At 60.0% G+C, this 57,671-nt stretch carries 50 protein-coding genes and 1 pseudogene (2 of these 51 cut by a window edge); 27 read left to right on the forward strand and 24 right to left on the reverse strand.

Annotation, left to right across the window (positions count from 1 at the left end):
• On the forward strand, positions 1 to 204 hold the 3' portion of the coding sequence (locus tag N7568_RS04935) for an ANTAR domain-containing response regulator (protein WP_261608783.1). 534 nt of this gene lie to the left of the window's left edge; 204 of the gene's 738 nt are visible here — the last part of the coding sequence; its start codon lies beyond the left edge, outside the window; it ends in the stop codon at positions 202 to 204.
• A gap of 5 nt (positions 205 to 209) precedes the next feature.
• Here N7568_RS04935 and N7568_RS04940 read toward each other — a convergent pair whose 3' ends face one another.
• The 5 genes from N7568_RS04940 to phnD are packed head-to-tail and all read right to left on the reverse strand — an operon-like array spanning position 210 to position 4,134.
• A complete protein-coding gene (locus N7568_RS04940; protein ID WP_261608784.1) occupies positions 210 to 827 on the reverse strand; it encodes a TetR/AcrR family transcriptional regulator in 618 nt (205 codons plus the stop codon).
• Positions 820 to 1,587 (reverse strand): tyrosine-protein phosphatase, encoded by a 768-nt coding sequence (locus tag N7568_RS04945; RefSeq protein WP_261608785.1) that lies wholly within the window; start codon positions 1,585 to 1,587, stop codon positions 820 to 822. Before N7568_RS04945 ends, N7568_RS04940 begins: the two co-directional genes overlap by 8 nt.
• A gap of 9 nt (positions 1,588 to 1,596) precedes the next feature.
• Positions 1,597 to 2,460 carry a phosphonate ABC transporter, permease protein PhnE gene (gene phnE / locus N7568_RS04950; protein ID WP_261608786.1) on the reverse strand — a complete coding sequence of 288 codons (864 nt, stop codon included), beginning with the start codon at positions 2,458 to 2,460 and terminating at the stop codon, positions 1,597 to 1,599.
• A complete protein-coding gene (gene phnC / locus N7568_RS04955; RefSeq protein ID WP_261608787.1) occupies positions 2,429 to 3,238 on the reverse strand; it encodes a phosphonate ABC transporter ATP-binding protein in 810 nt (269 codons plus the stop codon). Before phnC ends, phnE begins: the two co-directional genes overlap by 32 nt.
• On the reverse strand, positions 3,235 to 4,134 hold the full coding sequence (gene phnD, locus N7568_RS04960) for a phosphate/phosphite/phosphonate ABC transporter substrate-binding protein (RefSeq protein ID WP_261608788.1): 900 nt from the start codon (positions 4,132 to 4,134) through the stop codon (positions 3,235 to 3,237). Before phnD ends, phnC begins: the two co-directional genes overlap by 4 nt.
• A gap of 191 nt (positions 4,135 to 4,325) precedes the next feature.
• Here phnD and N7568_RS04965 point away from each other — a divergent pair, with 191 nt between their 5' ends.
• Positions 4,326 to 5,690 (forward strand): MFS transporter, encoded by a 1,365-nt coding sequence (locus N7568_RS04965; protein ID WP_261608789.1) that lies wholly within the window; start codon positions 4,326 to 4,328, stop codon positions 5,688 to 5,690.
• Here the strand turns inward: N7568_RS04965 and N7568_RS04970 are convergent.
• On the reverse strand, positions 5,687 to 6,142 hold the full coding sequence (locus N7568_RS04970; RefSeq protein ID WP_261608790.1) for an anthrone oxygenase family protein: 456 nt from the start codon (positions 6,140 to 6,142) through the stop codon (positions 5,687 to 5,689). The two genes, N7568_RS04965 and N7568_RS04970, sit on opposite strands and share 4 nt — an antisense overlap.
• Positions 6,143 to 6,222: 80 nt before the next feature.
• On the opposite strand from N7568_RS04970, the gene N7568_RS04975 reads away from it, so the two are divergent.
• From N7568_RS04975 to N7568_RS04990, 4 genes are all read left to right on the forward strand, one after another.
• Positions 6,223 to 7,215, forward strand: a complete 993-nt coding sequence (locus N7568_RS04975; RefSeq protein ID WP_261608791.1) for an AraC family transcriptional regulator — start codon at positions 6,223 to 6,225, stop codon at positions 7,213 to 7,215.
• Positions 7,216 to 7,345: 130 nt separating this feature from the next.
• A complete protein-coding gene (locus N7568_RS04980; protein ID WP_261608792.1) occupies positions 7,346 to 8,341 on the forward strand; it encodes an NADP-dependent oxidoreductase in 996 nt (331 codons plus the stop codon).
• A gap of 32 nt (positions 8,342 to 8,373) precedes the next feature.
• A complete protein-coding gene (locus tag N7568_RS04985; protein WP_261608793.1) occupies positions 8,374 to 9,219 on the forward strand; it encodes an alpha/beta fold hydrolase in 846 nt (281 codons plus the stop codon).
• A 28-nt stretch (positions 9,220 to 9,247) separates the two neighbouring features.
• Positions 9,248 to 9,850, forward strand: a complete 603-nt coding sequence (locus N7568_RS04990; RefSeq protein WP_261608794.1) for a TetR/AcrR family transcriptional regulator — start codon at positions 9,248 to 9,250, stop codon at positions 9,848 to 9,850.
• A 20-nt stretch (positions 9,851 to 9,870) separates the two neighbouring features.
• Here N7568_RS04990 and N7568_RS04995 read toward each other — a convergent pair whose 3' ends face one another.
• From N7568_RS04995 to N7568_RS05010, 4 genes are all read right to left on the reverse strand, one after another.
• Positions 9,871 to 11,058, reverse strand: coding sequence for a TerC family protein (locus N7568_RS04995; protein ID WP_261608795.1), 1,188 nt, complete (start codon positions 11,056 to 11,058; stop codon positions 9,871 to 9,873).
• 123 nt (positions 11,059 to 11,181) lie between these two features.
• A complete protein-coding gene (locus tag N7568_RS05000) occupies positions 11,182 to 12,252 on the reverse strand; it encodes a hypothetical protein (RefSeq protein WP_261608796.1) in 1,071 nt (356 codons plus the stop codon).
• A gap of 342 nt (positions 12,253 to 12,594) precedes the next feature.
• Positions 12,595 to 12,867 carry a PLD nuclease N-terminal domain-containing protein gene (locus N7568_RS05005; RefSeq protein ID WP_261608797.1) on the reverse strand — a complete coding sequence of 91 codons (273 nt, stop codon included), beginning with the start codon at positions 12,865 to 12,867 and terminating at the stop codon, positions 12,595 to 12,597.
• 76 nt (positions 12,868 to 12,943) lie between these two features.
• Positions 12,944 to 13,813, reverse strand: coding sequence for an FG-GAP-like repeat-containing protein (locus tag N7568_RS05010; protein ID WP_261608798.1), 870 nt, complete (start codon positions 13,811 to 13,813; stop codon positions 12,944 to 12,946).
• Between the two features lie 281 nt (positions 13,814 to 14,094).
• On the opposite strand from N7568_RS05010, the gene N7568_RS05015 reads away from it, so the two are divergent.
• Positions 14,095 to 16,992, forward strand: coding sequence for an NPCBM/NEW2 domain-containing protein (locus N7568_RS05015; RefSeq protein WP_261608799.1), 2,898 nt, complete (start codon positions 14,095 to 14,097; stop codon positions 16,990 to 16,992).
• A gap of 343 nt (positions 16,993 to 17,335) precedes the next feature.
• Entirely contained in the window at positions 17,336 to 17,698 is a 363-nt protein-coding gene (locus N7568_RS05020; protein ID WP_261608800.1) for a hypothetical protein, read from the forward strand.
• A gap of 320 nt (positions 17,699 to 18,018) precedes the next feature.
• Here the strand turns inward: N7568_RS05020 and N7568_RS05025 are convergent, their stop codons facing one another.
• Together N7568_RS05025 and N7568_RS05030 are read right to left on the reverse strand one after the other, a co-directional pair.
• Positions 18,019 to 18,612: a hypothetical protein gene (locus tag N7568_RS05025; RefSeq protein WP_261608801.1), complete on the reverse strand. Its 594-nt coding sequence runs from the start codon at positions 18,610 to 18,612 to the stop codon at positions 18,019 to 18,021.
• Between the two features lie 31 nt (positions 18,613 to 18,643).
• On the reverse strand, positions 18,644 to 19,147 hold the full coding sequence (locus tag N7568_RS05030) for a MarR family winged helix-turn-helix transcriptional regulator (protein ID WP_261608802.1): 504 nt from the start codon (positions 19,145 to 19,147) through the stop codon (positions 18,644 to 18,646).
• An 87-nt stretch (positions 19,148 to 19,234) separates the two neighbouring features.
• Here N7568_RS05030 and N7568_RS05035 point away from each other — a divergent pair, with 87 nt between their 5' ends.
• Both N7568_RS05035 and N7568_RS05040 read left to right on the forward strand, forming a co-directional pair.
• The gene (locus N7568_RS05035) at positions 19,235 to 20,149 is read left to right on the forward strand and encodes an EamA family transporter (protein WP_261608803.1); all 915 of its coding nucleotides are present in this window, start codon (positions 19,235 to 19,237) and stop codon (positions 20,147 to 20,149) included.
• Positions 20,150 to 20,535: 386 nt separating this feature from the next.
• Positions 20,536 to 20,877 carry a hypothetical protein gene (locus N7568_RS05040; RefSeq protein ID WP_439898959.1) on the forward strand — a complete coding sequence of 114 codons (342 nt, stop codon included), beginning with the start codon at positions 20,536 to 20,538 and terminating at the stop codon, positions 20,875 to 20,877.
• 336 nt (positions 20,878 to 21,213) lie between these two features.
• Here N7568_RS05040 and N7568_RS28655 read toward each other — a convergent pair.
• Together N7568_RS28655 and N7568_RS05045 are read right to left on the reverse strand one after the other, a co-directional pair.
• A pseudogene (locus N7568_RS28655) lies at positions 21,214 to 21,578 on the reverse strand (IS481 family transposase); the annotation flags it as partial.
• Positions 21,579 to 21,955: 377 nt separating this feature from the next.
• Positions 21,956 to 24,730, reverse strand: coding sequence for an SIR2 family protein (locus N7568_RS05045; protein ID WP_261608805.1), 2,775 nt, complete (start codon positions 24,728 to 24,730; stop codon positions 21,956 to 21,958).
• 223 nt (positions 24,731 to 24,953) lie between these two features.
• Here N7568_RS05045 and N7568_RS05050 point away from each other — a divergent pair, with 223 nt between their 5' ends.
• Together N7568_RS05050 and N7568_RS05055 are read left to right on the forward strand one after the other, a co-directional pair.
• Positions 24,954 to 28,109 carry a DUF3427 domain-containing protein gene (locus tag N7568_RS05050; RefSeq protein WP_261608806.1) on the forward strand — a complete coding sequence of 1,052 codons (3,156 nt, stop codon included), beginning with the start codon at positions 24,954 to 24,956 and terminating at the stop codon, positions 28,107 to 28,109.
• Positions 28,110 to 28,538: 429 nt separating this feature from the next.
• Complete coding sequence (locus N7568_RS05055) at positions 28,539 to 31,280, forward strand: N-6 DNA methylase (RefSeq protein WP_261608807.1); 2,742 nt, start codon at positions 28,539 to 28,541, stop codon at positions 31,278 to 31,280.
• A 59-nt stretch (positions 31,281 to 31,339) separates the two neighbouring features.
• Here the strand turns inward: N7568_RS05055 and N7568_RS05060 are convergent, their stop codons facing one another.
• On the reverse strand, positions 31,340 to 31,915 hold the full coding sequence (locus N7568_RS05060; protein ID WP_306422593.1) for a recombinase family protein: 576 nt from the start codon (positions 31,913 to 31,915) through the stop codon (positions 31,340 to 31,342).
• A 550-nt stretch (positions 31,916 to 32,465) separates the two neighbouring features.
• Between N7568_RS05060 and N7568_RS05065 the strand changes: the two genes are divergently transcribed.
• The 4 genes from N7568_RS05065 to N7568_RS05080 all read left to right on the forward strand — a co-directional run bounded on the left by N7568_RS05065 (position 32,466) and on the right by N7568_RS05080 (position 35,795).
• Positions 32,466 to 32,888, forward strand: coding sequence for a hypothetical protein (locus N7568_RS05065; protein WP_261608808.1), 423 nt, complete (start codon positions 32,466 to 32,468; stop codon positions 32,886 to 32,888).
• Between the two features lie 152 nt (positions 32,889 to 33,040).
• Complete coding sequence (locus N7568_RS05070) at positions 33,041 to 33,814, forward strand: DUF4145 domain-containing protein (protein WP_261608809.1); 774 nt, start codon at positions 33,041 to 33,043, stop codon at positions 33,812 to 33,814.
• A gap of 101 nt (positions 33,815 to 33,915) precedes the next feature.
• The gene (locus tag N7568_RS05075) at positions 33,916 to 34,518 is read left to right on the forward strand and encodes a hypothetical protein (RefSeq protein WP_261608810.1); all 603 of its coding nucleotides are present in this window, start codon (positions 33,916 to 33,918) and stop codon (positions 34,516 to 34,518) included.
• Between the two features lie 239 nt (positions 34,519 to 34,757).
• Positions 34,758 to 35,795 (forward strand): DUF4917 family protein, encoded by a 1,038-nt coding sequence (locus tag N7568_RS05080; RefSeq protein ID WP_261608811.1) that lies wholly within the window; start codon positions 34,758 to 34,760, stop codon positions 35,793 to 35,795.
• A 293-nt stretch (positions 35,796 to 36,088) separates the two neighbouring features.
• Here the strand turns inward: N7568_RS05080 and N7568_RS05085 are convergent, their stop codons facing one another.
• Complete coding sequence (locus N7568_RS05085; protein ID WP_261608812.1) at positions 36,089 to 37,342, reverse strand: ATP-binding protein; 1,254 nt, start codon at positions 37,340 to 37,342, stop codon at positions 36,089 to 36,091.
• Positions 37,343 to 37,563: 221 nt separating this feature from the next.
• Here N7568_RS05085 and N7568_RS05090 point away from each other — a divergent pair, with 221 nt between their 5' ends.
• A complete protein-coding gene (locus N7568_RS05090) occupies positions 37,564 to 38,031 on the forward strand; it encodes a hypothetical protein (protein WP_261608813.1) in 468 nt (155 codons plus the stop codon).
• A 187-nt stretch (positions 38,032 to 38,218) separates the two neighbouring features.
• On the opposite strand, the gene N7568_RS05095 is transcribed toward N7568_RS05090, so the two are convergent.
• On the reverse strand, positions 38,219 to 38,968 hold the full coding sequence (locus N7568_RS05095) for a hypothetical protein (RefSeq protein ID WP_261608814.1): 750 nt from the start codon (positions 38,966 to 38,968) through the stop codon (positions 38,219 to 38,221).
• A gap of 301 nt (positions 38,969 to 39,269) precedes the next feature.
• Here N7568_RS05095 and N7568_RS25935 point away from each other — a divergent pair, with 301 nt between their 5' ends.
• Positions 39,270 to 39,470: an HNH endonuclease gene (locus tag N7568_RS25935; RefSeq protein ID WP_368736507.1), complete on the forward strand. Its 201-nt coding sequence runs from the start codon at positions 39,270 to 39,272 to the stop codon at positions 39,468 to 39,470.
• Between the two features lie 251 nt (positions 39,471 to 39,721).
• On the opposite strand, the gene N7568_RS05100 is transcribed toward N7568_RS25935, so the two are convergent.
• Positions 39,722 to 40,768: an HNH endonuclease gene (locus N7568_RS05100; RefSeq protein ID WP_261608815.1), complete on the reverse strand. Its 1,047-nt coding sequence runs from the start codon at positions 40,766 to 40,768 to the stop codon at positions 39,722 to 39,724.
• A gap of 465 nt (positions 40,769 to 41,233) precedes the next feature.
• On the opposite strand from N7568_RS05100, the gene N7568_RS05105 reads away from it, so the two are divergent.
• The 3 genes from N7568_RS05105 (at position 41,234) to N7568_RS05115 (ending at position 43,740) form a co-directional block, all read left to right on the forward strand.
• Complete coding sequence (locus tag N7568_RS05105; protein ID WP_261608816.1) at positions 41,234 to 42,625, forward strand: APC family permease; 1,392 nt, start codon at positions 41,234 to 41,236, stop codon at positions 42,623 to 42,625.
• Between the two features lie 118 nt (positions 42,626 to 42,743).
• Positions 42,744 to 42,944, forward strand: a complete 201-nt coding sequence (locus tag N7568_RS05110) for a hypothetical protein (RefSeq protein ID WP_261608817.1) — start codon at positions 42,744 to 42,746, stop codon at positions 42,942 to 42,944.
• Between the two features lie 166 nt (positions 42,945 to 43,110).
• On the forward strand, positions 43,111 to 43,740 hold the full coding sequence (locus N7568_RS05115) for a dihydrofolate reductase family protein (protein WP_261608818.1): 630 nt from the start codon (positions 43,111 to 43,113) through the stop codon (positions 43,738 to 43,740).
• Positions 43,741 to 43,745: 5 nt separating this feature from the next.
• Here the strand turns inward: N7568_RS05115 and N7568_RS05120 are convergent, their stop codons facing one another.
• A complete protein-coding gene (locus N7568_RS05120) occupies positions 43,746 to 44,990 on the reverse strand; it encodes a flavin-containing monooxygenase (RefSeq protein WP_261608819.1) in 1,245 nt (414 codons plus the stop codon).
• Between the two features lie 173 nt (positions 44,991 to 45,163).
• Here N7568_RS05120 and N7568_RS05125 point away from each other — a divergent pair, with 173 nt between their 5' ends.
• Positions 45,164 to 45,370 carry a hypothetical protein gene (locus N7568_RS05125; RefSeq protein WP_261608820.1) on the forward strand — a complete coding sequence of 69 codons (207 nt, stop codon included), beginning with the start codon at positions 45,164 to 45,166 and terminating at the stop codon, positions 45,368 to 45,370.
• 301 nt (positions 45,371 to 45,671) lie between these two features.
• Positions 45,672 to 45,875 (forward strand): transcription antiterminator/RNA stability regulator CspE, encoded by a 204-nt coding sequence (gene cspE / locus N7568_RS05130; RefSeq protein WP_011773907.1) that lies wholly within the window; start codon positions 45,672 to 45,674, stop codon positions 45,873 to 45,875.
• A 73-nt stretch (positions 45,876 to 45,948) separates the two neighbouring features.
• Here cspE and N7568_RS05135 read toward each other — a convergent pair whose 3' ends face one another.
• Positions 45,949 to 46,890 (reverse strand): hypothetical protein, encoded by a 942-nt coding sequence (locus N7568_RS05135; RefSeq protein ID WP_261608821.1) that lies wholly within the window; start codon positions 46,888 to 46,890, stop codon positions 45,949 to 45,951.
• A complete protein-coding gene (locus tag N7568_RS05140; RefSeq protein WP_261608822.1) occupies positions 46,887 to 47,510 on the reverse strand; it encodes an ABC transporter ATP-binding protein in 624 nt (207 codons plus the stop codon). The genes N7568_RS05135 and N7568_RS05140 overlap by 4 nt, the downstream gene beginning before the upstream one ends.
• Positions 47,511 to 47,997: 487 nt before the next feature.
• On the opposite strand from N7568_RS05140, the gene N7568_RS05145 reads away from it, so the two are divergent.
• A complete protein-coding gene (locus tag N7568_RS05145; protein WP_261608823.1) occupies positions 47,998 to 50,556 on the forward strand; it encodes a LuxR C-terminal-related transcriptional regulator in 2,559 nt (852 codons plus the stop codon).
• A gap of 80 nt (positions 50,557 to 50,636) precedes the next feature.
• Positions 50,637 to 51,896: an APC family permease gene (locus N7568_RS05150; protein WP_261608824.1), complete on the forward strand. Its 1,260-nt coding sequence runs from the start codon at positions 50,637 to 50,639 to the stop codon at positions 51,894 to 51,896.
• A 235-nt stretch (positions 51,897 to 52,131) separates the two neighbouring features.
• Here N7568_RS05150 and N7568_RS05155 read toward each other — a convergent pair whose 3' ends face one another.
• Positions 52,132 to 52,545: a hypothetical protein gene (locus tag N7568_RS05155; RefSeq protein WP_261608825.1), complete on the reverse strand. Its 414-nt coding sequence runs from the start codon at positions 52,543 to 52,545 to the stop codon at positions 52,132 to 52,134.
• Between the two features lie 117 nt (positions 52,546 to 52,662).
• On the opposite strand from N7568_RS05155, the gene N7568_RS05160 reads away from it, so the two are divergent.
• On the forward strand, positions 52,663 to 53,349 hold the full coding sequence (locus N7568_RS05160; protein ID WP_261608826.1) for a uridine kinase: 687 nt from the start codon (positions 52,663 to 52,665) through the stop codon (positions 53,347 to 53,349).
• 15 nt (positions 53,350 to 53,364) lie between these two features.
• Here the strand turns inward: N7568_RS05160 and N7568_RS05165 are convergent, their stop codons facing one another.
• Together N7568_RS05165 and N7568_RS05170 are read right to left on the reverse strand one after the other, a co-directional pair.
• Complete coding sequence (locus N7568_RS05165; protein ID WP_261608827.1) at positions 53,365 to 54,759, reverse strand: UDP-glucose dehydrogenase family protein; 1,395 nt, start codon at positions 54,757 to 54,759, stop codon at positions 53,365 to 53,367.
• Complete coding sequence (locus N7568_RS05170; RefSeq protein ID WP_261608828.1) at positions 54,756 to 55,922, reverse strand: glycosyltransferase family 4 protein; 1,167 nt, start codon at positions 55,920 to 55,922, stop codon at positions 54,756 to 54,758. The genes N7568_RS05165 and N7568_RS05170 overlap by 4 nt, the downstream gene beginning before the upstream one ends.
• A 137-nt stretch (positions 55,923 to 56,059) precedes the next feature.
• Here N7568_RS05170 and N7568_RS05175 point away from each other — a divergent pair, with 137 nt between their 5' ends.
• On the forward strand, positions 56,060 to 57,671 hold the 5' portion of the coding sequence (locus N7568_RS05175; RefSeq protein ID WP_261608829.1) for an FG-GAP-like repeat-containing protein. It continues 290 nt past the right edge of the window; 1,612 of the gene's 1,902 nt are visible here — the first part of the coding sequence; its start codon is at positions 56,060 to 56,062; its stop codon lies beyond the right edge, outside the window.

A 57,671-nucleotide genomic window follows, 5' to 3' on the forward strand; every position in this document is an offset into this window, starting at 1 on the left:
GACCTCGCGGCGGCCATGCAGTCCCGCACCGTCATCGACCTCGCCGTCGGAGCGATCATGGCGCAGAACAAATGCAGCCAAGAAGAGGCCTTCACCATCCTTCGCACGGCCTCCAGCAACCGCAACATCAAGCTGCGGCACCTCGCCACGTCCATCATCGCTGCCGTCTCGTCGGGGAAGGTCACCACGCACTTCGAGGAGTAGCGCGCTTACCGCCGCAGCGCACCGTCCCACACCAGCTTCACGGCGTTCCGCACACGCTCCCGGGTTTCAGCGATGGACGCGGCATCTGTACCCGCGGGCCGCACCACGAACTGGTAGTAATACAGGCCGTTGATGAGGTCGATCATCGACTCGACATCCACGTCCGGGGAGAGCTCGCCGGACGTGATGCCGTGCCTGATCTCCGCGGCAATGGGTTCACGCCGCCGGGACACGTGCCGGTTCCAGGACAGGGCACGGAGTTCGTCGTTCTCCAGGCCCATGGCCACACGCTTTTTCACCAGCGCACCCACCTTGCCGTCGACGTCGATCGCGGCTTCCTCGTACGAGGCGAGGATCGTCTCCAGTGTGGTGTCCTTGCGTCGGAAGCCAATGCTCGACCGAACGCTGTCCAGGGCGGCGGCGATCAGTTCTTCACGGCTGCTCCACCGCCGGTACAGTGCAGCCCGGCTCACGCCTGAGCGCTCGGTAATCGCCGAGACCGTCACGTCACGAGTGTCCCGCTCCAGCAACAGTTCCACTGTGGAGGAGAGGACGGTGGATTCCAGTGCGGTGTCGCGCGGCCTGCCTGGTCGACGGTCGGCAACAACGGCGGTGTCAGGCATCGGCAATCACCAGGCGCTCACGCAGTTGGGCAATGGTCGCGTCTGAAAGTCCGGCACTCCGGACAGGTTCCAGCACACTGCCGTGCCGCTCGATCAGCACGTTCTGCATGGCTTCCATGGACTCCACATGGGCGCCCATCATCGCTCCCATGCCCTTGATGGCTTCCTCGTCCAGAACGCGGTCCGGCATGAGCCCGCCCATGATGGCCCGGAGCCGAGGGAACAACTGCGGGAGTCGGGTGGCCGTCACTGCGTAGTCAGCGGAGATGGTTTCAGGAGTTGCCCCCAAGGCGGAAAGCACGACGGCGGCGAACACTCCCGTACGGTCCTTACCGGCCGCGCAGTGGAAGACGGTGGCACCGTCGGCCATCGCCACCAGGGTTACCCCGAGGGCGAGCTGGCGGGCCTGGGTTTCGAGCAGGTTGGCGTACCAGGCGCCCACATGTGCAGGAGTAGTGGCAGAGGTCATCATCTCGTGGCTGATGTCCTCCGGCGATGAAACCGATGCTGTCAATGCGAGGTGGTGGTAGCTCACGCCGGGAACGGTCAACGGTCCCCGCCCGGTGAAGAGTGCTTCCTCCGGTGAGCGAAGATCGATCACCGACGTGACGCCGTCGTCGATCATTTGCTGGGCGAAAGCCGCCGGCATCACCGAGACATCATCGCTGCGCAGCAGCACGCCGGGACGGGTTGTGCCGCCGGAAACGGGCAGGCCACCAAGGTCGCGCAGGTTGACGGGAGAGAGATCCAAAGTTTCCACAGGAGAGTCCTAGCTGAGTTTGGCGCGGATGAAGGCGCTGACCCGGTCGATGATGGTGACCAGCACGACGATGCTGATGATGATGGCGCAGAGGTGTCCGTAATCGTACATGCGCATTGCGGTAGTAAGCTCCAAGCCGATGCCGCCGGCGCCCACCAAACCGAGGATCGTGGCGCCGCGGACGTTGCCTTCGAAGAGGAGCAACGTATAGCTGACCAGCAGCGGTGCGGCCTGGGGAAGGACGGCATAGCTGATGATCTGGCGCTTGTTGGCACCCACGGCGGTCAGTGCTTCCACCGGCCCGGGTTGCACGGATTCCATGGCTTCGGCGTAGACCTTGCCGATCGAGCCAACCGAGCCCAGCACGATCGCGAGGATGCCGGCGAACGGGCCCAACCCAACAGCTGAGACGAACATCAGCGCGAAGATGAGCTCAGGGACGGAGCGCAGCACGTTCAGCACAGCCCGGCAGGACGTGTAGACCCAGCGCGGGGCGATGTTGCTGGCCGCGCCGAAGCTCAACAGCAGCGATGCCAGGGCGCCCAGGACCGTGCCCACCAAGGCCATCTGCAGGGTCTCAACGAGCAGCTTGATGATGATGCCGAACTTGTCGAACGTTGGCGGGAACAGGCGGCCCAGGAAGTTGCCCATGTTGGGGATACCGCTGAGAAGCTTTTCCGGGTTGAACCCGGCGCCCATACCGGCCCAAACAAGGACGACGGCGACAATCACCCAGAGCGCGGCGCCACGTGGTGTGGGGAGGCCGAAGGGACGGGAAAGCCGGAGTCGGTCAGCTTCCGGGAGGGTGGTGTTGATGGTCTTGGAGGCTTCTGCGGGGGCTTCAGTTTTCGAGGAGCTCAGTGTCTGTTCCATAAATCTGGTGCACCTCCTTTTCGGTGATGGTGGTGGCGGGGCCGGCGAAGACGAGCTCGCCGGAGTGAAGCCCCAGGACACGGTCGGCGTAGCGGCGGGCAAGGCCCACTACGTGGAGGCTGACGATCACGGGGATCTTTTCCTCACGGGCAATGTCGCGGAGCAGGCCGAGGATGTTGCCGGCGAGGCGGGGGTCCAGGGAAGCGACGGGTTCGTCGGCCAGGATCAGCCGCGGCTGCTGCATCAGCGCGCGGGCAATCGCTACGCGCTGCTGCTCACCGCCACTCAGGCTCCGGCACGGCTGCTTGGCCTTGTGCGCAAGGCCTACCCGGTCCAGCAGCTCCAGCGCCATGGTCCGCTGGGCCCTGCTGAATGTGCCCAGCATGTTCACAGCCCCGGCCGAGTGGAGCCCGCCGGTCAGCACGTTGGTGAGGGCGGTCAGCCGCGGCACCAGGTTGAAGTGCTGGAAGACATATCCGACGTCGGATCGCAGCTCCCGCAGGCCGGTGGCGTTCTGTTGGGCTACTGGGCGGCCAGCTACGTCCAGCGCGTCAGCAGTGAAGGGTGCGATTCCCGTGAGGGTCTTCATGAGGGTCGACTTGCCTGAGCCGGAGTGGCCCAGCAGTGCAACGACCTCGCCCGGATACACGTCCAGGTCGATCCCGGCCAGGGCAACCTGCTCGTCGTATTGGACCCGCAAGCGACGCGCGCGGACGGTGGGCGACCCGGCAGGGGCGAGTGCCGCCGTCGTGCTTTCCGCCTGAGTCATGAGGCTCATCGGAGGTCCTGGAGGTCCACGCCGATGGACTCCGCCACGTCCACCAGCGGAGCGTACGTGCTGAATTCCGGGTCAGCCGTGGGTTCGCCGGTGATCCCGAACGTCTTGGCGACCTTCTCATTGCCGGCCATGAGCGCGGGCAGCTTGGCCTTGAGGGCTTCGCGGGCCTCGTTGTCCAGGTCCTTTCGGACCACGATGGAGATGCCGACGGGAATGGGGTCCGACTTGGCGATGATGGTGACCTCGTCCTCCTTGATGACACCCTTCTGGACGAACGTGGGGTACAGCTGGCGGGCAGTGCAGGCGACGTCCACGTTCCCGTTGGCGAGGGCCAGGACGGCGGAATCGTGGGAGCCGGCGAAGGTGCTCTTGTAATCGGTGCCGTCCGTGAGGCCCGCCTTGGCCAGGAGCGACTTGGGCATGAAGTAGCCGGTGGTGGATCCGGGATCGATGAAGGCCACCTGCTTGCCCTTCACATCGGCGGCGGACTGGATGCCGCTGTCCTTCCTGGCCAGGCAGAAGCTGGCTGGTTCCGTACTGGCGGGCCATACCAGGAGCGGGTCAACGCTCTCGGTCTTGTAGGCGAGGGCCGCGGAGAACTGGCTGAGGACTGCAACGTCCACGGATCCGTTCCGGACGGCTTCCACGACTCCGAGGTAATCGGCCGGCTGGAGGTTGGTGATGGTCCGTCCGGAGGCGTCGCCCACCATGGTGGCGAGGTCGGCCATGATGGCTTGCTCGTCGGGATCGTCGGTGCCCGGGGGAGTGGCGAAGACGAGCTCTGTTTTTGTGCTGTTGGCGCCGGCTGCGTTGGCGTCTCCGGAGCAGCCTGCGAGGGCGCCGATGGCCAGGAGGCCGATGAACGAAGTTGCGATGATGCCTGCACGAGCGTGCATGGTGGTGCCTTCCGTCATGTGTTGGGGGTGACGGAATTACGAAACCAGCAGTATCTGAATCGGAATTACGAGACTGCCGTACTTGAAATGGCGCGGAGGTTAACTGTTAGCGCTCGCCGCTGCTCGCCCGAAAAGTCCGCCCTGTGACCCTGTTTCGTGACCCGAGGCAACAATGGAGCAGACTGGGTTGGGTGACCGCCAACAAACCCCGCCCCGGACTCGCGATCGCTGCGCTGAGCCTCGGGACGGCGCTGAATCCGCTGAACTCGTCCATGATCGCCGTTGCGTTGGTGGTCCTGAGAGAGCACTTTGAGCTCGACGTCGCCACGGTCACCTGGGTCATTACCTCGTTCTACCTAGCCTCGGCCGCCGGGCAACCGCTCATGGGCCGGCTCGCTGACCGTTTTGGCCCACGCCGCCTGTTCATGTTCGGTATGGCCTTGGTCGCGGTTACTTGCGCGATTGCGCCCTTCCTGCCCAACTTCGCATTGGTCTGCGTGGCCCGTGCGCTCATGGCCGTTGGGACCGCGACGGCGTACCCGTCCGCCGTCGTGATGGTCACCGAGCTGAGCCGGTTGTCTGACGTGCCGTCCACGCGGCCGTTGGGCCGGATCCAGATGGCGAACACCTCTGCCGCTGCCGTCGGCCCGGTGGTGGGCGGGCTGTTGGTGAGCCTGGTTGGCTGGCAGGCGCTCTTTGCGATCAACGTGCCCATCGCTTTGCTCGCCATGATCGTGGTCTACAAGGTAGCGCCCGTCGATTCCGGGCGCGAGACCGGCAGGCTTGGCCAGCTGATCCGCGACTCCGACATCCCCGGCATCCTCGCCTTCGTCACCTCGCTGATGCTGGCCATGATGGCGCTGCTCAACGTCATGCCCGGATACCGCTGGTATTTGCTTGGCGCCGCCACGGTGATCGGCGCGCTCTTCGCCTGGCGCGAGCTGCGCTTCCAGCCGCCTTTCCTGGACCTTCGCCTGCTGGGCCGGAACCGGCCGCTGCTGCTGGTCTACCTGCTGTTCGTTGTGTTCAGCGGGGTCTACTACTTTGCGTTCTTCGGCCTTCCGCAGTTGCTGCAGGAAGCGGGACATTACGACGCCGGTGTGGTGGGCCTGTTGATGCTGCCCCTTGCGGCGTTGTCGGTTGTGGTGACGCCACTGACGGTGCGGTTCATTGAGCGGTTCGGCGTGCGTCCCGTCCTCATCGCCGGTGTGCTGATTCTTACTGTTGCGGCCGGAACGCTGGGGTTCCTGACCATGACTTTGTGGGCGCCGCTGGTGTTCGTGCTGACCGCGTTGATGGGCGTGCCGTATGGCGTGGTGAGCACCGCGTCCAACCAAGGGCTATACGTTTCTGCAAGGCCCGAGGAAAGGGGAGTGGCGGCCGGCATCTTCCAAACCTGCCGCTACCTCGGCGCTATCACGGCCACGGTGTTGATCGGCGTGCTCTACGGCCCGGGCGTGAACCAGGCCAACTGGGGGATCATGGTCCTGGTGATGCTGGGGCTCAGTGCCGTGGTGCTGGTGCTGGCTGTCATGTGGCGGAAGCCCGCGGTTTAGGGATTCAGCGGGATCAGCAGCGCCGCCGCGCCTGCGATCGACAGGGCGGCGCGCAGGTGGTTGGCCGGAACCCAGCCCCGCAGGAACTGGTTCCAATCCTGGCTGGAGCCTTGGGCCAAGCGGTTGTTGAGCGGCACGTTGATCGCCATGGTGGAGAGGAATCCGGCCAGGCAGGCCACAGCGCCTGCCACCCGGAGCGGCGGCTGGCTTCCGGGATCGACGACGGCGGCAATCACCACGCCAGCGGAGGCGGCGGCCGAGCCGAAGAACAGGATCATGAACGGCGGCGTTACCGCCTTCTGGTTGATGGCGTCCATAGCGGCAACCGCGTCGCTTGCCGGCCGCATCCGGAGTGCGGGCATCACGAGTGCGGAGAAGGCGAAGTAGAAACCGCCCACCAGGGCCGAACCCGTTCCTGCTGCTACGGGAAGCCAAGTGCTCAAAGTTGTCATGCCTCAAGCCTGCCCTCGCCGGAGTGGACGATGAATAGTCAAGGATCCACTTTTCATACGCAGACGTCTAAGCTGACCGCATGGATCCTCTATCGCAGTTCCTCACTGGCCCACGGGCGCAGGCGGCATTTGCCCTCCGCGTGGTGATGGATCCACCCTTCGCCATTGACGTCCAGGACCAGGCCGCCCTGACCGTGATCGTCGTGGTGCGCGGGGAAGCATGGATCACTGCGGACGGCGCTGAACCTCAACTCCTCCGGCAGGGTCAGGCGGCGACAGTCCGTGGGCCGGAACCCTATATCGTTGCTGATGTTCCCGACAGGGAAGCCACCGTGGTTATCGATGCAGACCAGTCCTGCCGCACCCCCAGCGGCGAAAAGTTGGAGCTCACGTTTTCCCGGGGTGTGCTGACGTGGGGCAACAGTGCCCTCGGCCAAACAGTCCTGCTCATCGGCACGTACCAGTCGCCGGCGGCTGTGGGCCAGTTGGTCACGTCAGTGCTGCCCAGGCTGGCGGTCTTCGGAGAGGAAGACCTCGACGGCGGCCTGCTGGGAATGCTGGAACGGGAACTCACCCAGCAACGGCCGGGACAGGAAAGTGCGCTGGACAGGCTGCTGGATCTTCTCCTGCTGGACCTTGTGCGCGCCTGCGTGGACCGGGGAGACGCGCCTCAGGGTACGTGGGCAAACGCGTCCCGCGAACCCGTGGTTGCGCAGGCCCTCGAACTCCTGCACCAGGAGCCGGCCGCGCCGTGGACCGTGGCCGGGTTGGCGCTAGGGTGCCACGTCTCAAGGGCCACCTTGGCCGCCCGCTTCCGTGCCGCCGTCGGGCAGTCACCCATGGCGTACCTCAGCGCCTGGCGACTGGCGCTGGCTGCCGACAGGTTAGCCTCCAGCAATGCGACTACGGCGGTCATCGCGGAGGAGGTTGGCTACAGCAATGCCTTCACGTTCAGTGCTGCGTTTTCGCGGGAGTACGGCGTCAGCCCGAGCGGCTACCGGCGGTCCGCGCAGGCGGCAACCGGCCGAACGGAAGGCGCCGGTAAATCATCTTCAGCGGACCGGCGCCGGTGAGCGTCTTGAAAGCTGCCGCCGAGAACCGCGACTGACTTCAGATGGGGGATCTGTGGACTAAACATTGACTAAATAACTGAGTGCACTCATAATTGAGTTAAGTCAGTAAATTAGTCATTGGAGAACCCCCATGAAAGCCTTCGTCCTCAACCAGTACAAGGAACCCCTGCAGCAGGTCGACGTCCCGGAGCCGGTGCTCGGCGACCACGATGTGCTGGTTGAGGTTCACGCGGCCGGCCTGAACCAGCTGGACGAGAAGATCCGGTTGGGGGAGTTCAAGCAGATCCTCCCGTACAAGCTGCCGCAGGTTCTTGGCCATGATGTTGCCGGCGTGGTCCTGAAGGTGGGGCCGAAGGTGCGCTCCTTCACGCCCGGCGACGAGGTCTTTGCGCGCCCTGGCAAAGACAGCATCGGCACGTTCGCGGAGCGCATCGCCGTCGCCGACGAAGACCTGGCCATCAAACCGGCCACCGTCAGCATGGAGGAAGCGGGCTCACTTCCGCTGGTGGCTTTGACGGCGTGGCAGGCGCTGGTGGAGCGCGGGAACGTCGGTCCCGGCCAGAAGGTTTTCATCCATGCCGGCGCCGGGGGAGTGGGCTCCATTGCCATCCAGCTGGCCAAGTACTTGGGTGCAACGGTAGCCACCACGGTCAGCGCAGGGAACAAGGACTTTGCCCGTGAGCTCGGCGCTGACGTAGTGATTGACTACCGCACCGAGGACTTCGTGGAGATCCTCCACGACTACGACCTCGTCCTGGACAGCCTTGGCGGCGAGAACCTGGAGCGGTCCTTGAAGGTCTTGAAGAAGGGTGGCAAAGCCATCGGCATCGCTGGGCCGCCGGATGCCGGCTTCGCCCGACAGCTGGGTGGAAACCCTGTACTGCTGGGTGTGACTACCCTGCTGAGCTCGGGTATCCGCCGCAAGGCCCGCCGCCTTGGCGTCACCTACGAGTTCCTTTTCATGCGCGCCGATGGCGGCCAGCTGAAGGAAATTGCTGCGCTCATCGACGACGGCCACATCAAGCCGGTACTGGGACGCGTGGTGCCGTTCGATCAGACAGCCGATGTCCTTGCTTCCCTGGAAAAGGGCGGCGTCCGCGGCAAGACCGTCGTCAGCCATCTCTAACCACAATCCAACACCCCGACAGGACAAACATCATGAGCAGTGAACAGCAGTCGTATGTGCAGGTGCCGGCGAAGACAGTGACAGCCGGTGGTGTCACGTACGCGTACCGGGAGATGGGGCTCAAGGGCGGGGTTCCGGTGGTCTTCCTGATTCACCTCGCCGGGACCATGGACAACTGGGATCCGCACATCATCGATCCCATCGCTGCGAAGCACCACGTCATCACCTTCAGCAACCGTGGCGTGGGTGCGTCCACGGGAAGCGTTCCGGACAGCATCGAAAGCATGGCCGACGATGCCGCTGCTTTCATCCAGGCCCTCGGCTATCCGCAGGTGAATCTCTTCGGATTCTCCCTTGGCGGCATGATCGCCCAGGCGCTGGTCCTTAAGCACCCGGGGCTTGTTCGCAAGATGGTACTCGCCGGCACGGGCCCTGCCGGTGGGGAAGGCATCCAGAACATCATCGGAATCACGTACTACGACGTTCTTAGGGGCACCCTCACCCGGCAGGATCCCAAGGAGTTCCTCTTCTTCAACAGGAACGCCGCCGGTAAGCTCGCCGCCCGGGCCTTCATCGACCGACTCAAGAAACGCACCACCAACCGCGAGGCACCCTTCAAGCTCGCTGCATTCCAGACGCAACTGAAAGCCATCCGCCGGTGGGGACTGTCGCCGTCGGCCGATCTTGGGGGCATCACCCAACCGACGCTGATCGCCAACGGCGACAACGACCGCATGGTGCCCTCAGTGCTTTCGAACGACATGCACCAGCGGATTCCGGGCAGCGAACTGGTCATCTACCCCGACTCCGGGCACGGTGGCATCTTCCAGTTCCATGACAGGTTTGTCCCGGTAGCCCTTGAATTCCTGGGGCGCTGAATGGTCGGTCCGCTGATACGGTAGCTGAATGCAGCCTGCGCCCCAGACCCTTGGCCGACGTGAGCGGAATAAGCAGGAAAAGCTTGACCGCATCACGGCGGCTGCCCGTGAACTCTTCACCCAGTACGGAGTGGATGAGGTCACCACCCAGCAAGTAGCTGAAAAGGCCGACGTCGGTTCGGGAACCTTGTTCCTGTACGCCAAGACCAAGGCGGAGCTGCTTCTGTTGGTGCACAACGTCAAATACGCCCAAGCGCTCGACGCGGGAGTCGAAGCGGCCGCCGCTGAAGTATCGGTCCTTGACGCGGTGATGGCCATCATCCGTCCCATCGTCGAGTGCAACCGCGTCCAGATCGAGAACGGCCGGACGTACCTGAAGGAGATCGTCTTCGGGGATCCGGCGGAGCCGCACCACGCAGAAGCGCTGTCGCTGACCATACGCACCGAAGAAGCCATTGCCGAAGTCCTGGGCCGTGACGAGCAATTGCTTGCCCGCGACCCCGCCAAGCTGGCACGGATCGTCACTGCGATCATGTTTATCAGCATGACGTCCTCGGCCACTATGGAACTGACAGACGCCCAGGTTGGCGACGAGATCCGGGACCAGATCAGCGTGCTCCTGGGCGCCTGACTTCTTGGCTTTGGCGGACCTTAGCGGTTGAGGAACGCCTCGTGCTGGCGGTGGGCTTCGGTCACTTGCTCGCGGATCTTGTCCACGTCCTTGGCCTTATTCCGATACTTGAGCGGCATCTGGACGATCTGCGCCTCTTCCGCCGTCAGTGCGCGGTAAATGCGTTCGCGCTCGTTGGCGTCAGCGGTGTAGTCGAGGTCCAGGTAGTCCACGGCGTGGCGGCGGGCGTTGTTGATGGCCGTCTGGGCCTTGCCCGCTGGGCTGATCAGTGAGAGCACCACGGTGACGATCAGGACGCCGATGATCACGCTCAAGGAGAGGCCGGTGGTGATCTCGATGACGTTGACGTGCTCGCCGTCGTTGATGAACGGCAGGTTGTTCTCGTGCAGGGCGTGGAGGATCAGCTTGACGCCAATGAACGCGAGGATCGCTGCCAGGCCGTAGGAAAGGTAGATGAGGCGATCCAACAGGCCGTCGATCAGGAAGTAGAGCTGGCGCAGGCCCATCAGCGAGAACGCCGTCGCGGTGAAGACGATGAAGACGTTCTGAGTGAGGCCGAAGATCGCCGGGATCGAGTCGAGCGCGAACAGGATGTCCGTGCCGCCGATAGCCACCATCACCAGCAGCATCGGAGTCAGGGCACGCTTGCCGTTGACCATGGTGAAGAGCTTGTCGCCGTCGTACTTATCCGTAGTGTGGAAGAGCTTCTTGGCGAGCCGGATGATGAAGTTGTTCGCCTGGCCGTCCCCGTGGTCGCCGGGCTTGAGCAGGTTGCCTGCCGTCAGCAGCAGGATGAGTCCGAAGATGTAGAACACCCACGCGAACGAGTTGATCAGCGCTGCGCCCAGGAAGATGAAGCCGGTGCGGGCGATCAGCGAGAACACGATGCCGAAGAGCAGGACCTTCTGCTGATCCTCACGCGGCACCCGGAAGCTCGCCATGATGATCAGGAACACGAACAGGTTGTCGACCGAGAGGGCCTTCTCCGTGATGTAGCCGGCGAAGTACTCGGACCCCATTTGGCCGCCGCCGAATATCAGGACCAATACTCCGAACAGCACGGCCAGGCCCACGTAAATGGAGGACCAGATGGCCGCTTCCTTGAGTGAGGGGACGTGGGCCTTCCGGATGTGGAAGAAGTAGTCGAAGGCCAAGAGCGCCAGAATGACGACGATGGTGATGCCCCAGATGAGGGGAGAGACGGTCATATGATCCTGCTTTCGTGAGGCGCGCGAGTGGTGTTGCTCACCGAGGGTCAAACTCTTGGAATCAAATTTACCGGGAGTGGTGGGGCGGGTGGTAACCGAATGGCAGGATCTTTATTCAATGGGCTAGCCCTGGAGCGTCCACTCGTCCTGGTTATGCGGCCTGAGCCAATGTTGGCGGGGCTCCCCGGATTCACGGACGACGTCGTTGAGCCAGAACGTGGTGTCGGGGTTCCAACCGGCGATGACACTCGCCGTTCCTTCGGCCGGGTCCACTTCAAGTGCGTGGCCTGCCAAGTGAAGGTATCCAGCGACGGTGAGGTGGACAGCGTCCCATCGTGAGCTTGCCTTTTCCCAGTCAGGGATGACCCAGCGTCCGTCCCGGCCCGTCGTGCGGAACCAGTCGTGTCTGCGGGATGCGGTGACATTCAATGGGAATTCCCGGCATAGCTGGATCCAATCCGCAGCTGTCCCGATCTCCAGGATCTGTCCAGTTCCGGCGACTGGGATGGCGGTGGCGTTCTCCCACCCCAACGAGTCCTCCACCAGATCCAGGCCCTGGGGAATCTGCCCGGTGGACTGCATGAGGTTGTGGGGTATTGACCACCACTCGCCACCCACGTTGGCCCTGATGTCTGCACGGCGTTCCCGCGCAGCACGGACCTCCCCGGCCCGTTGGTTGCGCGCCCACTCTGCCAGTTTCTGTCGGGGATTGCCGGAGAGCGGCGCCGGGTCTTCCGCTGAACGCCAATCGATGCTCCACTGCCTCACCTCAGCCTCACGGGTCCAGGATTCTGCGGCGGGTGTCCGAAGAACCCCGTTTGCTACGTGGGCTAGCGCACTCCTTATCTCGGACACGGCGGCAAGAACGTCCTCGCCGTCGGGCTCCTGCCAATACCGGGCGGTATCAACGGCCCGCTCCAAAGCCTTCTGAACCAGCTCGTTGGTGATGCCCTTGAGATCCAAAGACGTGATCAATGCTGCGAGCTCATTCACAGTCGGCTCTGGCGGGGGAGGCGGCGCCTCCCCCGAGGGAGACATGGTCAACATCCTCCGCGACCTGCCCGCCCCAGGATCGAGGTCGTATCCGAGGTGGAAGACGGCGATACGGATGTCCTGGTCCATTTCCATCGCCAGTTCAAGGCACAGGCGACGCCCACGAGGCCCATTTAGCAATTGCTCGATGTGCGGCTCCATGTCCTCATCCTTGCAGCTGTGAATCCTCGGTGCAGGAGCACGACGTCGGAACCCGCCTTGAGTGCCTGCAGCTTGGTTGACGCTTGAGCAAGCTTTCAATGGGGTTACTGTGTGTCCAAACCCCAGGTTGTGAGACTGCCGCCGGGATCAGGCCCGAAGCAGTCTTGTAAATGAACTCATTCTCGACCCTGAGGACAATGCCGCCCTGTGTGTGGATGCTGAACGCATAATCGACCATGCAACAGACGATCTCGTCAGCCCCGGAAGTTGTGGGCCAAGTCCAAAGCACGCGGAGATCTCCCATTTATTTTTCGTTCCTATTCACGTTTGCAGCCCCAGCGCTCAGAGCGTCTTCCGCAAACGCGTGCCACTACCCAAACCAGCCAGCCGAGGCTTCGCGTAAAGCCACACCACAACACCGAACAGCGGCACAACGAAGAACAGCAGCACCCACATGATCCGGTGTGTTTGATCGAGGCGGTCCTGCCGTAGGACATCGAAGATTGCCCAAATGTTCGCTCCCATGACGAACACTGCAGACAGTCCCGCCAGCAAGGCCAGAACCCATTCCCAAGCTCCCACGTCGTCCCCCTCGAACCAGCCGGTTCGGTCCAAACTAGCACTCTCGCTGCAAACGTACGACGGCGGAGCCCGCCTTGCGTGCGGCCCCTTGGCTGACGCTTCGGTCGAGTCAGACCAGCGCGGTCATGATGTTCCAGCCCTCTCCGATCTTCTTCCTGGGCTCCAGGAAGCGGCTGCCGACACCGGGGTAGAGCCACAAATCGCCGTTGGTGTCGCGGGCAATGATCTGGGAATAGCCGGGGTAGTTTCTGTCGAATTGTCCGGTGGCGATGATGGTCGTCATGGTGTTCCAACCTTCGCCTACCTGCATCCGGGGCAGCCACCCGCCCTTGCCGTCACCGGGGTACAGCCAGAGCCGTCCGTTGGTGTCGCGCGCCATGACGTCCCGCTTGCCGTCCTCGTTGAAATCACCGCGACCGATCAGGGCAGTCATCACGTTCCAGCCGACGCCTATTTGGCTCCGGGGTTTCCAGCCTCCTTGGTGGTCGCCCGGATACAACCAAAGCCGGCCCTCCACATCGCGGGCAATGACGTCGGCGCAGTAGTCGCCGTCGAAGTCGCCAGGGCCCATGATGGCGGTCATCGCGTTCCAGCCAACGCCGACCTTGGTGCGTGGTTTGAGGTACCCGTAGCCGCCGGGGTAGAGCCACAAGTCGCCGTTGATATCGCGGGCAAGGAGGTCGTCGTTGAATTCACTCTGGAACTTCCCCGCACCGATGATCGCCGTCATCACATTCCAGCCCTCGCCCATTTTGGAGCGGGGTTTCTTCCAGCCACCGCGACCATCGCCGGGGTAGACCCAGAGGTCGCCTGCCGCGTCGCGGGCCAGGACGTCGTCGTCAAAGCCCGTGTTGATGTTGACGTAGTCCCAGTTGTTCGCAGGCACGCTGAAGGCACGCACAGTGTGTTGATTCGCCTGCGCCGGAACCGCGATCGGCCCCAGGAGCAGAGCCGCGGCCGCTGCCAGAACCGTTCCCACGAAAAGTGGGGGCCTCCGGGTTCCGGGCGTTTTCCGGCATGGATTCGTGGTCGATTCTGATCGGAACATCACTGTTACCCCCATTAGCAACAAAGCCATCAATCGATTCACCGGAGCTTAGTCCTATTGGGTGGCTTTTGTTAGGGGTGGCCGGGGGCCAGGGAGTTTCCGGCAAGCGGGTGACGCCGCAGTCCGCATGTTCATACCTGTGCATTTGGTTGCCACAAACGCACACCCCGCAAGAAACTCCTTGAGGAAACACACTCAATGAGGAGCCCCACTTGCACCCACAACCCATGGCCAGGCGTCTGGCAGCAATCGCCGCATCAGCGGCACTAACAGCAGCAGCGCTGGCAACCGGAATCGCAGCCAGCCCAAGCGCAACCGCCGCTGAACTACCACCCCCGCCCACCGGCGTCGTGTATGCCAGCGACGTTCCGTGGGCCAGCATGAGCAACGGTTGGGGACCGGCTGAACTGGACATGAGCAACGGAGGCCAGGCGCTGGGCGACGCCAACCGGAGGCCGCTGACCATCGGCGGCACTGTCTATCCCAAGGGCATTGGCACGCACGCGGTGTCGTCCATTTCCTACAACCTGGGCGGCCAATGCCGGCAGTTCCTGGCGCAGGTTGGCGTGGACGATACCCAAGGAGACCGCGGCCGCGTGGACTTCAAAGTCCTGGTGGACGGGGTGGAGCGGTTCGCGGGGGAGCGGAAAGGGACGGACGGTGCCCTGCCCGTCAACGTGAATCTGCTGGGCGGCACCACTCTGCAGCTCAAGGTGGAGACCGGCCCGGAAGGGAACGGCAACGACCACGCCGATTGGGCCGACGCCAAAATCAACTGCTCGGACGCCTACCTCGCAGCACCGCTCCGCGTCGAGGGCTCAGCCGGGACCAACCTCAACGGGCTGGTCCCCGGGACGCCAGCGACCGTCGTCGTGCGTGACCTTAAGCCGCTGAGTCCGGTCAGCCTGACCTTGCGCGGTGCCAACGTGGCCGACGCCGTTGCTGACGCCACCGGCGCGGCGACCATCACCTTTGTGGTGCCTACTGGAGCCGCGGGCGGGACTGCTGAACTGGTCGCCACCGGTACTGGGCCGTTCGATGTGGCCACCACGGGCAGGATCGGCGCGTTCGTTGTGCAGATCAGCGATGCGAAGTTCTACGTGGATTGCTCGGCCCCTGCTCCAGGTAATGGCAGCCAGGCAAACCCGTTCAACTCGATCGGCCAGGTGAACGGCCGCGGCGCGTTCAACGCCGGCGAGTCGATCCTTTTCCGGGCCGGCACTGACTGCACCGGCGCCCTCACGCCGGCTGGCACCGGCGTCGCAAACCATCCCATCACGCTCTCCTCCTACGGCGAGGGCGATAAGCCGACCATCAACGGCAACGGCGCGGTGGCAGCAATCCAGATCACCAACGCCAGCCACTGGACCGTCAGCGGATTGCGTGTGGTGAACCCGTCGGACACTCCGGTGCGCAGGGTCGGGATCCTCTTCGAGAACAGCGGAACGGCGCAGACTGCCGGAATTGTGGTGACGGGCAACCATGTGGAAGATGTGGCGGGCTGGCGCAACAAGGCCACGAACGGCGCTGGCTTTGCGCAGTCGGCCGGCATCATGGTGCGCACCTGGGGCAAGGGGTCCGTGGACGGCATCACCATCACCGACAACGAGGTCAACGACACCGCCGGTGGCGGCGTCAAGATCTCCGCGCCCGACACCACCGAGCGTTACAACACCAAGGTGTACGTTGCCCGGAACGAGATCCATGACGTGGGCGGCGACGCGATCGTGATCCATAACTCTGACGCGCCTCTGATCGAGCACAACAGGGGGCTCAACCTCGGCCAAGGCGCACACCCCTATGAGGGCGGCAACTTCGCGGGCATGTGGCCGTACAACTCCAAGAACCCGGTGTTCCAGTTCAACGTGGTGGGCAACAGCACCACCTCCACGTACGACTCCACCGCCTGGGACTGCGACATGAAGATCGTGGGAACCTGCCTGTTCCAGTACAACTACTCGTACGGGAACGCAGGCGGCTTCTACCTCAACTGCGTGTCCAACTGCGGCGGCGGCGCGACGGCGGCGAACGTGGTTCTGCGCTACAACATCGCCCAGGACGATTGCCGTCTGGGCGGCAGCAGCACCGGCACCGGCAAGCACTACATCTACAACAACACCTTCTACTGCCCGTCGCGTGTGTTTTTGGATGACATGACCGGCCCACGCGAGGTGCGGAACAACTTGTTTGTGGCCCCGGGTGGTTCGTTGAAGGCCGCGTCGGCTGTGTACTCGAACAACGCGTACTTTGGCGGGATCTTGCCGCCGGCTGGGGAGACTGGTTCGGTGCTGGGTGATCCTTTGTTGGTTGCGGGTGGTTCGGGGCAGACCACGTTGGACGTTCCCGGGTACCGGCTTGCTGGCGGGTCGCCGCTGCTGGGTGCCGGCACTGTAGTAGCCGACGACGGCGGCAGGGACTTCTTCGGCAACCCCACCACAGGTGCAGGTTCGGTTGGGGCACCGAACATCGGGGCCTACCAGGGGCCGGGTGCTGCCGTTGCTCCTTTGCCTTTTGCATCTTTGGTGAATCAAACCTCCGTGGCGAATACGGCCAACCCTCGGAACGGGGCCGTTAGTTCTGATCGGCGGACGTTCTCCGCGGAGGCGTTGGCTGCTGCCGGGCTTGTTTCCGGGGAGTCGTATTCTGCGTTTGGAGTGTCCTCCGTATGGCATCCGACGGCTGTGGGAACGCCTGACACTGTGAAGGCTGCGGGTCAGGAAGTAGCTCTTTCCGGCCGCGGGCGGACTCTGCTGGTGACGGGTTTCTCCACCGGCAACGTGTCCTCCGGGGTGGCGACGATTCACTTCACCAATGGGCAGAAACGCGACGTGGTGCTGTCGCTGCCGAACTGGCGCACCGGGGTTGCTTCGGATACCTCCGTGGTGGTGGCGTCCTCGGCCTATCACCAGCGGCACACGCAGGCTTACATCGGTGGGCCGTCGACGGTGGTGCGGGTTGATGAGCCGGCACGTATCTTTGCCACGAAGATCGACGTTCCACCCGCTTTTGAAGTGTCCAGCGTGACGTTGCCGCAGGGGAGTGCGCTGGTGAATGAGGGGCTGAACATTATGGGTATTGCCGTAGGAAATGTTCCGCCGGGGCTGAAGTAGGTTCCTGGTTGGTTGAAGGCCGAGTGTGGGATCCGCTGGAGGGGGCGGGTCCTACACTTGTTTAATCGTGGGGTGCTGGTGACGGTGGTGCCCGGAAGAGGCCATCAAGGATCCCTCGCGAACCCCTAGACGCGGCTAGCCGCCACTCATTTTGGGCTTTTCGCCACTTAGTTTCACTCTGGCAGCACCTAGTTCGGAGCGCTTCGCCACCTAGACGGGAAATGGCGGGTGCACGATGTGCGGGTCAACGAAGGCCGTTCTTCACTAGGAGCAAGCATGATGTCGGAGCACGCAAGCAGACATTTCGTGGCCTTCCGGCGCAAGCAGCTGGTGAAAATGGCCAATGAGTAAGGCCAAACAGTTCTCGCTGTGCCTGTCCTTGATTTTCGGCGCGGGCATTTCATCCGTGGGTCTGGTCCCTCCGCCGCTCGTATACCTTGTTGGCCTCCTTCTCATGTCTCTCCTCGTCGTTGCCACCACGTATTACGGGCGTTGGCGATGGGTTCCACTCGGGGTGGGGTCCGCACGCGCGGCCGCTTTGGGCTTGGGAAGCGTGGCGGCGATGAGTGCGGCATTAATTCTCAGGGGAGGCGAATGGAGTTTTGTTCTCATTCCCTTACTCAGCCTCGCAGGGACCGTTGGCATGTTCCACTGGCTCACCAGACACGGGCGCTTCGTGAGCTCAAAGGGAACGGACCTCGCCTGAGTGTGAGGTCCGGTTCAGACTGCCTTCGTCATTAATGTGCCCGCCGATGACGCGGCGCCCAATCGAAAGAGGGAATGATGAGCAAGGTTCCGCATCCACTGCAAGTTGCTGGGTTCTTCGCAATGGCCATCATCTTTGCGACCTGGCAGCCGTTTGTTTGGTGGCGAGGCATTGGGGTCGCCGTCATGCTTGTTTCCGGGCTGTATGGCTCGTACCTGTTATGGCGGAGCAAGCGCAAAGAGTCCAGCCAGGAGTCTAGCGAGCGTGAGTGACCGGGAAGATGACGATGGCCTGTGGACTAACGTCTGCAGGCCATTTCTTTAGTGGTCGGTGTTTTCGGCGGGGCGAAGGCGATTCTGCAAATCAGGGTCACCCGAGCCGGCCACGAAGCCGAAGTCGTAACCCCCATCATTGCGTCCGGGCTTGCGCTCCAGCTTCAGAAACGAAGTGGGCGTGATTAAGGCCTTCGCGATCCCGCTTTCACTGTCGAAGGTAAAGGAACCAAAGATGGTTGCGTCCTGTCGGTGCCTCAACAAGAGAGTTGTGTCCGGGCCATTCACTTCGCAAGAGACCGGGTGATACTCATCCATTGGGCGACCCCAGATGGGCAGCGCCAGTGGGAACGCGAGCTTCACGGATTCAGGAAAGGAAAAGGGGATCCGCTCAATAGTCAGACTGTAAGGCTCATCGACGCCGTCCGTCTGAATAGTGAGTGTGCGGTGGTCGAAGGTTTGGGTGCTCATGTCTATGAGGCGCGTGGCAGACCAAGTGAAGGCTCTCGGATTCACCGAGATTGCGTACCTCTCTACGTGGTTGCCGGTTTGGCACAACGCCATGGCGTCATAGGAGGTTCCGTCACCGGCACCCAAGGCTTTGCCGATTGCGATCGCCAGCTGCTCAGAGGAAGTGTCCACGCCTCATCCTCGCACGGGTGACGCTACTCGCTTAGGAGGGGTCGCCGTCGTCGTTGGTTAGCAGGAACTTGCGCAGAAGGTTCGCCAGCTGTGTCCGCTCAGTCTTGGACAGGCCGTCGAGCATCTTCTGCTGGTTCTCTACGTGGTGCTCCACCACGTCATCCACCAGGGCGAGTCCCTCTGGCGTGAGGCTGATGAGGAGTTGCCGGCGGTTCTCGGGGTTGGTCTCGCGATGAACCAGGCCGCGGTTTACTAGTCGGTCCACGCGGTTGGTCATGGCCGCTGAACCGATCATGGTGAGGCTGGCGAGTCGCCCCGGTGTTAGCGGCGCTTCGGCAGCCGACCGGCGCAGTGTTGCCAGGACGTCGAACTCCCACGGTTCCAGCCCGAACTGGTTCATGAATTTCTGAACGTCCAGTGAAGCGAGGCGACTCGCCCTGTTGAGCCGGCCCAGAACGCCCATGGAGCTGACGTCCACGTCGGGTCGCTCTTTGTTCCACTGCTCAAGAATCATGTCCACTGCGTCGCGGTCCATCGTCCTCCAATGCTTGACCTCAAACAGTACAGCACCTACATTGTCTTACATCAAATAGTTCGATGTCGAAATGTATGGAAGTGAAACATGAGTTCATCTGCAGCGGTAGCCAGCAGGGCGGGAGTTGGGCCGACCAAGGCGTCCCCTCGCGACCTCTTTATCACCGCCCTTGCCCCGATGGTCTGGGGTTCCACCTACCTTGTGACCACCGAGTTCCTCCCCGCCGATCGGCCACTCCTGGCAGCAACCGTGCGGGCCCTGCCAGCGGGTATCGTGCTCATGTTGGTCACCCGAACGTGGCCGCGGGGGAGCTGGTGGTTCAAGGTCGCAGCGCTGGGCGCGCTCAACATCGGACTGTTCTTCTTCCTGCTGTTTTTCACCGCGTATCAACTTCCGGGTGGGCTCGCAGCGCTGGTCATGTCCATCCAGCCCTTGTTTGTTCTCTTCCTCGGCGTGCTGTTGCTGGGGGAGAGGATCCGCAAGGCGCACATCATTGCCTGCGCGGTTGGAGCCGCGGGTGTCGGACTGCTCGTCCTGCGATCCGACGCGACGCTGACTTTTGTGGGTGTGCTCGCCGGGATGGCCGCGGCGCTGAGCATGGCGGCCGGCATAGTCCTCACCAAACGTTGGGGAAGGCCCGACGGCGTGGGGCTGCTTGGGTTTACCGGCCTGCAGTTAGCGATGGGTGGAGTCATGCTGCTGCCCGTGACGCTGGTTGTTGAAGGGCTGCCGGGAGCGGCTAATTTGCCTAACCTTGCGGGCTTTGCGTATTTGAGCGTGATCGGTGCTCTTGCTGCGTATGCGGTGTGGTTCCGGGGGATTCAACGGCTGCCGACGATGGTGGTGTCATTCCTGGGATTCCTGAGCCCGCTTGTGGCTACGGCGCTGGGGTTCGTGTTCCTGGGGGAGTCGTTGTCGGGGTGGCAGCTTGTGGGTGCGGTGCTGGTGCTCGGGGCGGTGTTTCTGGTGCAGCGGCCGGGGGCTGTTGTTGACGGAAAGTGACGTCAAAGAGGGAAGAGCTCAGCTGACGGGCGTGCAATTCTGACTCTTGTCCCGCAGGTGCCTTGAAGGAGGCTCGAATTTCAACGTCGCTGAAAATGCATGCGGTGTTGGATGGCAGTCCTAAAGCCGTATTCGGCAACCAGCGTTCATCGGTTGTCATAAATCGGGATTAAAACCTCACCGAGGTCCGCCTCCCCGTTGCTCTTTCCGCAGAACAGATCGAGGAGATCCTAAATCTCGCCTATGGTCAGCCTCGGACGTTTGCAGTCTTGGCCGTCCTCCTCCCTCATATCAACACCCGCAACGTCCATCATGTCGATCACGTGTATCCGCAAGCTCTGCTCTCAAGGAAGGAGTTGAGAGCGTCAGGATTTGAGAGGGACGATGTGGACCGTCTCCAAGGACTGCGGGATCTCCTCGCCAATCTTCAGCTTCTTGAGATGTCCGTGAATATTTCCAAGTCGGCTACGGTGCCAGCCACGTGGGCGGCATCGTTGTATCCCACTCCTGACCAATACACAGCGTACCTTGAGCGCAATGAGATTCCTTGGCTGCCTATGTCTCCGGATGAGTTTAGTGGGTTCTTCATTGATCGGCGCAAAGCGCTAGCATTGCGGATCCTGCGGCTTTTCGGGGTCGACGCTGCCCCAGACAACGAGAATGTAAGCTTGCCTGCCTCTGTTCCGGAGAAGATCGACGATGAACTTGCCGTCACAGGGGACGCCTGAAACTGCAAAGGCGGTGCCGGTCAATGCCCGGTCTGGCCGCACCAGCAGCGGCCTTTCTTGTTCTTCTGGAAGACGAGGACTCGTCCCTCTCTAGGAGAATGATGTCTTCGTAAGTCACCGTGGGTCAGTGAAGCAACGCCGGCCGCCCTCCGGAAGTAGTGTCTTGGCGTATGTGGAAGTCCGATTGGAATCTCGAATTCAGTGAGAAACCACTACTGAATCTGCTGGACTCCGAGGTCAGGCAAGGATCAGATCAGCCCATTCGGCGGCCAAAATCCGGTTGAAACGCTCGATCATGCCGTTGGGCCACGGGCAGTGAGGTATAAAGAACCGCTATTGCGCGCCGAACCGTGCTGCGGCGGCTCTGAAGTCTGTGGATTTCCTGTAGGCAGAGGCGTTGTCGGTGATGTTGCGTTCGATTTTCCCAAGGCCGGCCTTGAAGAACTCTCCGGCTCGAACGATGGAACCGGCGGCCGTTTCGCCCTTTCGTCCGGGTGGACTTCGGCGTAGACCAGGCGGCTGTGGTCATCGATCCGATGTCCCGCCCACGGAACTTTTTCGAGCGGCCATGGTCCCGTCAGCCCCCGCCCGTAGGGAGTCTCCTGAGTTTTTACGTCCACATGGGTCAACTCGCCAGGGTACTGGCGTTCAGAGCGGACCGCCGTTGCCCGCGTGGCCCGGATGAGCGGCCCGGTAACCGGGCCGGTCCGCAGTGAGCTCCGTCCTCGCCGCGATCATCGCACCCCCGCTATGTGCTGGTCGTGATCTGGGTCCCGTGAGGTTGACTGGATCTGTCGAGAAGATCGGACTCACCCAACGCGCGAAACTGATTCACCCGGTGGTGGGCGCCTTGCCGGGAAGCATCGAGTTCTTTCGCTACCTAGGCGACCTGCTGCTGAACACCAATGATCTTTTAACGAGAAGAGATCTACCATGAATGGTCCAGCAGGCATTTTGCGTGGCAAATGACACCTCCATAACCATGAAGATGTCAGATACCTCCACAAAGCCCGGGGGGTCCTGCTCACTTCAGGACCCAAGTCACCAACGTCATTGCCAAGAACAGCTAACTCCCTGTCTATTGCGATGTGACCAAAGGCAATACTGCACTTGTTGAGTACGTGGCACCATAGCCTGATTTTCTTACAGCCACTGTGACGGTCAAGCGTGAGCCAATATCTGATTCGCGAACAACATATTCGTCGCTGGTCGCTTCATCGATCCTGTCACCATTCCGCTTCCACTGAAAGCTCTGTTCGTGATCAGGTGAAGGGGTCAGTGCCTTTGCCTTCAACCGTGCCCCCACAACGGGACGACCGAAAATCAAGGGCTTTTCCGAAATCGCCTCAATCGATTGTCCTTGACTTAAGGTACGGAAAGTGGTCAAGAGTCTGTCAAGCCGCGACTTAGTGTCTTCGCTAGTCGAAGCTATAAGAACAAGATCTAAATGAACTTTTGTCCAGTCCGATTCGATCTTATCTCTCACAGGTGGCACGGCATCATCCGTCCTCGAGGCAATCGCATCGAGAACGCGGAGGGAATACCGCAGGTATGCCATCCATGTCACAACATTATTGGGGTCACTGATAGCAGCCTCATTAAAAGCTGAGAAGGCATCTTCATAATATTTCTGCCCAGCAACCAGATCATTTGCTATATTCTGTGCGGCGCGAGCCAGTAGAACTGTGCCGAGAGTGGTGTTGGAATATGTGTCATTTGTTATAGACACTGCGCGTCTTGCAAAAGATTCAGCACGGGCTGACGCAGCGGGGTCCTTCCAGCCTGCCTCTCGGTTGGCGATTGCGCGTTGCTCCCAGAATCGTCCGCTCCAGTCGCCGAATGTTGATTCCAACGATCCATACCAGTTGTCCAAGGCTTGGTCGGGAAAGATTGCTGATAAATATTTATAGCTCATCATAGATCCGACGAGCGTATCGGGCGCATTTCTTTCTCTATTACTCTTTTGACTTATTCGCGGTCGAAGTCTGGTGATTCCTTGGGCGAGAACTGCCAGGGCTTTCTTGCTGCCAAGATGGTTAATGAGGGGCTCGAGCGCAAGCCACCTTTGTCTTGATCCTATCTGGTGACCGTCTGCGGTGAACAAAGCTCCAAGGCTTGTCGATCCATGGAGACGCCGAAGGATCTCCTCTGGGCGTGTGGCGGTCATGCGTCCTACGTCGACAACGCTAATGCGGCGGGCAAGCCTAAACGCCATGGAGCAGAAGAATGCAATCTCAACGTCAGTTTCGGATGTAAGGGCTCTAACGGCCTCCCCTACACGGCGACCGAATCCGGGGGCTTGCTCCAGCCCGGCCATTTGGGAGAATATTTCCTGATTTCTGAAGTAACTAATTTGACGCTGCTTCCCGCCTTTCTCCTTCGAAAGCGGCTCGAGCTGACCGAGACGAGCTGCTTCTTGAAGCCTAGCAACGAGGCTTGATGCATCATTCACTGTAAGGCGGCGAGATATTGTGCGAATGATGCCACCGGAGAGGAGTGAACCTGGGATATGTCCAATGATTTTATCAGTGTTTTCTGTAAGGTCAACGGCCAAACATGAAACAGACATTTTGGCTGACTTTGAGGCACTAATAATCTCGGCAACATCCTTTGCGAAGTCTGCAACCCCGTCAAACACAAGTAGAACAGCTTTCCCATCCGAGGCATATTGGAGAATTGCTTCTTGATCAGGGAGTTCATCGGCGGTGAAGAGGAAGACCCGCCAGTGGGCTCGCCGGAACGCAAAAGCAATTTGTAATAACCCCGTGCTCCGACCAGAGAGGCGGTCTCCTACGTAGATCATGATGCTGCTGGAGTTGGTCGAGAGGAATTTTCCGACCTGATTGCAGCCTGTCCGGCTCCAATCCATCAGTGCGGGCACTCCCTGGACAACATCAGACCATCGGGGGTCGTCCCCGCCCAGGTAGTCATGGGAAACTGGTACTTTTCCTGGCGAATCAATTTTGAGCTCGCGGAATTGTCGGCTGAGGCGAAGGGCGTACTCTTCTGGGCTCGTCGGCGCTTCTTGGAGATTCATGCCAGTGAGTTCTGCCCATACATCTAGGAAGTCCTCGGCTGTGGCCCGAACCGGGATAAGACGCCACGACCTAAGGTCTTCTTCCAATCCAGGTGATATGTCGGGGCTCACATAGAAACTCGGAGCATCGTGTTCCGGGCGGCGGCGGAGAATCGCTTCAAGATCGGGTTCGTCTCGGAGTCTTGCACCTACTACTACAAATGGGTTAACGCCATATTGGTCACGAAATACTAGAGGCCACGTTGCGCGTGAGATTGTGGACTCATAGTATTCCGTAAGTGAAAATACCAAGTCTCGTGCTCTAATATCATGCACATGACCATGAAGATGTATTACTTTTAGTGATTTGCTATCGGTTACTACACCATCCCACGAGCAGCTCTCTAACGGTCTTGATGCTTCCGTCTTGATTGAATTGTAAGAGCTTTCAAATGCATCATCAATATTTAGGGTCCAAACCTTCTCCCATGGAAAGCGAGCGTATTGTTTCATCCACGCCGGTGGGATGGCATCCGAGAAACGAGATCTCAGCCACCTGTACACCGCATCGTTCCCGTGCTTGACAACTGCTCGGTCGTAAATCCTCCACAATAGGTCGCCGTCTTCTAGATGCACGCCGAAGACGTCGGCGAGCTCTTCAGCGAGCTGCTGGCCTCCCGGTAGGCCTCTCCCGTCCGCAGAGGTTGTGCCAAAACTCACCCCGGCTCCCAGCAGTAGGTGGTATCGGCTGCTTCTTGCTGCCAATCTGAGCGCAGCCAGTTCGGACTCGGTGAGTTTCGTGCTCATAACGGTGCTGTTCTCCCTTGACGAATCCATGCCCAGACTGTGTTCTCGTATTTAATAACACGTCTGCTTAGACATGCAGCCTAATATCAAACGCGTCGGGCACCTGGGCTACGATGACTGACTCCTGTATGATGACTGACTCCTGTATGTTGTCAGGGCGGCGTCGAAGTCATACAAACTACATGGCAGGTTGACGGCTCCGATTGATGGCGTAAGTTATCGCTTTCCCGTCAGTACCGAATACCCTGGCCCAGTGGATACATTCATTGGGGGGACCGCCGGAACCAGCCTTCCGGAAGGGCTGTACGAACTTCTTCACACAACCGAAGTCGCAGCCAATCTCGAACTGGTGCCGGAGCTCCAAGCCTCAGTGACCAGCGTCGACGAGAACGACACACCGGACATACTCTCCCGTCACGTCGCCGATGCCGTTCGAAACGCGCTTGCGGACGCGAAGCCCGAAGATCGGGTTGCCCTGGCCAACCGCTTGCTCGCCGAGATCCAAACGAACAATCAGATCACTCCGGGCCCCCGGCAATTGCTCTCGTTGCATCGACCTGATGCATTGAAAAGACGACAGCTTCGACGCCCCAGCACCAAGCTCAGTGATTCGGCACTTCTCACAAATAACAGGGACGAGCCGAATCTGGCCGCCGAGCTCCGAACGGAAATTGAGTCAGCCAACACCGTCGATCTCCTCTGCGCGTTCGTGCGGTGGACCGGTCTCCGGCTTCTTGAACCAGCGCTGGAACAACTTCGTGAGCGTGGTGTGAAATTCAGAGTCATCACCACTACGTATATGGGCGCCACTGAACGTCGGGCCATTGATGAACTAGTACGCCGCTACGACGCCGAAGTAAAAATCAGCTACGAAACCCAAGCCACCCGGCTCCACGCAAAGGCCTGGCTGTTCCGGCGGAACACGGGCTTTGACACTGCGTACGTGGGCAGCTCCAATCTCAGCCAGGCAGCGCTTCTGGATGGCCTTGAATGGAATGTGCGACTTAGTTCTGTGGCGACGCCGGACCTGCTCAAGAAGTTCGAGGTTACGTTCGATAGTTACTGGGAACAACGGGCATTTCAGAGTTACGATCCCGATCGTGACGGCGACAAGCTCGACGCCGCCCTTGAACGCAATGGCGGCAAGCGAACCTCTGCGCCGGATGCTGTCACGGGTCTCGAAATTGTCCCTTTCCTTCATCAAGAGGAAATGCTTGAGGACCTCGAAGCCGAGCGTTCCAAAGGATTTAACAGGAATCTCCTAGTGGCCGCCACCGGCACCGGAAAAACGGTCATAGCAGCTCTCGACTACAAGCGGCTCTCTGAAGCGGCAGGAAGGCCCTTGATGCTGCTTTTCGTTGCACATCGACAGGAGATCCTGAAACAGTCGCTTCGCGCGTACCGGAACGTACTGCAGAATGGCGCGTTTGGAGAACTCTACGTTGGTGACCACAAGCCAAAGTACTGGAACCATGTCTTCGCCTCAGTGCAGTCGCTTGCGTCGCGTGGCGTGCAGACGCTTGAGCCCGATCAATTCGACATAGTGGTCATTGATGAGTTCCACCACGCCATGGCGCCCACGTATCGCCAACTCCTCGATCATTTGAAACCTCAGCAGTTCGTCGGGCTAACTGCTACTCCAGAACGCGGCGACGGCGGCAACGTCGCCAATGAGTACTTCGGTGGTCGCACTGCAAGCGAGCTTCGTCTTTGGGATGCCTTGGACGCTGACCTCCTTGTACCATTCCACTACTTCGGCGTCTCTGACGACGTAGATCTAAGCCAACTGGAATGGAAACGCGGTAACTACGAAACCGCCCAATTGGATCGTTTGTACACGGGCAATGATGCCCGGGCCGCTAAGGTCATCCGCGAGCTCCGAGACAAAGTCACTGGGACCGAACACATGCGCGCCCTGGGCTTCTGCGTTTCGGTCCAGCACGCCCACTACATGGCAACTGTGTTTAATTCGGCCGGTATTGCATCAGTAGCCGTGGACGGTGGCACTGATGAGGCCGAAAGAGCACGCGCCCTTGACCAGCTTCGAAACCGGGAGATCAACTGCATTTTTGCCGTGGATCTGTTCAATGAAGGACTGGATATCCCGCAGGTGGACACGATTTTGATGTTGCGGCCCACGCAGAGCGCAACGATCTTCTTACAACAACTTGGACGTGGCTTACGCCGAGCAGATGACAAAGCTGTTCTAACCGTTCTGGATTTCATTGGTCAACAGCACCGTGAATTCCGGTTTGATCTTCGTTATCGGGCTCTGACGGGGTACGGGAGGACGGAATTGAAGAAAGCAGTGGAGGACGAGTTTCCGTTCCTGCCGTCGGGCTCACAGATCGTGCTCGATCGGGTGGCGCAGAAAGTGGTCCTGGACAACATAAAGATGCAACTGCGTTTCAACCGCGCACAGTTGGTTCGTGACATAGCCTCATATGCGGAAACCGAGTTGGCCGCGTATTTACGAGAATCGGGCAGCGACCTGAAGTCCATCTACCGGTCAACCCGCGATTCATGGACGAGCTACCTCCGGCAAGCGCAATTGATTGATGGCTTCTCGGGTCTTGAAGCCGCGCTTAAGGGAGCACATCACCACCGTTCGGATACGGAAGAGAAGAGACTCCTGGGACGCATGGCAGCTCTCATTCACGTTGATGATCCAGAGCGAGCAGAGGCCTACACCATGCTTGTGCGAGCGGATGCGCCCCGCTACGTGGACCTGGGACCACGGGAACAGACATTCGCGCGTATGTTGTTCTACACGCTTTGGGACGACGGTGGCGATTTCAAAACGTACGACGACGGTTTTGACCACCTGCGCAGCTACCCGTTCGTGTGCAGCGAGATCAGGCAGATTGTCAGCCTGGGAGCTGCGGCATCGAGACACGCTGCTAAGGGTCTCGGTGCCGGGCTCCAACACATTCCGCTTCTTTCCCATGCAACATACAGACGCGAGGAGGTTCTCGCCGCGCTTGGATATGGTTCGATCGAACGCGGGAAGAATGTGCAACATCGCGAGGGGGTCGCATGGTGTCCAGATACGGCGACTGACGCCTTCTTTGTCACGCTTAACAAGGACGACAAGAAACACTCCGCGACCACCATGTACAGGGACTACGCCATCAGCCCGGACCTGTTCCATTGGGAATCGCAGAACAACACGTCGCGCTCCAGCCCGGTTGGTAGGCGCTACTTGAACCGAAAAGCCAACGGCTCGCGAATCCTGCTGTTTACCCGAGAGGCCGCTGAGGATGAAACTGGTTTAACGGTTCCTTACACATGTCTAGGGCAGGTGGACTACGTCCAGCATTCGGGGGAGAAGCCGATTGCGATCACGTGGAAGCTGCATCGCGCGATGCCGGCCGACGTGTTCGCGACTGCTGCGGCCGTGGCTCACTGACATGGTAAGCCGTAGAGCTCTGGAATTTTCGAAAACTGGCTGTGAGCCAGAGTGCCCGATCTTGCGACTTATAATCGTGAGGTCGGGAGATCGAGCCTCCCCACCGCTACATAGCAAGACCCCTGAAATCCTTGTGATTTCAGGGGTCTTCTGCTTCTCCGAGAAAAAATCTTGACAAAGCAGGCTACCTAGCATTCTCGCAGATTCCATCCACTTCGCCCGAACATGGCTACAAAATGGCTACAGCCCGGACCCGTTCGAGGACGCAGGGGCAATCAGCTGAACGGTGCTTGGGCGGGGCGTTTTCGCAGGCCTCAGCATGAGTGCTTGAATTGGGTCCGGGGTAGGCAGGCGGCGGCCCTTGGGGACCACCCCAGTCGGAATATGACAGCGCGAACCTTGGTCGCGCAGCGAAAGGCAGTAACCTTCATGGCCAACGAGGAACTACAGCAACGTGAGTACCTGTCCACTGGATCGTTGAAGGGCGATTCATTCGGACGCTACGAGTCCCTAAACCTAGGCGCGACCAACCTGACTGCCTTGGTAGCCGCCGGACTCGTGGAGCAGTTGCCAGCAGAGTTCCGGTTCGCGTGTTCGGTGTACAAGCGGCCAGCAAGGGTGGCCAGCCTTAAGCCAGACCAGATCATTATGGAGAGGATTGGTTCCGATGTCCGTGTTGTGGCCGTCCACGAACACAAGCCTGATGGAGCGTTCACCGGAAAGACTGGGCTGACCAAGCTGCTGGGTGCGCAAGAACAGGCCCTGGTCTCAGCTGACGCTCTTGGTGCCAAGATCGCCGCGTGCAGTGACGGGACAGTGACGACCTATGTAGATGTCGAAGCGAGCGTATCCGCCCAAGCCATCGTGCTCTACGAGGGCACGCTGTCGCAGTTCACGGATGCCGAGATCGACAAGATCCGTGCTCGCCAGCAGCCCAACGGTAAGGATCCAGCCGAGCTTGCGGAGAGTGTTTGGCAGCTCATTTGGCACGCATCGAAAGCTGAGCCTAAAGAGTGCTTGCTGACGTTCGTCGAGCTGTTTGTCCTGAAGTTCCTCAGCGACAACCTTCCCCTGCAGGTCCTGCCAAAGGACTACTCATTTGCCAAGCTGATGGAAGACCCAGCGACGTTCAAAACGTCGACTGGTGTCACTCAGATCGAGTACTACATTCGAACCATTCGACCGAAGATCAAGTCCATCTTCCCCGATAACACTTTCTCCAAGGACAGTGTTCTCAAGGAGATCTTTGGACAGGCCGGTACTGTCTCCAAGACTTCGATCATCAATGGTTTCGTCTTCCTGAAGAGCGGCGACAAGAGCGCGGATTCCTGGAACTCGACATTTGTGGCAATCCTGAATCGCTTCAAGGAATTCGGCGTGCTTACCAACATCGACCCCGAGTTCAAGCTGAGGCTCTACGAGACGTTCCTCAAGAAGTCAGCCCGACAGCAGCAGCTTGGCCAGTTCTTCACACCAAGGAACATAGTCAAGCCAATTGTTGATATGAGTCAGATGGCCAAACTCCCTGACGGGGCGGTTGTACTGGACCCAGCAGCTGGGGTTGGTGGGTTCGTCCTCGAGCCCCTCCTCTGGAGCTCAGCCCTGGCAGGGAACATTAAGCTGAAAAACGGGGAACACTCACGGCGGGTTACCACCGTGGGCGTTGATGTGGACGCTGACCTGCACATTCTCGCCAAGGCGAACATGCTTCTGCACCTCGCAGAACAAGTTCGTGATCCTTCGGTAAGCATGCAGGCACTGAACACTGCAATGGCGGACACGTTTGTTCTGATGGATGAGAACAAGACGCTCGGTTCGCTGCTGCACCCGCCCCGAAACGCAGCAGACCTGATCCTCACAAACCCTCCGTATGTGACGCGGGGCAGCGCGATCTACAGGGATACGCTGAAGTCGATCTCGGGCAAGAAAAACGGTGAACTCCTCAAGGACTACTACAGCCGCTCAGGGCTGGGGCTGGAAGGGCTCTTCCTGCGGTATATCTCTGGGGCGCTGAAGCCCGGAGGGCGGGCCTTCGTGATCGTTCCCCAAGGGATGCTGAATCGGACTGAAATCAGTCTGAAGTCTCAAGTACTGCAAGAGTGCAACCTGATCGCATCTCTACAGCTTCCACGGAATGCGTTCTTCAACACGTCTCAAAGCACCTACCTGTTGGTCATCGAGAAGCGATTCACTCCGCAAGATGAGCGACCCAAGGTTTTCTGCGCGATTGTCCGATCCATTGGTGAGTCCTTGGACGCCAGGCGGCTTCCAACGCCGAGTGACAACGATCTCGCAGACATCTCGAAGATTTTCATCGATTGGACGAACGAAAAGCAACAGAGCGTCTCCCCGGTAGTGAAGTGGGCGCTTGCGTCGGAGTTCTCCGCGGAGAGCCGGTGGGATGTCACGCGGTTCTGGAATGACGCGGAACTCGTGAAGATCGGAGAAGCCGCCGCGCCAGTCGCCCGAGAAAACTACCTCACGGAGACGAAGGTGACGCTGGAGGAGTTGCTGCAGGACCTAACTGACACTCAGGCGGAGCTGGATGACCTGATGCGGGGAGAGCACATCTCGTTACCTTTGTCAGACAAGGCGGGACACTTCGTCGTCAGGTCCGGCACCAGAATAAAGACCGTCGAGATCATGCAAAATCCTCCTCTCGACGAAGGGGACCGGGTCACGGTTTATTCCTGCTTCAAGAACGAGAAGACGACTAAGGGGGACGTGTCCAAGAAGTACTTGGAGTCGCGTACCGTGAAGCGGCGCAATCCGGAGACTAAGAAGTTCGAGCCGCAGCCCGAGTTCTACGTTGAAGAAAACCGAATCGTGACAGTCAACGCTAATGGTTCTGTCGGCTGGGTTTTTGTTCGAGAGCCCGGCTGTCTGATCACGGACGATGTGATCGCGGTGGAACCCGTCGTGGAAGGTATCTCCCTCGATTACCTGGCGCTGGCACTACAGAAGGCAGCGTCCTCAGGTGGCTTCATCTATGAGGCGAAGTTGTTCGCGGCGAGAGTCAAAGAACTTACCGTGGAAATTCCTGTAGACGAGAACGGTGATCATGACATGGAGCAGCAACAGAAGATTGCTGCTGCCACGCGGCGGTTCCAGCTGCTAACCACTCGCATTGCTGACCTTGGGCGCACTGCGGCTACGAGCCGGTTCGTATAGTCGGCAACAGGCACCCTTTTGACTGTAGAGGTCCCCGCAAAATTCGGGGGCCTCTTACGCTATTTGGCTAGGTAGCGGTACAGGGTAGCTACGGAGACGCCCAACGCATCCGCGATCTCCTTGGGACTCATAACGCCAGCTCCGTGCAGCTGCTTTGCCCTGGTCACCTTTGAGCTATCCAGCAGCTGAGGACGGCCACCTACGCGCCCACGCGCGCGCGCTGCTGCCAGGCCTGCATGAGTCCGCTCAAGGATCAGGTCACGCTCGTATTCAGCTAGTGCTCCGAAGATGCCCAGCATCAGCTTGGCCTGCGCCCTGTTTCCATCCGTGCTAAGCATGGGGTTGTCTAACACCCGCACGGCAATCCCTTGGTCTCCCAGCTCTTGGAATAGCTGCACGAGATTTCCTAGTGACCGCCCCAATCGGTCCAGCTTGGCGACTACCAAGGTGTCACCTTCCCGCAACGACTCCAGGCACTTATCAAAGCCCGGACGTTTGGCTTTTGCACCACTCACACCGTGATCCTGGAAAAGATGCCGAGCGTCGTCGTTCACTCCTGCAGCGATCAGCGCATCTCGTTGACCGTCCGTGTTCTGGTCGGCCGTACTAACCCGCATGTAGCCAACTAGTGCCATTCCCGGACCCTCCCTCTTTCTCACTTACTCGACTCTGTAGGTAGTTTTGAGAACTAGATTATGAGAAGAGTTTTGAGAATGCAACTGTCCGGAATCTCGCGGGCAATTACGTGTTCCTGGCTCGAGGTGCAACGCATCAATAAACGATCGTTTTCGAGAACGGGCAGGAGTTGCGAGAAGGTCGCCAGTGACTGGTTCAGGATTAAATGAAGTCAACCTACCCGCCTAAGCTGGGACAGTGAAAATTATTGAAAAGATGGGCGGATGGGTATGGGTAATACCATTCGGCTTGGCTCTCGTCTGCTTCTTCGCCTTAGCTGCGACCGGTCCTCACCAGTGGGGAGACGTCCCGACGTGGGTGGCCACCGTAGGAACTCTAGGATCGTTCTGGGTAGCCCTTGCAATTTACTACGGGACTACTGTGGACAAGCGATACGCCCCTGCCCGTCTCGTTTCCGTTTACACGGTTTGGAGTAAGCCTGTAAACAGGAGTCAAGCTGGACATGTATGGAACGGCAAAGGGTTCACTCCGATGCCTCAAAATGAGCCCATGCCAGTTGTCGAGTATGCCGAGGGGATTCCGCCTGAAATTGCGGAAGGTTTAGTGCCAGGTCCTGCGGACGGCCTTAGTCCGACAGTACAGCGCGTGAAGTATGCGATTGAGAACGCCGGGGAACACGCCATTCACCACATCCGCATAGACCATGGATTTCCTGATTCGAGCAGTATTCGTTCGTTTAGCCGGTCTTATCTAACGCTCCGACCCCACGGAATCCTGCGACCCATCTTTCACTTCGAGAATGATCTCAATCTCGAAGGACTTCGGCCTCGCGTCTACTTTACCGACGCCATGAATCGTCGATGGTGCAGTGAACCAGGCTATCCGGTTCGCCTTGCGAAGAAAGATGAGGGTGACTATGAAGGCACCGGTTCTCTTGACTTCCTCAACGAAGACTTGCCCGCCCACGAGTGAATGACGGTCCAACGCTACGGTGGTAGGGCGCGTAACCCACCCATGATTCCGGCCCACCCCGGTCGTGATAGCGACTCTCCTTCCGTACTGGTTAGCAGGTCGCCGATAGCCAGAAACCATTTCCTACCCACACCACAAGGAATGCTAAAGATATGACTAGCAAGTTCGTCCCTCCGTCACACCAGTCAAAGCGTTTCAATTGCCCCAGGTGTGGAACGTTTGCTGCTCACGAGTGGCGGGAGCTCAATTACCACACAGGCTCGGACGAGTACGGGCAGCGCTTTTTTGATCCGATCGAAGACAAAGCGACTTCAAGAGAATCGTCAAATGCTCGAGGTGAGCGGTGGGAGGCCAGCTTTTGCTCAGGCTGCGACAGGCACAGCCTCTGGATTGGAGGCACGTTGGTGTTTCCCAGCATGGCCATAGGCACCAGCGTTCCTGAGCCGGCGGAGGGTATGCCGACAAGTGTTGAGGAGCTTTATTTGGAGGCAGCGGCTGTGCTGCCACACTCTCAAAGGGCGGCGGTAGCCCTTTGCAGGGCATCGCTGGAGCGGCTTGTGAAAGTTCTGACGCCGGATTCACACCCTAAGAGTTCTCTAGATGCGCGCCTTGTGGTACTTCACGAAAGAACTACAGCAACTCTTGCGCAGGGCTTGGAAATCATCCGGCATGTCGGGAATACAGCACTTCACGGAGCGAGGGACGACGACGAATCCGTAGTCATCTATATGGAGGGGGACGAGAGCGAACTCATCGATGTTTTCTTTGTGACCATCAACGGATTGGTCGACGAACTCATAACACGGCCAGCTCGGCTGCTTGCTGTTTACAACTCGTTACCTGCAGAGAAGCGTGAAGCCATATCCAGGAAAGTGCAGGCATCCCGAACCAGTTTGGCCGCTCAGGGAAGTGACGACCTCACTTAGGCGCAAGGCAAACCTAAGGATAGTCGAAGGATCCCCATGCCCTTCGTTTGCGTCCAAGTTAGGAGGTTGTTGCCGCCCACCAACCCTGTACCGTGAACTTCATGACGCTTCCATCAGTGATTGTTGCCTGCCTGGCGCTCATCTTTACCGTCGCATCATTTTGGTGGCTGCAGGCGCGTAAAGGAAAACTCAAGCTTTACCCGGTCACAACGTTCAGCGGGGCCGCAACGAACCACACTTTCGTACTCCGCGTCCCAATAATCCTTTACAATACGGGAGCCATTCCTCGGGTTGTCACGGGTATGAGGCTTAGGTGGCAGGGTGATCAGACTCAGGTCTTCGAATGTCACAGTTTCCGGAAGACTATCCAAGCCACAGAAATCGACCAGGATGACTACGCGCACCCTTATGTCGTCCCAGGTCGAAGCGTCATCACGAAACACGCGCACTTCATAGCCGAAGGGTTCGGTCGGTATCTGTCCAGCGAGCCCAGCATCTTCCTGCTTGAGATCACTGTGGATGCAAGCACAAGCTGGAAGGTGCTGGACACTGTGACGCTCCACACGGAGATCATGAACGAAACGTCCTACGTTAGCTACACCAACAACTCTGGCCTGTGGCCAGACGGCGCCGAGTCCGAAGGTCGTCAGCATCGAGAGAAGTTAGCCGAAATGCGAGCAAGAGCCGCACGCCTCAACCATTAATGCATCGTAATTGAGAACAGGCACATGTGATCTAGGTGTGAGCGGCCGGTGTCGACTATAGTTTCAGCGCCCGGGGGCCGGGGAGCGACGGAGGTGCCTCGCCCCCGGGCCAAGGAGTGCCTGTCCGGCAGGCAGGCACAATGAGATGGGTCGCGACTCGCGATCCCACCTACACCGAGGGAACAACCGTCTTTTTCGGCATCGTCTAATCTTGAGGCTAAAGCAGATTTGGGGGAAACGTGATCGATTTTAATGGGGCAATTTCATGGGCCAGCGACGGGGTCGAAGCCAAGTGTGCCTTGCTCCTTGGCAATGGCTTCAGCATGGCTTACGACTCTTCGCGCTTCAGCTATGGCGCCCTTGCGACGCTAGCTGAGGACAGGGATCTACTTCCGCCCCTTGCACTCAAGGTTATGAAAGCGTCCGGCAACAGCGACTTCGAGTCACTGATGAGGAAACTGAAGAGCACGGTGGATACCCTGACGGCGCTCGACGATGTCGCCCATGCGGATACGATCAACGAGTTGAACGCCAATGTTGTCGCCGTGCGAGAAGCTTTGGCAGGTTCCATTGCAGGTCTGCACCCAGAGCGCCCCTTCGAGATAGAAGAAACTGCCTACAGGCGTGTCCGCCAATTCCTCGATCGATTCAGGACTATATACACGGTCAGCTATGACCTGCTGTTGTATTGGGCGCTGATGCAGACATTCGATGACGCCGTAACTGACCGTCGATCAGATGACGGTTTCAGGGACAGCCGTATCGACGGCGACGAAACCGTGCTTTGGAACATTTACAATCCATATGCCCAGACTGTTCATTACCTGCATGGCGCTCTTCATCTGTATCGCGGCAGCGACGGCCTGCGTAAGATCACCTATATAAGGACCCATGCGGCGCTCATAGACCAGGTTCGCAGCCAGCTCGAATCCGGACGATATCCGTTATATGTTGCCGAAGGGGAGTCTGCCGAGAAACTTCAACGGATCAATGGAAGCGCATATCTCTCCCGCTCTCTCAGGAGTCTGACCGGTCGAGGAAATGGACTGTTGGTGTTTGGTCATTCGCTAGACGCCAATGATGACCACATCTTCGAAGCCGTTATTCGATCAAAAATTACCAGAATTGCTGTGTCACTACACGGAGATCCTGACTCGGAAGGAAATAGGGCAATTCAGCGGCGTACGGCTGACTTGGTCATCAGGCGCCAGCATGTGAATCCGAGAAACCCCCTGGAGTATGCGTTCTTCGACGCCTCAAGTGTGCCCTTGTGGTAGGTGCCAGTCGGAGGCACGTAGGCCGCGGAGTTAGACTTGGCCAGCAGTAGGCCTTCACGATCGGATCGGTAATGTCCTGGTTCTGCGTTTTGTCGAAAATTTCCACATTCTGAAACGACTCGAGGCTTATCTTCGTCTTCGCCGCATTGGAGTGGCGACATCCAGCGTATGGCAAGGACCTTTAGCGGCTGTGCGCCACCCGGGGGTGGCGCCCCGAAAGCTCATGCAGTACCACGGTAGTTGAGGCCTTAGATATGCCTGGCAGCTGACGCCCAGCTGGTATGGAGGAATGATCACGCGGACGTGAACATCGCGCTGTCGACCCGGCATGCCGCCCTACGCAGGGCGTCAGCAACGTGGCCACTCGAACTGTAGTACTCATCGAAGGTCACCTTCATGAGTTCGAGGAGCTGGTCTGCGGTCACCTGGACTTGGTCATCGTCCAAAGACTTGATGGCTTCAAGGAGATGCTGAGCATCCAACGCGGTTGTGAAAGTAATTTTATCGAATTCCCGCCGGGAGAGTTTTTCGTAGTAGGCCCGACGCTTAAGGGTCGAGGCGTAATGGGACGAGGTTGGAGGCGGCGCCATGAACATGTCATCGCCTGAGTCCAGTCGCTCTAGAAGCTTCTTCTTGGCTGGTGACCGTGTTGATACGTTCGTCACGAGTTCAAGAAGTTCATCGTGCGACATCTGTGCTAAGACCCGGTAGTACTGGACGGGTAGGAACCCTGAATTTCCCGTAGCGATTTGCCGTATGTACTGTTCCGCATTGCCCACGTTGCGGCGTTCGAGGAAATCATTGAGGACATCGTCGCTAGAGAGTGCAGAGCGAACAATGCGTTCGGCGCCGCCCATCGTGATCGCTGTAGCTGGCTGCAAATCACCCACGAGCCTGAGAGTAGGGGCACCTGACACTTCATCAAACTCGCCCTCCTTGATGAAGGCGATTTTGTCGATAAGGCCCTCATCGATGAGAACTTTTTGCCCAGCCGGTCCCTGAAGAGTGTTTGCGGAGAAGTCGAGAATCGCTGCATTGGCGGCCCCCGCCCTCACGAGCGCTTCTATGTGGTTCATCATGGACCGTTGTTCGCGGAGCTTGGCGTCGTCAAGTATCCGCTTCAGCTCAGGGAATTTTATTCGTTCGGAACGTGAGTTGTACCGGTAAAGAATATCCCCCTCGACGAGTTTGGCGTTTTGTTGTTGGTAGCTCTTCCGAGCCACGAGGGGCTTGTTGTCGGACTCGAACGTATAGATGGCACCCACGACGCGCCCATCCGGCAAGTCTATGAGGCCGATTTCCCAATGGATCTCAGGCGAAAAGAGATCGTTGAGGCTTTCCGTGAGCTTCGCTTGGTCGAGATTGTCGAATTCGGTTTTCGCTCTCTCGCTCAAACCAACTGCTATGCGAGGGTTATCCGTTATGCCGAAGAAGATGTAGCCACCGCGCGAGTTGGAAAATGCTGCCATCGTGCGCGCGTACAGGCCGATGGATCCCCAGGTGAAATTTTCCTTGAACTCCTTGATGGGACTCTCGCGGGTGAGCACCTGGAGTACTCCACCGTTTTCTCGCACCTTTATGAGATTATTCTTCGCTGCTCCGGTGAACGGACTTCCCCCAAAACGCACAGCGCCCTCAATTCTGACTCATTGAACCAATGTTCGTGGTGGTTGAGATCCTATGCGATTCCAACAAGTAATATTTCCATGCATCGAACTCGTTCGCGTAGCAGTCCTGAACGGGCTCTTAGGGATGACATCATGAGTCTATGAATCTGGGTGAGATGTCCTTGGAGGAATTGCTGGTACTTCGCCGTGCCATTGACGTGGAGATCGAGGCGCGAGGGCATAGCCGAACAGCGTCGTCTCTGGCAGGAGAACTCATCGAGCGGACAGTGTCGGTGGCCTACGGAGGGCAGTTGCTTGGGGTAGGGGCGAAATCTGTGGATGTCGTTGCAAGTGACGGTCGCCGGCTTCAAGTGAAGACACGCTCACTGCCGAAGGGTGACCTAAGGCATTGGGCGTTCAGAGGGTTTGATTTCGATGCGGCTGTTGTCGTGGCGGTGGATCGGGAGACGTCGGCCATAGATTGGGCACGCGAGCTTACGGCACAGCAGGTACGTGCTATCGCGCGGCCTCACGCAAAGGAGGGTTGGCGGCTTCGAATGGCGCCAGCCAGGGATGCGGGAATCGACGTCACCGACAGATTGCTACTCGCCTTCCAGCAACTCGCGTAGCCAGAGCCGGACCCATTTCCACAGCCCAGGACATTCCCGCCACAGAGTATCCGAGATTTTTACAGTGAGCAGAAGTCATGTCTAGAATGCCCAGTCGTGATGACATCTGGGCACAGAGGCACAGAAGCGCGAGTAACTGGGCTCCTTGGTCCTACCTGATGATCGTGTTGCTTTCCGTGAGGATTTGTTAGCGCGCGGTGCGCACTTTCTTCGATCGGTTCCTTTTTGGTGACGGACTACGTCCCCAAACGGGGGCTTTGCCTCTTTGCTTCCACGCAATCAATAGAACAACAAAGCCAAGGGTATAGGCTGCAAACCCCAGGTCCTTGCCGCCCTCTTTAAGGATGGCCTCTATAATCGTCGGCCCCAGCAAAAGCAGAAACGCTCCTAGAACCAGCCACGGTCGCCAAAGGCGTTTCTGCTGGGCGACAACATCGCCAGCTGCACTGGTTTCACCAGCAATTCGTGCTGACACGGCGGGAGTCTCAACCGGGCCGTCAGTAATGAAGTGCAGGTCGACCCATTCTCCTGCGTTTAGCAGGGAGGGAGCAACCGTCACGGACATCGGAGTGTCGCGGGTTACCTCAACTTCTATTTTCTCGTTCAACTTTCTGCTGACGTCACACGCCAGCATCCTGCCTTTGGAGAAGTCCACTCGCACAGGACCGTCGTAGTCATCGGGTCGTATCTCAGCTTTCCCGGCGTTGCCAAGACGCAACACGATGAGGTTGGGGCTGTAGACTTCCTCGCCGCCGTACACGACCTGCAGGGGCAGTGACCGGCCTTTGAAGCTGACTATTTCGGTCTTGCTGATGACCTGCCATCCAAAGCGCTTGGGCCTCCGTGAAAGCCAGTAAAAGATGAAGCCTGTTACTAGACCAGCAACCCCAAGGATGTTTCCCAACTGGTCGGCCAGCACCTTTCCTACTTCGCTCATCCGACCACCGTACTAGAAGCAGTAGGCAGGAAGTTCCGGAGTTTGTAGGTCAGGTTATCTTTCGGAACGACGGGGCTTGATGAGGCGAGCGCGAAATCAAAGGTGTTACCCCAAAGAACGGCGCAAGCGAAAGAAGCAAGCGCGGGCGTTGTACCGCGCAACGCTGCCGCGCCAGTTGGAGACATCGCGTGCCTGGCGCCGCGCAAACCCTGAGGAGCGGTACCCACACCACGCCAATAGGCGTGCGCGCAAGTGCAATAATCCGGGGTTCGTTGCGGTCCCGGAGCGGGAATGGCTTCGGATGCTACGGCGAAACAGTCACCGCTGTACCTACCGCGGGGACCGTCCATCCAGGTTGGTGATGGACCACATCATTCCCCTGACCAAGGGTGGTCGCCATGCTCCGGGCAGCATCACGCCCGCCTGCGCAAACTGCAATGGCGCTAAAGGTGCAATGCTCCTGATTGTGTGGAAGCAACGGAAGAAAGATGGAACTGACTGAGGAAATGTAGTCTGGACGGCGCGGGGGCTTCGGGCCCAGTCAAGAATGTCACTTTCGGCCGGATCTGGACTTCCGGACCAAGGTCCTTTGCCGTTGTCACGAAATCTCTATAGGAACCATAGCCCCGCTGCTTCTCGAAGCGAAGCCCATCCGGGGCGAACTGGAACGCCACGCGTTCGGTTCTGCCCTTGGAATACACTACGGCCAAACAGCCGTTACTCGATCATGCGGCGGGCAATCTTGCGCCAGCGCTAGTCATTAACCACGGAGATCCAAGTTTTGCCGTCCCTGATACTCACAATTGCTCCGCGCGAGACGCCGTACTTCTCTGCGAGTCGTGCGATGATCCCGCGTTTCCCCTTGGCCAGTTCTGACCGGATGCTTTTGGCATCTTTGGCAGTGAGCTTTCGCAGCCCACGTCCGTAGTAGGTTCCGTGGCGTTTTTTGTCGTTCTCGTTGTCCAAACGTGTGGCCCAACGAAGATTGTCGGATCGGTTGTTTGCTGGATTGCCGTCGAAGTGGGCCGCTTCCTGGCCGGGAGGGCGAGGACCATGGAAAGCCTCGCATACGATCACATGCACACGCACAGGCGTGCCGCCGATTCCAACTACTGGCCGCGGGTCCGTTGGTGAGGTGCTTTGTTTCAAGACAAATCCCTGGCGGCCGATGACTCGGCCAAGGTTGCTGACGGTGTACCCCTCAAACTTCGATGCGCGCCACTCTTCGCCCGGTAGCGGCGTCACTTCCGTGGTTTGTGTTGCTCCAGCTCGGGCCCGTTGCTCCGCTCGTGCCGCAGCGTATTCGGACCGGACGTATGGTGGACCTGCGCGGAACATGCCCCTCGCGACTTGCCCGGCGTAATTTGGTGAGCAGCCAACTTTGACAGAGATCTCACGCAATGTCTCGCCCCGTGCACGACGAGACCTAATTTCTTCAATCTGAGCCTCCGTGAGAACCGTCCGGTTGTTGGCTGCACCGGTGGGCGTCCTCGCACGACCTCGGGCGATTTTGTCGGAGACATTCTGCTTGTTGTCACCGACATAGAGGTGTCCAATTTCGACACAGGCCGGGTTGTCGCAAGTGTGAAGCACATGTTGTTCGGTGGTCAGCTCAGTTTGCGTTTCCAGGACAAAGGCGGCTCTGGATGCGTGCATGGTCTTTCCATTGAGTGAAGTCATGCCGTGGCCGGAGGCCTTGCGAAAACCTATCCATTCGAGGCATCCGTTAGCGCGGCGGACAGTGCGGGAATAGAATCGCTCCCTTACCGGCATGGATCGCTCGGCCTTCGTTAATCCCACGGTTACCTCCCTACGATGATGACTCCTGCCCGGCGAAGCATCGTACGGGGAGTGCTCATCGTTGAACCTGTCTTTCCGATGTGCCCACCTTAGACGGTCCCGCCGGCCGAGCTCGCGAATGTCAATGGCGTGTCCGCCGTCGGTGCCGGAGATCAGGGGGCTGAGGCGAAGCGGGCGGCGGGGAGGGCGGCGCCTGGAGGGCGAGCCGATGGCGCCGTACTTGGATCTCGTGTGCTGCTGTCTGAAGAGCCGCCCGCCACATATTGACTCTGACCCTCATCACCGTCACGATAAATGAACGCTATTCATTTCATCCCGCATTCTTACCCCGGCGGCCTCCATCATGCGCCCCTGAGTCACCCCAGCACTTCAGGATCTCGGCGACCCCGTAGATCCGGTCGCCGCTACGAAGTTCTGCAGCGTCGCAGCTTCCCAGCACACCAGCATGACCACCGAGGATTCTCAATGACCCCCACGTTTGAAACTGATACACCGGCAGGCGAGAAGCCTGTGGGGCCCACGTCCACGGAGTCAGCGAACCAAAGTTGGCGCCGAGTCCTCGGCGTTCCATCCCTGGTCCTGCTGGGATTGGTCTACATGGTGCCGCTGACGATCTTCAGCACCTACGGCATCGTCGTGGAACTTACTGGCGGGAGGCTCTCGGCTGCCTATGCCGTGACACTGGTGGTCATGCTGTTCACGGCCCGCTCGTATGGCCGCATGTCGCAGGCATTCCCATTCGGTGGATCCGCTTACACCTATGCAACCCGATCCTTCGGGCCTGGCCTTGGCTTCATGGCCGGTTGGTCGCTCCTGCTGGACTATCTGTTGCTGCCGATGATCAACTACCTGCTGATCGGCATCTATATGAACGCTGCCTTCCCGGCGGTGCCCTCGTGGGTGTTTATGATCGTCTCGATTGTGGCTGTGACCGTGCTGAACATCCTCGGCATCACTGCGATTGCGAAGGCCAACTTTGTGGTGGTGGGTCTACAAGCGCTCTTCATCGTGTTGTTTGTGGCACTGGGGCTTTCCTCCATGACAGGAACCGGCAGCGTAGATCTCCTGGCGCCATTCACCGGGGCCGAAGGTGCCGAAGGCCTTTCGCCGGTCTTCGCCGGCTCCGCCATCCTCTGCCTCTCCTACTTGGGGTTCGACGCCGTCTCAACCTTCGCGGAGGAAACCAAGGACCCTAAGCGGAATTTGCCCCGCGCCATCATGATCACCACGATCCTTGCCGGCATGATTTTCCTGGGGCTCGCGTACATCAGCCACCTGGTTCTGCCCGTAAGCACCTTCAACGACGTGGACTCGGCGGCCATCGAGGTCATTGGCGCAGCCGGCGGCGAGCTGCTGGTGGCCTTCTTCACGGCCGCCTACATTGCCGGCAGTCTCGGATCAGCGTTGACCTCCCAGGCTTCGGTCTCGCGGATCATTCATTCGATGGGCCGCAGCGGAGTGTTCCCGGCAGCGTTGGGGCGGCTCCACGCCCGCTTCAGCACCCCGGTGCTGCCCATCCTGCTGACCTCCGCCGTGTCGCTACTGGCTTTCGTGTTGGACCTGCTGACGATTTCCTCTCTGATTAGCTTCGGTGCCCTGGTCGCCTTCTCCGTCGTCAACTTGGCCGTCATCAAGCACTACTACTTCGACCAGAGGGCCCGAGGAGCTCACGGCGTGATCCACAACCTCGTGCTTCCCGGCATTGGGTTTGTGCTGACGATCTGGTTGTGGACCAGCCTGAGTGGTTTGTCGTTCACTTTCGGTTTGATTTGGGCAGGCGCGGGATTGGCCTACCTGGCATTCCTGACGCGAGGGTTCCGGAAGCCTGCGCCGCAGCTGGAACTGAAGGAGGTATAGGTTTCCTGAGCGCAAGCTCAGAGGATCTTCGCCAGCCGTGTGCATTCCCCTCACAGCCACTCTGGGACCGGAGACGTTAGGCTTCTTGGACGACATCGTAAGGGGAACGATTTTGAAAATGACTACTGCACGTAAGCTCCGCGTCTTGAACATTGCATCCACAGTCCTGTTGTTAACCATTGTGATTTTGCAATCGACTCAAGTGATCAGCGGGTTCTGGAGCTTGGCGCTTCTCGTACTGATCGGGGCACCGACGACGGTTGCTTGGGTGATTCTTGAGCGGCGGCAAGGCGCCGAGAAGATGAGGGACGCGGCGTAGGCCGTCTTCTTCTCCCGGCGTGAAGATTCTGGCGGCCGTGCCCGCGCAAGGTGCTGTCGCCGTCGTCGTACTTCTCCGGTCACCATTGCCTGGCGGCCCCTCCTGTGGAACCCTCAACTTGATCCTGTCGCCGGGGTGACGACGGGCAGCAGGGAAGGATCCCAACATGGGACTGATTCACATTGACCTGTTCACGACGCTCGACGGAGTCGCGCAGGCGCCCGGCGGGCCGGAAGAGGACCCTGCTGACGACTTCGCGTTCGGCGGCTGGCAGGCGCCGCTTATCGACGAGGTTGTTGGCGATCAGATCGATTCCGGAATGGTGGGAATGGACGCACTGCTACTGGGGCGGCGGACTTATGACATCTTCGCCTCGTACTGGCCTCACCAGGATGGCAAGATCGCAGAGCTGTTCAACCGACTTCCGAAGTACGTTGCCTCGCGTCAGTCGCAACAGCTTGAGTGGGAAGGATCCACTTGGCTCGGCCCTGACACCGTGGCATCCTTGAGGGAACTCCGCCAGAAGCACCAGAACATCCACGTCATCGGTAGCCTCGACTTCGTCCAGACTCTTTTTTCTGAGCGACTGTTCGACCAACTCAACCTGTGGGTCTATCCGATCCTCCTCGGCCGCGGGAAGAAAGTGTTCGCCGACGGAGTGGTGCCGACGAACCTCAGGCTTATCGAGCCCGTGGTTGCCTCACCGAACGGTGCGGTGATGCAACGCTACACACTGGTGGAGGGGGCTCCCGCGGTGGGAAACATGGCGGAGATCGATCAGGCGGAAAGCCAGTAAAGCTGTCACGCCACGGCAACCCGGCCGGCCACGTACTCCGCGTCCAGCCCGACGCCACCGACTATTGCTGAGTAGTGCCTGGTCAGCCAAGGTAGGCCGACCACGTATATGCCGGGAATTTCAGTAACTCCTCTATCGTGCCTCGGATAGCCCCATTGGTCAGTCAAGGGCATGTCGACCAGGCGGAAGTCGAGTTTGTATCCGCTGGCCCATATGACCGATGTGATGTTTGCATCTGCCAGGTTCAGTTGCGTCGGCCCTGAAGGCAGCCAGTTATCGGCAGGTACGGGTTCCTGCTCCGGCGCGTCAATTCCTGCCGCCGCGATATACGCATCAATTGCTTTTCCCGAACGCTGCGCGAAGATCGATTCGACCGCTGCGAGGCGTTCGGGGAGGTCGTCGCTGAAGGTGATGGCGCCGTCGTCGATTGTCTCCAAGTGCCCGTGCAGGAGCATGCCGCGGCGGCCGAGTTCGCGGAGGTGAATGGCATGGCCGCCGTCGGTGCCCGAGAGCAGCGGGTTGGGGGCGAAGCGCGCGGCCGGGGAGGGGAGTGCCTTGGTGGTGAGGGCGTTGACGCCGTAGTCGGGGCCATGTTTGCCGGTTTCGAGCATCCAGTAGATGAGGTCCTGGCCGCGGTATCGGCGGGGTGCTTCGGGGACGATTGAGACGGAGAGGTGGACCTCGCGGCCAGCTGCGTGGAGTTCCTCGGCGATCTGGCCGCCCGATTGGCCGGTTCCGACGATGAGTACGGCACCCTCGGGCAGCTGCTCGGGATTGCGGTAGTCGTGGGTGTGGAGTTGCGTCACGCCGGCTGGGAGCTTCGTGGCCAGAGCGGGGATCTTGGGGACTTGGTAGGCGCCCGTTGCCAGGACGACGTTGCGTGCGCGCAGGTTCCCGAGCGATGTCTCAAGATGGAACCCGCCGCCCGGTGCCTTGGATAGACGAGTGACGTCGACGCCGGTGTGGACTGGAGCGGCGATCAGCTCGGCGTACTGCCTGAAGAGGTTCACGACTGCGTCGCCGGAGATGAACGCGTCCCGGTCGTCGCCGTCGTACGGCATCCCGGGGAGGTCCAGCGCAAGGTTCGGGGTGTTCATGTAGAAGCTGTCCCAGCGGTCCTGGAAGGCGCCGCCGAGTGAGTCGCGACGTTCCAGAATCTGATGCTCGACGCCGAATTGCGTGAGCCAGTAGCTCGTCGTGAGGCCGGCTTGGCCTGCGCCGATGATGACCGTGTCCGGGGTCGGTCCCATGGGGTGGAGTTTACGCTTCGGAGGCCTGTAAGGGGATGGACGAAGACGGATTTCTCATGGCTGAGCACCTGAAACGGCTGCCGCTGGATCGTCCCCGATGCGAGGTCGCAGGATGCCGCGTGTATCCAAAAGACATAGGCTTTCGGAACGTATCTAGGGGGGATGATTCGCACATGTCGACGACAAAATTGATTCGGCTTCTCGACATCACAACGTGGGTGGTGATTGCGGTTGGCCTTTTGCTGCTCGTCAGCGGCCTATTGGACAACTTCTGGGCGACGGCCTGCCTCATAGCGACCGCTGCTCCGTCAATTGCCAGTTGGGTGATTAAAGACAGGCTCAGTGGCGCGACCAACGGTGACGAGCCTCGGCAGCGGTAGCGAGTTGTCTGCCCGGAGCCGTGGAATCTGCTGAGGTGGACTCCGCTGCCCGGTAAAAGGTGGGCACTGAAGGCCTGGTTTTGGGCCTGTGGGACACATCCAATGGATAAATGTTTCCCAGCACTAGCTATCTGCGCAGAACTCTGTAGACTTGACGGTGTTGTTGTGTTTGGCATTTGGTAGTTCAGGCAGTCCCCACGATCCTTCCGGATCGTGACCTTCTGAAGTAACGGTGGAGAACACCCCACACCGGAGACCCGAAAGTCGGGAGCATCTCCACCTTCAGTAAGGACTGAAAAAAATGGCTACAGGTACCGTAAAATGGTTCAACTCCGAAAAGGGCTTCGGCTTCATCTCTCCTGAAGATGGCAGCCAGGACGTTTTCGCTCACTACTCTGCGATCAACTCCTCGGGCTACCGCTCCCTCGAAGAGAACCAGAAGGTTTCCTTCGACGTCGAGCAGGGCCCCAAGGGTCCCCAGGCAGTAAACATCCAGGCTATCTAGTCTTCGGATAACAAAGAAGCAGGGCCGGTCATTGACCGGCCCTGCTTTTGTTTGCCCTCCCATCGGCGCTGGGCTAGACGAACTTCGACATCCGCGACCAGACGGCCGTCGAGACGAGCGCCACCAATACCAAGGCCACCATGGACAGCAAGACCCCGAGTTCGGTCCACACTGGAAATGGCGGACGTGGGTTAAATCCGCCCCAGTAGCTGAAGATGCCTTCCGCCGCGGCTGTAAGGATGTTACGGGGATCGTAGGGGCCGGCTAACGGCAGCAGCAGGAGCAACGCCCCCGCAGCCAAGCAAGGTATCAGCATGGTCCTGGCAACGAGCCCAACAAATAGCCCCACGAGGCCAAACAGGACGGCCACAGCGGAAGCGAATGCAATTTGGGCAACGGGGTTGCCTGCCCCAATGTCGTCCACGGCATAGACAAAGTTGTGGCTGTCGTTCTCCAGAAACAGTGACCTCAGGACCGGCGCCGCTCCCAAGCTCAGCCCGGCGGCGAGCACAACCGCCGCCACCGCAACCAACACGATTGTTGTCACCTTCGCGGCAACGTACTGTGCAGCGCCTTGAGCGACAATTCGATCCTTCAGGATCCGACGGCGGACATCGCCTACTGCTGTTGCGCATCCGTAGATGAAGAAGAGCAGGGGGATGACCAGGAAGGTGACCATCTCCAGCCCAGTGCCGATGGCATTAGTGCCCTCCAGGGCGCGGCTCGCGAAAAAGGCGGCCTCGTAGTCAAAACGGAGGGGGTTGTCGATGATCCGTTGACCGCCTTGGATGACCACGTTGTTGGGCTGTTCCATGGCCGCGGCCAAAGAGATGCCGTTGGCCAGTGCGTGCGACTCTGTGGTTTGAAGCCGCGTCAGGGCTGAGCTGACATTGCTGATGCTCCCAGTAAAGGGGATTACCAGCGACGCCAGCAGACCGCCGATGGGGAGGAGCAGTGCTTTGCTCCAGAACTGATATCGCAGTTCTGTTCTCAGGGAACGCAGATACTTGCTCATCGAAGTGACACCATGGCTTCCCTGTCTGGACGGACTTTTCCCCTCCGGATGGTGAATGTCGTAGAGGCAATGTCCTGATAGGACGCGGCGTCATGATCAGAAACGATGACGCACTTGCTGGCCTCAATCGACTCCAACACGAGGCGCAGCGCACGCCTCCCGTGATCATCCAGGCCGGAGCCTGGCTCGTCGAGCAGGATGCATGGCCGGCCACTTGCGAACGCCGCCGCCAGCTTGAGCTTCTTTCGCTGCCCCAGGGAGTATGAGGATGACCTCCGACTCAGCAGTTCCCGGGTGAGAAATGTCCGGATGATGGGATGGGCGGTGACCAGGCGAGGTGGGATATCCAGGAGGGCGCTGAGATTCTGCAGTCCAGTCAGGCGCTCATGGACGGCCGAGTCGTCGAAGGCTGTAGATACGTAGTCTCGAAGGTCGCTTTTGTACCAGCTGGCCTCACCCTTGAACCTGACCAGTCCTGCGAGGCACTTGAGCAGGGTGGTCTTGCCGCTTCCGTTCTCACCACGGATGAGGTGTAACCCCGTTGAAGGAATGGTGAGGTTGCCGTTATTGATGACCCTGTTGAGGCCGTAGCTCTTGGATAGGTTCGTGATGCGCAGCATTGATCCTCATTTGTCCCCCCCCCACAATGAAAATGCCCGAGAATCACCGTTCGCGCTGATGGCTCCGGTGATTGAGCAACACTCTCGACCTGGGAGCAGCCCCTTGTCAAATGCGTTGGTGGCAACGGCCCCTTTCGAACACAAGCGCTCAGAGCGCCGGAGTCGAAGATGTGTACTAGAGACCAAAATATGACTCGAATACATATCCACATAGCGAATTACACCCGTGTAACTCTCGCTCGGACCTCCGTAGCGTGGAAGGTAATCCACCTGCAGAGCTGAGGGAGCTTCCCATGGATCACCTGATTTCCGACCAGCCCCACCACCTAGACGGTCCCCGCCAGCACCTAGTTTTGCCCAAATCACCACCTAGATGGCCCCAAATCGGCCTGTGCAAGGCCGTTTTGCCACCTAGTCCCGATTTCTCGATCTAGCCTGCAAAGTGAGCCGCATGTCGGGCGTCCACGGAAACAGAAGGTCAGGTCGAGTGTTCGATTCAGAAGTTCAGCGAATCCTTGACTTCGTTGCACGAGGAATCGGCGTACGCCTTGTGGGGGCCCCAGGGAGCGGCAAATCCACCGTGGTCCGCAACGTCGTTGCCAACCTGCAAAAAACTGGCGTCACAGTTCACTTCATGAGCGGGATGGGCACCCACCGCGACATCCCGTACTCAACCATCATGGGGCTTGGGTTGGAGATGAGGCCCGGTCACCGGGGTGTCTTTGACATCGCTGACGTGCTTTCAAGCGAACTGGCCAAGGTGGGGAAACATCTGCTGGTGGTCGATGACCTTCACTTCGTGGATAACGAATCGTTGGCAGTCCTGGAGACAGTAAGACGGAGATCGGACTGCCCCATGCTGGCAACGGCACCTGAAACCTGGGCGTTCTCGAGAGGTCAACTGGCCGTGCTCAACAACGGTCGCGAGGCACATCTCCAGCTGGATCCACTCCACTACGAGCAAGTTCATGCGCTGATCGCCCAAGTGCTGGGTGCACCCGCCGATGCAGAAACAACAGCCAGAGTCCTCACCAAGTCCGGAGGAAATCCGCGGCTGGTAGTGAGGATCGCCGAGACCGCGTCGCTCAGCAACCTCGTGACCATGCAAGGCAAACAGTGGCGCATGACCACAAGCACGCTGTGGAACGAGCATCTGCGAGGCACGCTGGAGGCTCTTCTGGCTGAACTTGCGCCTGAGGAATTCAACGCACTGCACATCATGGCGATACTAGGGACTGCACGGATCGATGTCCTGCAAAAGGTAATCCAACCCGGCGTCCTTGAGAGCCTGGAGGGTCGGGGCTTCCTGTCCGTCCGGAACGATCACCACAACGGCGCGATCGGTGCCATCAGCCCGCCGGTCATAGCTGACTACTTCCGCGGACAGAAGATGCTCCGCGACAGGCACCTTCTCAGAAGCAAGATCGCCGGAGTCCTTGACGCCGCGCCGCCAACGGGAGGGGATACGTCCGCTACAACTGACGCCCTCTCCAGGGTGTTGTCCATGCTGCGTCTTGAGAAGGGAGATGACGACGCCGTCACCGCCCGTCATTTCCACGATCACAACGCCGCGCGTGAACGGGTTCGATTCGAGCGATGGGAATCGAACAAGTCAGCGGCCAACGCTGCGGCGCTCCTTCGGATCTATTGGGGCGCCCCAGTGGACGTTCAACGCGCCACCCGCGTCTGTGCGGAAACCATGACGTCCGACGCCGACCCCGCCGACCTGCTCTTCGTCACCATCACGAAGGCCATGCTCGCGATCCACAGAGGACAAGGGCCCGGAGCCGCCGTCGAAATCCTGCAAAAGTACGCAGCTGACCACCCGCAGCACGCGGAGGAAGCCGGGCATGCCATCCTCTTCCTCAGTGCGTCCCACGGTCGGGTGCCATCGCCGTCGAACCCGAGCCCGGTGGTCCCCGAAGAGCAGTCGTCTGGAATGGGGAAATTGGTGCGAGGGCTGATTGAGCTGTACCGCTTCCGGCCGGCGGCCGCCCTCGAAGCAACTGATGGCGGAGACGAAGACGACACCTTCCAGCACCTCCGCCCGTTCATCCGCGGTTACGCACTGTTTGCGGAGGGGCGGATAGAGGAGTCACTGGTCTTCGCCCTGAAGTGGCGAACAGACGCACTGAAGAACCTTGACCAATTCGGTGTGGTCACCAGCAGCTACATCGCCGCCCACGGACTGCTCTACAGGGGTCACTTCGAAGAGGCTGAATACCTGATGAGCAGCGTCTTTGCGATGGGCCGGCCGGGTTTCGTGGTTGATTCCCTCTACGATGCACTGTTGCGGCTCGCAGGGCTTCGCCATGCGGCCACAGCCATTTCGCCGGCTTTGTCCATAGCGGCACAGGCGCGGACGGAAGTGCCCGACGTCGGCCCGTTGCCTGGGATTGGCAAGGGTGCGAACCATCTCATCACCAATGACAGTGTTCAGCCGTCAACGTTCGACCGCAAGGCCACCAAACTCATCAGACGGCAGCTGAAAAGCGGGTACGTCCTCGAAGCCATGATGACGGCACTCCTGTGCACGTGCCTCTGTCCTGGCCGTCCTGTCCTGGACATACTGCAGAGGATCCTGCGGGAAAGCGGGGTCACGGTTCACGACCAACTTATTGGTATTGCCAACGCGGTGGTGGAAGCTGACCACAAGTTGTTGGGCCTGCTCCTCAAGCATTACGAGGCCGATCCAGACACCTACCAAGTCGGGATGCTGCTCAGGGGAGCACTCAAACGCCATGTGATCGAGGGCAATGCGGCAGCGGCTGATGCAGTGGCCCAAGCATCGTCAATGTTCGCCGTCAGGTTTCCCTCGGCCAACGAGCAACTTTCCTTCAACACGTTCAAGATGACTCCGCTGACTGAACGGGAGATAGAAGTCGCTGCGCTGGCAGGTCACCGCTCCAACATCGAGATCGCAGAACATTTAGGTATCAGTGCCAGAACCGTGGAGAACCACATCTCGAACGCGCTCAGGAAGACGGGTGCCACATCCCGTAATGGTCTCTTCATGCTCGTAGGGAATTCACTTCCACCACGCTGACCGGGGATAGGCTGACATCAATTCCTGACGCCGGTCTCAGGGGTCATCTCCGTGCCCGGCACCCAGCATGAAGGGTATCCGTGAGCAATTCCCCGGCCTTGGCCCGCCGATTAGGCACGTTCGACGCTTCCCTGATTGGGCTCGGATCAATGATCGGCGCAGGAGTGTTTGCGGCCTTCACGCCAGCCGCTGCAGCCGCAGGTTCGGGGCTGTTGGTAGGACTCGTGGTGGCCGCCTTCGTGGCATTCTGCAACGCCACGTCATCAGCACAACTCGCAGCCGCGTACCCAACCTCCGGCGGTACGTATATATATGGTCGCGAACGGCTCGGACCATGGTCCGGGTTCCTGGCCGGATGGGGATTCGTGATTGGCAAGACTGCCAGCGCGGCAGCCATGGCCATGACGTTCGCTGCCTATGCCGCACCGCAAGGTTGGGAGCGCCCGGTGGCGATTGCCGCCGTCGTGGTTTTGACCGCCGTGAACTATCACGGCGTGACCCGGACAGCCGGCCTTACCCGGGTCCTCGTCATTGGGGTCCTGGCGGCGCTGGCGATTGCCGTTGCAGCGGTGTGGGGTGGTTCCGGCCCCGACTTCGGGAACATTGTGGGGGAGGGGCTGCTGGCTCACGGCTGGTACGGCATCCTGCAGTCATCGGGGCTGCTGTTCTTTGCGTTCGCCGGGTACGCAAGGATCGCGACCATGGGCGAGGAGGTCCGCGAGCCCAAGCGCACCATTCCCAGAGCGATCAGCATCGCCTTGGGGATCACGATCGTCATCTACGCCGTCATCGCAGTCACGCTGCTCGCGGCACTCGGTCCTGAGGGCGTGGCGGCTACGCCTACGCCGCTTGCCGATGCTGTGAGCGCCGGATCTCTGGCATGGGCTGCGCCAGTGGTCCGTGTGGGTGCTGCGGTTGCCTCGCTCGGTGCGCTGCTGGCGCTGATTGCCGGGCTCGGGAGGACGAGCCTGGCGATGGCCCGGGAGCACGACCTGCCGCACTGGTTTGCAGCGGTGCATCCGAAGTACAAAGTGCCGCATCGAGCCGAGATGACGCTCGCCGTGGTCATTTGCCTGATTATCGCCGTGGCAGATCTTCGCGGCGCGATCGGGTTCTCATCGTTCGGCGTGCTGCTCTATTACTTGGTGGCCAACATCGCCGCCTACACCCAGCCGGCGCAGGACCGACGTTACCCAAAGGCCCTGCAGGTGACGGGTGCGCTCGCATGTGTGGTTCTGGTGGCCACGCTGCCGCCGGTTTCTGTCGGGCTGGGATTGCTGATGTTCGTTGTGGGCGTCGGCTTCCGACTACTGCGTTTGCGGCGACGTTCGGAAAGCTGACGTTTCCGGCTGGGCGCGACCCCACCGGGGGGTAGACAGGTGGGGCCGCGCCGTAGTGCCTCCTACGCCTGGAACGGGTGGGGCTCCCGCCGGACACCGGGACTCCCGTTCCGGAGGCACATAAGGAGACTATGGCCCGTTTTTGGTCTCTAGGTGTTCAAAGGCAGCAACTAGGTGGTCTCGGACGCCGAAATAGGGGGCGGAACCGGCGAAGTTGAGTGGTGACGGGGAGCGCCTAGGTGTTGGCCCGCCGTCGAGCGTTCCTGCGTTCCACCGACTCCATGTACGTGACGATGCTGGCGATGGTCAGAGTCACCGAACAAACCACTGCCAACAAAGTGGAGGTCTCCTGGAACGGGACAACCACCAGCGGGCTGAGCATCATGGCATTCCCGAACCCCGACGCGGCGAAGACACCCGCCTTCAGAAGCAGGCATTTGAGAGGGTCGCTGATCAGCATGGCGACCGGGGCTACAACCCCTAGAGCCATCGTAAGAACGACGGCGGTTGTCCTGAGATCCGCAAAGTCCTGCGCGTTCAAACCTTCGGGCGGTGGTGCGGTCCCCAGCAAGGTGGCTGACACCGCCGAACAAACGGCCACGATGCAGGTGATGATCCGAAGGGCGGCTGGATAGAAGTGCGTGATCACTGGCAGGTCCTTGTCCTAGATGGTTACCCTCCGTGGAAGTAGTGAGCCGAACGACCGACACGTGACGCGGTGCCCCAGTCTTGAGAGGCTACCGGCGTCGTGTGCCACGATGGTCTGATGATCGGGGAAAGAACTGTGCTGAATCGGCCTGAACTTTTGCGGTTCCTGGCCGAAGAGGTGCTGACGCTCGGTCCCACACGTCAATTGATTGCGATTGACGGAGTGGACGGGAGCGGCAAATCGACATTCGCAAAGGATCTGGCTCCGGCGATAAAGGGCCGGACAGTCATGACGATCCACGTTGATGACTTCCTCAACCCTCAGGAAATAAGGCACCGCCGGGGGCGCACATCGCCAGTAGGGTTCTGGCTGGACACCTACGATTACGCTGCTCTGAACGAGAACGTGCTGGCGCCCCTAAGTAGGGGAGGAGACGGACGATATCGTCCGGCGTTCACGGATTCTTCAAGGAATGCGAGCATCCAACCCGGATCACGACAGGCACCGGATGATGCGCTTGTCCTTGTGGAGGGTATGTTCCTTCATCGCGACGAGCTGTTTGGCGTGTGGGATTACTCGATCTTTCTCGATGTTCCCTTTGCCGAAACTGCGCGGCGGATGTCCAGAAGGGACGGAAGCAACCCGGACCCGGACCACCCGTCCATGCAGCGATATGTGGGCGGGCAGCGGCTCTACTTTGAGAACGCCCAACCGTGGTCGCGGGCTACACGAGTCATTGACAACACTCTTCCGCAGGAGCCGAGGTTGATGTCCCCGCGCGAAGCTATGGGCCGCCATCGGTAGTCCGTTCAGCAGGCCTTACGCCCGCGCGTGCTTCTTTCCGCCGGTACGCACAGCAGCCCCACCAGCGTCACCCTCACCAGCCACAACCGAAGCCCCCGTCCCCAACCCGCGGACCGTCCACCCCGCACTCCGCCAGGCCTCAGCGTCCAGGACGTTTCGAGCGTCCAGCACCATCCGGCGTCGTACGAGTGATCCCACAACAGCAGGCGACAGCGAAACGTATTCGTCCCACTCAGTCAGCAGCAGCACCAATTCGGCGCCTTCGAGGGCGCGTTTGGTGTCGGCTTCGAATCGGATTTGGGGGTAGCGGATCCACGCGTTGTTGATGGCTTTGGGGTCGGTGACGGTCACGTGTGCGCCGGCGGCTGCGAGTTGCTGGGCGACGTCCAGGGCGGGGGAGTCGCGGATGTCGTCGGTGTCGGGCTTGAAGGCGGCCCCGAGGATGGTCACCGTGCGGCCAGAGAGGAATCCTCGGCACATTTCGCGGGCCACCTCCACGGCCCGGGAACGCTGGTCAAGGTTCACCGAATCAACCAGGGCCATCCATTCATCCACGGACGGCACCGACAGTTCGCGCGCTTGCGCACGGAACGACCGGATGTCCTTGGGCAGGCAGCCGCCGCCGAAGCCGAGCCCGGCGTGCAGGTACCGGTTGCCGATGCGCGGATCCAGGCCCATGGCCTCACTGAGCTCGCTCACGTCGGCGCCCGACGCGTCGCACAGCTCAGCCATTGCGTTGATGAAGCTGACCTTCGTGGCCAGGAACGCGTTCGACGCCGACTTGATCAGTTCCGCCGTCGCGAAATTGCAGACCAGGCGCGGGATGCCGGCGCAGATCAACGGCTCGTACACTGCATCCAGTACAGCGGTCACCGGAGCGCCGGCAGCTGCGCCCTTGCCGCCCGGGACCCCGTAGACGAGACGGTCGGGAACCAGCGAATCCTTCACGGCGGTGCCTTGGCGCAGGAACTCGGGGTTCCAGCCGAGCAGCACGTCAGAACGACGGGCCAGGATCGCGCGGAGCGTCTCCACCGTGCCAACCGGCACCGTCGATTTACCGACGACGGCGGCGCCCTTGGCCAGGTGCGGCAGGAGGCTCTTCGTGGCGCCCATCAGGTAGGAGAGGTCCGCCGTGTCGGAAGTCTTGGACTGCGGGGTGCCCACACAGAGGAAGTGCACCTGCGCATCGGCGGCGGCGGAGAAATCGGTGGTGAACTCGAGGCGGCCTGTGGTGCGACCGTCCTTGAGGAGCTCATCCAGGCCGGGTTCGTGGAAGGGCGCCATCGCTTTGTTCAGCTGCTCAACCTTGGACGAGTCGACGTCGATGCCCACCACGGTGTGGCCCATCGAAGCGAGCGTTGCTGCATGGACTGCGCCGAGGTAGCCGCAGCCGATCACGGAAATCTTCATGAGGAGGGTCCTTTGCTTGATGTAAGTTCGGTGGGCCCGTTTTCGCGGGAGAAAGTGGCGATGACTTCGGTGTAGTGCCGGACCAGGTCGGCGCTGAGCACAGGCCACGTCCGCCCCTGGACCGAGGCGGTTGCTGCCGTTGCGAAAGCGCGGCGCTTGGCGTCGTCGCCGATCAGGTCCTGCGCGTAACTGCGCAGCTGGGCGAGGTTTCCGGGCTCGTAGAGCCAGCCAGTCCGCGAGTTTTCGACGAGGTCCAGGGGACCGCCGCGGCCGGTCGCCACCACGGGAACGCCCGAGGCCATGGCTTCCTGGATGGTCTGGCAAAAGGTCTCGAACTCGCCCGGATGGACGAAAAGGTCAAAGGACGCCACGGCCTCCGCCAGCGCATCCCCGCCGAGGAAACCAGCAAAATGCGCATTGGGCAACGCCGCGTCCAACGCCGCACGCTGCGGGCCATCACCCACAATCACCAGCTTGGTGTTCGGCAGATCAGCCAGGACCGCGAGGTCCTCCACCTGCTTCTCGACGGCGAGCCGGCCGACGTAGCCGATGATCCGGTGACCGTCGGGCGCTACTGAGCTGCGCCACGCCGTCGAACGTTTCGCGGGGTTGAAGCGCGCGGTATCCACACCGCGGCGCCACATGTCCACGCGCAGGATGCCGCGTCCTCGCAACTGGTTCAGCGCGAACGTGGACGGCACAAGGGTTCGGGTGGCCAGGAGGTGGATGTTGTCCACGCGGTTCCAGGCCCAGTTCTCCAGGAACGGCACACCATAGCGGGCGGCGTAGCTGGGAACCTCGGTTTGGTAAATCGCCACGGTCGGGATGCCGAGTTGGTGGGCGGCCTGCACGGCGCGCCAGCCGAGGACGAACGGGGAAGCGAGGTGAACGACGTCGGGGGAGAAATCGGCAAGGATTCGCTTGACCCGATTCACACCACCCAACGCAACCCGCACATTCGTGTAACCGGCCAGCGGCACCGAGGGAAGCCGGTGCACATACGCACCCTTCTCGACGCTCGAAACATCAGTGTCCGACGTCGACGGCGCGATCACCATCACCTCATCCCCGCGCTCCTGCAGATGCTCCAGCACCCGCAGTATCGAGTGGGTTACCCCATTCATCAGTGGCAGGAATGATTCGGCGACGATTGCGATCCTCACGCCTTCAACGGTGGCTGGGGCGGTTGGCGTTGCGGGTTAGAACGGGTGGCCTGTGGAGGAAGAGTTGGTTAACAGGTGGGGCTCCTGTTTGTCTGGGCGCGCGCGTAGACTCTGGTTCACCGACGCGCTGGGGCGTCATGACTTCTGGGGGTCTTGCCATGTTTGCTGCTGGGGATAATTCGCGCGCGCTTGGAGTGGTTAACGTACGACGGCGGCGCCGGGCAGCGGTGCGGTCAGCCGCCGTCGGTTTGGGGCTGGCGCTGTTGCTGGGAACCCTTGGTTCGCCCGCCACGGCGGATGTTGTGACGAACACTGTTTCCGTGGGCGATAACCCCACCGGCATTGCGGTCAATCCCGTCACCAACAAGGCGTACGTGGCCTCGTTCGAGGGTGTTTCGGTCATCAACGGAACCTCCGACGGGGGCCTCCTGTACTCCGGAGACATGCCCGTTGACGTTGCCGTGAACCCGGCGACCAACAAGATTTACGTTAGCGAGATTGGCGGCTCCGTTGCTGTTGTTAATGGGGTCTCTGGTGCTGTGACGTGGATTCCCGTGGGGTCATCGCCCGGCGTCATTGCAGTGAACTCCGCTACCAACAAGATTTACGTCGGCGTGAGTACTGGGATGACCATCATCAATGGGGCAACGAACACCACCACGTCCGTGCCGCTCGCCGGGGGCGCCCAAGACATTGTGGTGAACCAGGCCACCGGCAAGGTGTACGTAAAGTCCTCCGGGACCATCCGGGTAGTGGACGCAGGCGGCATCGTCACCTCCAGCATCATCATCGGAGCCGGCGGCATTCTTGACGTCGCAGTGAACGAAACGACCAACAAGATCTACTTCACAACGCTCGGCCGGTATGGTGCGGGCGTGAGCGTGATTGACGGAATCACCGATACCGTCACCGGGAGCATTCCTTCGGCGAACAACGTGGGCAAACTTGCTGTGAACCCGGCCACCAACAACATCTACGTGGCCGGGGACAGTCCCTCCATCGATGGTTTCATTCAGGTTATTGACGGTGCCTCCCAGACACAGGTCGCCGAGCTAAGGACCGCCACCAGGATTATGGACGTCGTGGTAAACCCGGCGTCGAACAAAATCTACGCACCGCTGTCCGGCAGGGGAGTCGCCATAGTTGATGGCGCGGACAACACCTTCTCGGCCGTATTTACGGGGCAAGATCCGGTTGACGCTGCGGTGAACCCCGCTACCGGAACCGTCTACGTGGCCAACACCGGCAGTGACTCCGTATCAGTGATTGACGGCACCGTTCCCGCGCCGGTCAAGAACGACTTCAACGGCGACGGATCGGCCGATGTTCTGGCTCGCGACGGCTCCGGAGTCCTGTGGCTGTACCCTGGCAACGGCTCCGGTGGTTGGTTGTCCCGGGCCCAGGTTGGCCCGGGTTGGAATGTCATGACGGCACTGGTCTCGCCGGGTGACTTCAACGGTGACGGCAAATCCGATGTGCTGGCTCGCGATGGCGGTGGCCTGCTGTGGCTCTACCCAGGGACTGGCACGGGTGGGTTGTTGTCGCGCGTGCTCGTCGGTACGGGGTGGGAGGGCATGAGCGCTCTCGAAGCGATTGACTTCCACGGCGATGGACGCGCGGACGTTGTGGCCCGCGACCGCGGCGGTGCTCTCTGGGTTTACCGAGGCGACGGTACGGGTGGATGGTTGCCGCGGATGTGGGCCGGTTCCGGGTGGACCGGAATGTCCGAGATCACCGGCGCAGGGGACT

The sequence above is a fragment of the Paenarthrobacter aurescens genome, assembly GCF_025421775.1.
GTDB classification, from domain to species: Bacteria; Actinomycetota; Actinomycetes; order Actinomycetales; family Micrococcaceae; genus Arthrobacter; species Arthrobacter aurescens_B.

What these genes read in the sequence shown, in the direction of transcription:
- N7568_RS04940 (WP_261608784.1), bottom strand. Translation starts at nt 827, where the DNA reads ATGCCTGACACCGCCGTTGTTGCCGACCGTCGACCAGGCAGGCCGCGC.
- phnE (WP_261608786.1), bottom strand. Translation starts at nt 2,460, where the DNA reads ATGGAACAGACACTGAGCTCCTCGAAAACTGAAGCCCCCGCAGAAGCC.
- phnC (WP_261608787.1), bottom strand. Translation starts at nt 3,238, where the DNA reads ATGAGCCTCATGACTCAGGCGGAAAGCACGACGGCGGCACTCGCCCCT.
- phnD (WP_261608788.1), bottom strand. Translation starts at nt 4,134, where the DNA reads ATGCACGCTCGTGCAGGCATCATCGCAACTTCGTTCATCGGCCTCCTG.
- N7568_RS04970 (WP_261608790.1), bottom strand. Translation starts at nt 6,142, where the DNA reads ATGACAACTTTGAGCACTTGGCTTCCCGTAGCAGCAGGAACGGGTTCG.
- N7568_RS04975 (WP_261608791.1), top strand. Translation starts at nt 6,223, where the DNA reads ATGGATCCTCTATCGCAGTTCCTCACTGGCCCACGGGCGCAGGCGGCA.
- N7568_RS04980 (WP_261608792.1), top strand. Translation starts at nt 7,346, where the DNA reads ATGAAAGCCTTCGTCCTCAACCAGTACAAGGAACCCCTGCAGCAGGTC.
- N7568_RS04985 (WP_261608793.1), top strand. Translation starts at nt 8,374, where the DNA reads ATGAGCAGTGAACAGCAGTCGTATGTGCAGGTGCCGGCGAAGACAGTG.
- N7568_RS04990 (WP_261608794.1), top strand. Translation starts at nt 9,248, where the DNA reads ATGCAGCCTGCGCCCCAGACCCTTGGCCGACGTGAGCGGAATAAGCAG.
- N7568_RS04995 (WP_261608795.1), bottom strand. Translation starts at nt 11,058, where the DNA reads ATGACCGTCTCTCCCCTCATCTGGGGCATCACCATCGTCGTCATTCTG.
- N7568_RS05000 (WP_261608796.1), bottom strand. Translation starts at nt 12,252, where the DNA reads ATGGAGCCGCACATCGAGCAATTGCTAAATGGGCCTCGTGGGCGTCGC.
- N7568_RS05020 (WP_261608800.1), top strand. Translation starts at nt 17,336, where the DNA reads ATGAGTAAGGCCAAACAGTTCTCGCTGTGCCTGTCCTTGATTTTCGGC.
- N7568_RS05030 (WP_261608802.1), bottom strand. Translation starts at nt 19,147, where the DNA reads ATGGACCGCGACGCAGTGGACATGATTCTTGAGCAGTGGAACAAAGAG.
- N7568_RS05035 (WP_261608803.1), top strand. Translation starts at nt 19,235, where the DNA reads ATGAGTTCATCTGCAGCGGTAGCCAGCAGGGCGGGAGTTGGGCCGACC.
- N7568_RS05045 (WP_261608805.1), bottom strand. Translation starts at nt 24,730, where the DNA reads ATGGATTCGTCAAGGGAGAACAGCACCGTTATGAGCACGAAACTCACC.
- N7568_RS05055 (WP_261608807.1), top strand. Translation starts at nt 28,539, where the DNA reads ATGGCCAACGAGGAACTACAGCAACGTGAGTACCTGTCCACTGGATCG.
- N7568_RS05060 (WP_306422593.1), bottom strand. Translation starts at nt 31,915, where the DNA reads ATGGCACTAGTTGGCTACATGCGGGTTAGTACGGCCGACCAGAACACG.
- N7568_RS05065 (WP_261608808.1), top strand. Translation starts at nt 32,466, where the DNA reads ATGCCAGTTGTCGAGTATGCCGAGGGGATTCCGCCTGAAATTGCGGAA.
- N7568_RS05070 (WP_261608809.1), top strand. Translation starts at nt 33,041, where the DNA reads ATGACTAGCAAGTTCGTCCCTCCGTCACACCAGTCAAAGCGTTTCAAT.
- N7568_RS05075 (WP_261608810.1), top strand. Translation starts at nt 33,916, where the DNA reads ATGACGCTTCCATCAGTGATTGTTGCCTGCCTGGCGCTCATCTTTACC.
- N7568_RS05090 (WP_261608813.1), top strand. Translation starts at nt 37,564, where the DNA reads ATGAATCTGGGTGAGATGTCCTTGGAGGAATTGCTGGTACTTCGCCGT.
- N7568_RS05095 (WP_261608814.1), bottom strand. Translation starts at nt 38,968, where the DNA reads ATGAGCGAAGTAGGAAAGGTGCTGGCCGACCAGTTGGGAAACATCCTT.
- N7568_RS25935 (WP_368736507.1), top strand. Translation starts at nt 39,270, where the DNA reads ATGCTACGGCGAAACAGTCACCGCTGTACCTACCGCGGGGACCGTCCA.
- N7568_RS05105 (WP_261608816.1), top strand. Translation starts at nt 41,234, where the DNA reads ATGACCCCCACGTTTGAAACTGATACACCGGCAGGCGAGAAGCCTGTG.
- N7568_RS05110 (WP_261608817.1), top strand. Translation starts at nt 42,744, where the DNA reads ATGACTACTGCACGTAAGCTCCGCGTCTTGAACATTGCATCCACAGTC.
- N7568_RS05115 (WP_261608818.1), top strand. Translation starts at nt 43,111, where the DNA reads ATGGGACTGATTCACATTGACCTGTTCACGACGCTCGACGGAGTCGCG.
- N7568_RS05120 (WP_261608819.1), bottom strand. Translation starts at nt 44,990, where the DNA reads ATGGGACCGACCCCGGACACGGTCATCATCGGCGCAGGCCAAGCCGGC.
- N7568_RS05125 (WP_261608820.1), top strand. Translation starts at nt 45,164, where the DNA reads ATGTCGACGACAAAATTGATTCGGCTTCTCGACATCACAACGTGGGTG.
- cspE (WP_011773907.1), top strand. Translation starts at nt 45,672, where the DNA reads ATGGCTACAGGTACCGTAAAATGGTTCAACTCCGAAAAGGGCTTCGGC.
- N7568_RS05135 (WP_261608821.1), bottom strand. Translation starts at nt 46,890, where the DNA reads ATGAGCAAGTATCTGCGTTCCCTGAGAACAGAACTGCGATATCAGTTC.
- N7568_RS05140 (WP_261608822.1), bottom strand. Translation starts at nt 47,510, where the DNA reads ATGCTGCGCATCACGAACCTATCCAAGAGCTACGGCCTCAACAGGGTC.
- N7568_RS05160 (WP_261608826.1), top strand. Translation starts at nt 52,663, where the DNA reads ATGATCGGGGAAAGAACTGTGCTGAATCGGCCTGAACTTTTGCGGTTC.
- N7568_RS05165 (WP_261608827.1), bottom strand. Translation starts at nt 54,759, where the DNA reads ATGAAGATTTCCGTGATCGGCTGCGGCTACCTCGGCGCAGTCCATGCA.